We start from the raw sequence: 56,759 nt of genomic DNA on the forward strand, positions 1-56,759 counted from the left end.
CTACGTGCCGGGTGCCGGTGAGCTGATCGTGTTCTGCGCCGCGCTGGTTGGCGCCGGCCTGGGCTTTCTGTGGTTCAACACCTATCCGGCGCAGGTCTTCATGGGCGACGTTGGTGCGCTGGCCCTCGGCGCCGCGCTGGGCACCATCGCCGTGATCGTGCGCCAGGAAGTGGTGCTGTTCATCATGGGCGGCGTTTTCGTCATGGAAACCCTGTCGGTGATCATTCAGGTCGCCAGCTTCAAGTTGACCGGCAAGCGCGTGTTCCGCATGGCGCCGATCCATCACCATTTCGAACTCAAAGGCTGGCCTGAGCCGCGCGTGATCGTCCGTTTCTGGATCATCACCGTGATTCTCGTGCTGATCGGCCTTGCCACCCTGAAACTGAGGTAATTGAGCGTGTCGTTGATCGCTTCCGACCAGTTCCGCATCGTTGTCGGCCTCGGCAAGAGCGGCATGTCCCTGGTGCGCTTCCTGGCGCAGCAGGGCGTGCGCTTTGCCGTGGCCGACACGCGCGCGAACCCGCCGGAGCTGGAAACGCTCAAGCGCGATTACCCGCAGGTGGAAGTACGTTGCGGTGAGCTGGACGTGGATTTCCTCTGCCGCGCCTCGGAGCTGTACGTGAGCCCGGGCCTGGCCGTGGCCACGCCGGCATTGGCCGAAGCCGCTGTGCGTGGGGTGAAACTGTCCGGCGACATCGATCTGTTCGCCCGCCATGCCAAGGCGCCGATCATCGCCATCACCGGCTCCAACGCCAAGAGCACCGTCACCACCCTGGTGGGCGAAATGGCGGCTGCCGCCGGTAAGCGCGTGGCCGTAGGCGGCAACCTCGGCACGCCGGCGCTGGACCTGCTGGCCGACGACGTCGAGCTGTACGTGCTGGAGCTGTCCAGCTTCCAGCTGGAAACCACCGATCAGCTCAACGCCGAAGTAGCCACCTGCCTGAACATCAGCGAAGACCACATGGACCGCTACAGCGGCCTGCCGGCTTATCACCTGGCCAAGCACCGGATCTTCCGTGGCGCTCGTCAGGTGGTGATCAACCGTGACGACGCGCTGTCGCGTCCGCTGATCGCCGACCAGGTGACCAGCTGGGAATTCGGCCTGGGCAAACCCGACTTCAAGCGCTTCGGCCTGCTCGAAGAGAGCGGCGAAAAGTGCCTGGCGTTTCGTTTCGAGGCGCTGCTGCCGGTGAGCGAATTGAAGATTCGCGGAGCACACAACCAGTCTAACGCGCTGGCAGCCCTGGCGCTTGGTCACGCCGTTGGTCTGCCGATGGAGGCCATGCTTGCCACCCTGCGTCAGTTCGCCGGTTTGCCGCATCGCTGCCAATGGGTCGGTGAGCGCGCCGGGGTGAACTACTACGACGACTCCAAGGCCACCAATGTCGGTGCTGCACTGGCGGCCATCGAAGGCCTCGGCGCGGATATCGCCGGCAAGCTGGTGCTGATCGCAGGTGGCGACGGCAAGGGTGCAGATTTCTCCGCACTGAAGGCGCCGGTTGCGCGCTTCTGCCGCGCCGTTGTGCTGCTGGGGCGTGATGCCGAGCGCCTGGCCGGGGCATTGGGCGATGCTGCGCCGCTGGTGCGGGTGGCAACACTCGATGAAGCCGTGCAGCGCTGCAGCGAACTGGCCGAGGCTGGCGATGCCGTGCTGTTGTCGCCAGCTTGCGCCAGCCTGGACATGTTCAAGAACTTCGAAGAGCGCGGACGCCTGTTCGCCCAGGCCGTGGGAGGGCTGTCCTGATGCTGGCCTTCCTGCGCGTTCGCCCCTCGCCGCTGCTGGGACGCGGCTTCGATGTCGACTTCCCGATGCTGGCTGGCTGCCTCGGCCTGCTCGGCCTGGGCCTGGTGATGATCACCTCGGCTTCGTCGGAAGTGGCGGCGGCGCTGTCCGGCAACCCGCTGTATCACATGATTCGCCATCTGGTTTATCTGGTCATCGGTCTCGGCGCAGCCGGCATCGTGCTGATGATTCCGATGAGCTTCTGGCAGCGCTATGGCTGGATGCTGCTGCTGGCCGCGTTCGGTTTGCTGGTGTTGGTGCTGATCCCCGGAATCGGCCGAGAGGTCAACGGTGCGCGGCGCTGGATTGGCTTCGGCGCCTTCAACGTGCAGCCATCGGAAATCGCCAAGGTCTTCGTGGTGGTTTACCTGGCCGGCTATCTGGTGCGACGCCAGGAAGAAGTGCGCGAGAGCTGGATGGGCTTCTTCAAGCCGTTCGTGGTGCTGCTGCCGATGGCCGGCCTGCTGCTGCTGGAGCCGGACTTCGGCGCCACCGTGGTAATGATGGGTTCGGCCATGGCCATGCTGTTTCTCGGCGGCGTCGGCATGCTGCGCTTCGGCCTGATGGTGGCTCTGGCGGTCGGCGCGGTATTCGTCCTGGTGCAGACCCAGGAATATCGCCTGCAGCGTCTGATCACCTTTACCGACCCCTGGGCTGACCAGTATGGCTCGGGCTATCAGCTGACCCAGGCACTGATCGCTTTCGGTCGCGGTGAGTGGTTCGGTGTGGGCCTGGGCAACAGCATCCAGAAGCAGTTCTACCTGCCGGAAGCGCATACCGACTTCGTCTTCTCGGTACTGGCCGAGGAGCTGGGTTTTGTCGGCGCGCTGGCGACCCTGGCACTGTTCGTCTTCGTCTGCGTGCGCGGCCTGTATATCGGTTTGTGGGCGGAGAAGGCCAAGCAGTTCTTCTCCGCCTATGTGGCCTATGGCCTGTCCTTCCTGTGGATCGGCCAGTTCCTGATCAATATCGGGGTGAACACCGGTCTGCTGCCGACCAAGGGCCTGACCCTGCCGTTCCTAAGCTACGGCGGCTCGTCGCTGGTGATCTGCTGCGTCAGCCTGGCGATCCTGCTGCGTATCGAATGGGAACGGCGCAACGTATTGGGCAACGAGGATATCGAGTTCAGCGAAGAGGATTTCGCCGAGCCGAACAAGGAGGTCGCCCATGCGCGGTAATGTCCTGATCATGGCTGGCGGCACCGGCGGCCACGTGTTCCCGGCGCTGGCCTGCGCGCGTGAGTTCCAGACCCGCGGCTACAGCGTGCACTGGCTGGGTACGCCGCGTGGTATCGAGAACGAACTGGTGCCGCAAGCTGGCTTGCCGCTGCACCTGATCAACGTCAGCGGTCTGCGTGGCAAGAGCAAGCTGTCCCTGCTCAAGGCGCCGTTCCAGTTGCTGCGCTCACTGCTGCAGGCGCGCCGAATCGTGCGCGAGCTGCAGCCGGTGTGCGTGCTGGGCATGGGCGGTTACGTCACGGGCCCGGGCGGCCTGGCTGCGCGCATGGCTGGCGTACCGCTGGTGATCCACGAGCAGAACGCCGTGGCCGGTACCGCCAACCGCCTGCTGTCGCGTATCGCCACGCGCATCTGCGAAGCCTTCCCGAATACCTTCGGCGCATCCGACAAGCGGCGCACCACCGGTAATCCGGTGCGTGAAGAGCTGTTTCTGGAAACGCCGCGCGAGCCGCTGGTCGGTCGCAAGCCGAAATTGCTGGTCCTCGGCGGTAGCCTGGGGGCCGAGCCACTGAACAAATTGTTGCCGGCTGCGCTGGGGAAAATTGCCGCTGACGTTCGTCCGCAGGTGTTCCACCAGGCCGGTAAGCAACATGCCGAGATCACTGCGGAGCGTTATCGCGATGCTGCGGTCGAAGCCGAGGTCGCGCCCTTCATCAAGGACATGGCTCGCGCCTACGGTTGGGCCGATCTGGTGGTTTGCCGCGCTGGCGCACTGACCGTCAGCGAGCTGGCCGCCGCAGGTCTGCCGTCGTTTCTGGTGCCGCTGCCGCACGCCATCGACGACCACCAGTCCCGCAATGCCGAATACCTGGCGAAGGAGGGCGCAGCTGTCCTTCTTGCGCAACATGCCACTGACGCGGACACGCTTGCCGCGCAGCTCACCGAGGTTCTGATGCACCTGGAAAAACTCAATGTCATGGGCGCCACTGCGCGTCGCCTGGCCAAGCCCGATGCAACCCGCACGGTGGTCGACATCTGCCAGGAGGTGATGCGTGGCTAAGTCGCCTGCTGCGGTCAAGGCTGAAGTGCGGCGCATGCGTCGTATCCGTCGCATCCACTTCGTCGGTATCGGCGGTGTGGGCATGTGCGGTATCGCCGAGGTGCTGCTCAATCTGGGTTACGAAGTGTCCGGCTCGGACCTCAAGGCCTCGGCCGTGACCGAGCGCCTGGAAAATTTCGGCGCGACCATTTTCATCGGGCATCGTGCAGAGAATGCCGAGCAGGCTGACGTGCTGGTGGTCTCCAGCGCCGTCAACACCAGCAACCCGGAGGTCGCCACCGCACTGGAGCGCCGTATTCCCGTGGTGCCGCGCGCCGAGATGCTCGCCGAACTGATGCGCTACCGCCACGGTATCGCGGTGGCCGGCACCCATGGCAAGACGACCACCACCAGCCTGCTGGCCTCGGTGTTCGCTGCTGGCGGCCTGGATCCGACCTTCGTCATCGGTGGCCGCCTGAACGCCGCCGGCACCAATGCCCAGCTCGGCTCCAGCCGCTTCCTGATCGCCGAAGCGGACGAGAGCGACGCCAGTTTCCTGCATCTGCAGCCGATGGTTTCGGTGGTCACCAACATCGACGCCGACCACATGAGCACCTATGGCGGCGACTTCAACAGGCTGAAGAAGACCTTCGTCGAGTTCCTGCACAACCTGCCGTTCTACGGCCTGGCCGTGCTCTGCGTGGACGACCCGGTGGTGCGCGAGCTGCTGCCGCAGGTCGGTCGCCCGACCGTGACCTATGGCTTCTCCGAAGATGCTGATATTCGTGCGATCAACGTACGCCAGCAAGGCATGCGCACCTATTTCACCGTGCTGCGCCCGGACTGCGAGCCGCTCGACGTGTCGGTGAACATGCCGGGCAATCACAACGTGCTCAATGCACTGGCGACCATCGCCATCGCCAGCGACGAAGGCATCGATGATGCCGCCATCGTCAGCGGTCTGGCGGACTTCCAGGGCGTCGGCCGGCGCTTCCAGGTCTACGGCGAACTGCCAGTGGATGGCGGCAACGTGATGCTGGTGGACGACTACGGTCATCACCCGCGTGAAGTGGCTGCGGTGATCAAGGCCGTACGCGGCGGTTGGCCGGAGCGTCGCCTGGTTATGGTCTACCAGCCGCACCGTTACAGCCGCACCCGCGATCTGTACGACGACTTCGTGCAGGTGCTCGGTGAGTCCAACGTGCTGTTGCTGGTTGAGGTGTACCCGGCCGGCGAGGAGCCGATTCCGGGCGCCGACAGCCGTCAGCTGTGCCACAGCATTCGTCAGCGCGGCAAGCTCGACCCGATCTACGTCGAGCGTGGCGCCGACGTGGCGCCGCTGCTCAGACCGCTGCTGCGCGCCGGCGACATCCTGTTGTGCCAGGGCGCTGGCGATATCGGCGCGGTGGCGTCGCAATTGATCAAGCACCCACTGTTCGTGGGGGAGTCGAAATGAGTTTGCACAGTACCCTCGATCCCAAGGCGTTCGGCCGCGTCGCCGTGCTTTTCGGCGGTAAGAGCGCCGAGCGCGAGGTGTCGCTGAAATCCGGTAATGCGGTGCTCAGCGCCCTGCAGACGGCTGGCGTGGACGCCTTCGGCATCGATGTGGGTGATGATTTCCTGGCTCGCCTGAACAGCGAGAAGATCGACCGTGCGTTCATCGTGCTGCACGGTCGCGGTGGTGAGGACGGCTCCATGCAGGGCCTGCTCGAATGCGCCGGCATTCCCTACACCGGTAGCGGCATCCTCGCTTCGGCGCTGGCCATGGATAAGCTGCGCACCAAGCAGGTCTGGCACAGCCTCGGCCTGCCGACGCCGCGTCACGCCGTGCTGACCTCGCAGGCCGATTGCGAAGCCGCCGCGGCAGAGCTGGGCTTCCCGCTGATCGTCAAACCGGCCCATGAGGGCTCGAGCATCGGCATGGCCAAGGTGGAAAGCCTGGAGGCGTTGATCGCTGCCTGGCAGGACGCCGCCCGCTATGACAGCCAGGTGCTGGTCGAACAGTGGATCGCCGGCCCCGAGTACACCATCGCCGTGTTGCGTGGTGAAGTGCTGCCGCCCATTGGTCTCGGCACTCCGCACACCTTCTACGACTACGACGCCAAGTACCTGGCCGATGACACCCAGTACCGCATTCCTTGTGGCCTGTCCGCCGAGAAGGAAACCGAGCTTAAGGCGCTGACCGCACGCGCCTGCGAGGCCGTGGGCACTCAGGGCTGGGCGCGCGCCGACGTGATGCAGGACGCCAGCGGCCAGTTCTGGTTGCTGGAAGTGAACACCGTACCGGGCATGACCGATCACAGTCTGGTGCCGATGGCCGCACGCGCTGCTGGTCTGGATTTCCAGCAACTGGTGCTGGCGATTCTGGCCGACAGCGTCGAGGCGAGGGGTTAAGTCATGACAGTGGCTTTGCGTCACCAGGACACGCTGAGGGCTCCGCTGCGCGGTAAGCCCGCGCCGCGTGGCGCCAGCCGTCTGGTGGCCAAGGAGCCGATGCGCCTGCGCATGCCCAAACCGGATTTCTCCTGGGTCGGGCGTGTGCTCTGGCCGCTGCTGCTGGTCGGCTTGGGCTTTGGCGCCTACGAAGGTGCGCAGCGTCTGCTGCCTTACGCTGACCGCCCGATCGCGCGCATCAGCGTGCAGGGTGATCTGGCTTACGTCAGCCAGCAGGCGGTACAGCGGAGGATCGCGCCGTTCATCGAGGCGAGCTTCTTCAGCGCCGACCTGCGCGGCATGCGCGAGGAACTGGAGCGCATGCCCTGGATAGCCCACGCCGAAGTGCGTCGCGTCTGGCCGGATCAGATCGACGTGCGCCTGGAAGAACAACTGCCCATCGCTCGTTGGGGTGACGAGGCGCTGCTCAACAACCAGGGCCAGGCGTTCGCGCCGCAGGAGCTGGACAACTACCAGCACCTGCCACAGCTGTCCGGCCCCAAGCGGGCGCAACCGAAGGTGATGCAGCAGTATCAGATGCTCAGCCAACTGCTGCGGCCGATGGGCTTCACCGTGGTCGGGCTGCAACTGCGTGAGCGCGGCAGCTGGTTCCTCTCGGCCACCGAGAACGCCAGCGGTCAGCGTATCGACATCCTGCTGGGGCGTGATCACGTGGTGGAAAAAATGCGTCGGTTCGCCGCCATCTACGAGCGGGAGCTGAAGGAACAGAGCGCGAACATCGCGCGCATCGACCTGCGTTATGCCAACGGTCTGGCCGTGGCCTGGCGTGAGCCGGTGGAGCCGGCTGCGGCCGAGCAGAAAGTGAATTGAGAAGAGGCAGGACTAAATGAGTAGCGCGCAGAGCGGCAAGATGATCGTTGGCCTGGACATCGGCACCTCCAAGGTGGTGGCGCTGGTGGGCGAGGTGACGGCCGACGGCCAGCTGGAAATCGTCGGCATCGGCACCCATCCGTCGCGCGGGCTGAAGAAGGGCGTGGTGGTCAATATCGAGTCCACCGTGGCCTCGATTCAGCGCGCCGTGGAAGAGGCGCAGCTGATGGCCGGTTGCCGCATCCATTCGGCGTTCGTCGGCGTGGCCGGCAATCATATCCGCAGCCTCAACAGCCACGGCATCGTCGCCATCCGCGATCGGGAAGTGAGCCCGGCCGATATCGAGCGCGTGCTCGACGCTGCACAGGCCGTGGCCATCCCGGCGGACCAGCGGGTATTGCACACCCTGGCGCAGGACTACGTGATCGACAACCAAGAAGGCGTGCGCGAGCCGCTGGGCATGTCCGGCGTGCGCTTGGAAGCCAAGGTGCACGTGGTCACCTGCGCCGTGAACGCCGCGCAGAACATCGAGAAGTGCGTGCGCCGCTGTGGCCTGGAAGTCGACGACATCATCCTCGAGCAGCTTGCATCCGCTTATTCGGTGCTGACCGAGGACGAGAAGGAGCTGGGCGTGTGCCTGGTGGACATCGGCGGTGGCACCACCGATATCGCCATCTTCACCGAAGGCGCGATTCGCCACACCGCAGTCATCCCGATTGCCGGTGACCAGGTGACCAACGACATCGCCATGGCTTTGCGTACGCCGACCCAGTACGCCGAGGAGATCAAGATTCGCTACGCCTGCGCGCTGGCCAAGCTGGCCGGTGCCGGCGAAACCATCAAGGTGCCGAGCGTTGGTGATCGTCCGCCGCGAGACCTGTCGCGTCAGTCCCTGGCTGAAGTTGTCGAGCCGCGTTACGACGAGCTGTTCACTCTGGTTCAGGCCGAGCTGCGTCGCAGTGGCTACGAAGACCTGATTCCCGCCGGCATCGTTATGACTGGCGGTACGGCGAAGATGGAAGGCGCGGTGGAGCTGGCCGAGGAAATCTTCCACATGCCGGTGCGCCTTGGCGTGCCGCACAGCGTCAAGGGCATGGCCGATGTCGTGCGCAACCCGATTTATTCCACCGGTGTGGGCTTGCTGATGTACGGGCTGCAGAAGCAGAACGACGGCATTTCCATGTCGGTGGGTAGTCCTTATCAGGACGAGAGCAAAACCCCGGTACTCGAGCGCATCAAGCGTTGGGTGCAAGGCAATTTCTAAATTTTGCAGTAGGCGTTACACAACTAGAAAGGAAGGAGAGGGATCATGTTCGAACTAGTAGACAACATTCCACAAAGCGCGGTGATCAAGGTCATCGGTGTCGGTGGTGGCGGCGGTAACGCGGTCAATCACATGGCTGTCAGCAACATCGAGGGCGTCGAGTTCATCTGCGCCAACACCGATGCGCAGGCGCTGAAGAACATCGGTGCGCGCACCGTGCTGCAGCTCGGCCCGGGTGTGACCAAGGGCCTGGGTGCTGGCGCCAATCCGGAAGTCGGTCGTCAGGCCGCGCTGGAAGATCGCGAGCGCATCGCCGAAGTGCTTTCCGGCACCGACATGGTGTTCATCACCACCGGCATGGGTGGTGGTACCGGTACCGGCGCCGCGCCGGTCATCGCCGAAGTGGCCAAGGAGCTGGGCATTCTGACCGTGGCCGTGGTTACCCGTCCGTTCCCGTTCGAAGGCAAGAAGCGCATGGTCATCGCCGATGAAGGCATCCGTGCGCTGGCCGAGAGCGTCGACTCGCTGATCACCATCCCCAACGAGAAACTGCTGACCATCCTCGGCAAGGACGCCAGCCTGCTGTCCGCCTTCGCCAAGGCTGACGACGTGCTGGCCGGTGCCGTGCGCGGTATCTCCGACATCATCAAGCGTCCGGGCATGATCAACGTCGACTTCGCCGACGTGAAGACCGTGATGAGCGAAATGGGCATGGCGATGATGGGCACCGGCTGCGCCAGCGGTCCGAACCGTGCGCGTGAAGCCACCGAGGCGGCCATCCGCAACCCGCTGCTGGAAGACGTCAACCTGCAGGGCGCTCGCGGCATCCTGGTCAATATCACTGCCGGTCCGGACCTGTCCCTGGGCGAGTACTCCGACGTGGGTAGCATCATCGAGCAGTTCGCGTCCGAGCAGGCCACCGTCAAGGTCGGCACCGTGATCGACGCCGACATGCGCGATGAGCTGCACGTTACCGTGGTTGCCACCGGCCTTGGTGCGCGCATGGAAAAACCGGTCAAGGTGGTCGACAACACCGTGCAGGTCGCCGTCAGCCAGCCGGTTGCCCAGCAGCCCGTCGCGCAGCCGCGCAGCGAGCAGACGGTCAACTACAAGGACTACGAGCGTCCGACCGTGCAGCGTCAGAGCCACAGCGGCGCGGCCACTGCAGCCAAGCTCAATACCCAGGACGATCTGGATTACCTGGATATTCCGGCTTTCCTGCGTCGCCAGGCTGATTGATGAAATTTATCAGGAGTATATGGGTGATTGGTGTTCAGCAAAGGTCGGTTCTGCTATCATTCCCGACCATTGTTGAAAACAGTTCGCAACTAGCGATATAGCGGCCAAGCCATGATCAGACAACGCACCCTGAAGAACATCATCCGTGCCACCGGCGTTGGCCTGCATTCGGGGGAAAAGGTTTACCTGACCCTGAAGCCGGCTCCGGTGGACACCGGTATCGTGTTTCGTCGCACCGATCTCGACCCGATCGTGGAAATCCGCGCATTGGCCGGGAATGTCGGTGAAACCACCATGTCGACCACGTTGATCAATGGTGATGTCAAGGTGGACACGGTAGAGCATCTGCTTTCGGCCATGGCAGGCCTGGGCATCGATAACGCCTACGTCGAGCTCTCCGCGTCCGAAGTACCGATCATGGATGGCAGCGCCGGTCCCTTCGTATTCCTGATTCAATCCGCCGGCCTGCAGGAGCAGGAAGCGCCGAAGAAGTTCATCCGCATCCTGCGTGAGGTAACCGTTGAGGAGGGCGACAAGCGCGCCACCTTCGTACCTTTCGACGGGTTCAAGGTGAGCTTCGAGATCGACTTCGATCACCCTGTGTTCCGCAACCGTACGCAGAGTGCCAGTGTGGATTTCTCCAGCACGTCTTTCGTCAAGGAAGTCAGCCGGGCCCGCACCTTCGGCTTCATGCGTGACATCGAGTTCCTGCGTTCGCAGAACCTGGCGCTCGGTGGCAGTGTGGAAAACGCCATCGTGGTCGACGAGTATCGCGTGCTCAACGAGGACGGCCTGCGTTACGAGGACGAATTCGTCAAACACAAGATTCTCGATGCCATCGGTGACCTGTACCTGCTGGGTAACAGCCTGATCGGCGAGTTCAAGGGCTTCAAGTCCGGTCACGCACTGAACAATCGTTTGCTGCGCACCCTGATCGAGCAGACCGATGCCTGGGAAATGGTGACCTTCGAGGACGCCAAGCTCGCACCGATCTCTTACATGCGCCCGGTTGCGGCAGTGTAAACCTACTCTCTTTCCAGCTTTATTTGAGGCCACCTTCGGGTGGCCTTTTTTATGGTTCTTCGCTTTTTGCGGAGGGATACGTTTGCCACCGAACTGGCAAGCTTGTGTGCGTATCGCTTACTGACTAGCACTATTACCGCGTGCGTTGAGCGTTTGGCTTTTGCTCTTGAAGCGCGATCTCATAGACGACGCACAAGTCCCCTTCAGGAGGCCGAGTGGAATCGCCGTGGAAGGGGTTGAGCGACATGGATGTCGCGAGAGCCGTGATGGGCCAGGGATGGCCCTTCGTCGGTGGGTCGCATCCGGTCGTGCCCCTGGAGCGGTGATGGAGCGAGGGAACCCCGGCGCAGCCGGGGCCGGATGGCGGGGTGCCCTTCTCTTTGGTTACTTTCTCTTGGGCAAGCAAGAGAAAGTGACTCGCCCGTAAGGGGCGAAACCCATCAGATCAGGCGACGCGCCAATGGATAGTGCCAACACCGAAAGCACACATTTATTTGCCAGTCTTGTGGCAAGCCTAATAATTGTAGGGAAATTTCTGGCGCCATTTGCCTGGCGTAGGGCGCGAGCGGAAGTTTGCCGACGAACGGAGCGGGGCGTTATTCGCCTTTCTGGGTATGACTGGCCAGGCGCTCCAATGCGGCGCGTAGCCTGGGGTCGCTGATACCTTCGGCGGTCGCCTGGATGCTTTGTGCGGCGCTATTGGACAAGTGCAGGGTGCGACCGGTTCCACGATTCTGCCCGCCTTGAGGTTGCACCTTGAACAGGATTTTCGTTAAGGTCGCGAATTCTTCGAGTGCCTGCAGTTGTCGTTGCAGCCTTCTTTGCTGATAACGCAGGCGTGTTGCCCAGTGGCCATCGGTCACGATCAATAGCAGACAGCCTTCACGCCAGGACGCTACATGACAGTGTTCCCGGGCAGCTGGTTGTAGCTGGCTTTCGACAAGACGCTGCAGGTGGGTAAGGCGTTGCGCCTGACCGAACAGCGCTTTCAGGGGCTTGGCTTCGCGTAACAGCTTAGCGGGTGCCTGAGCCGGCAAGGGACGAAACGTCATGGCAGGAGGCCTTTGATTGCAGAGCCGTCATGGTAGCAGAGCGTGCTGCCGGCCTGTGTTCTGCGAAATGGGGAAACCATGCATATCATTCTGCTCAACAGCCGTCACGGTTCAGCGCGAACGATCCATCTAAACCTGCGCTGGTTGCTGCTGTCGGCCGTCCTATCGCTGGTCATGAGCCTGGGCGCTGGTGCCGCGCTGGGCGCCAAGTGGCTGACAGCCGAACCTGTGGTCGACACCTCGCTGGCAGACGCGCTCGACCAGCAGCGCGAGCAGGTCGGTGCGGTACGTCAGGACGCCCAGCGTCAGCTCGATGCGTTCGCCGTGCACGTCGCCGAACTGCAGGCGCGCCTGACCCGGCTCGATGCCTTGGGCGAACGCCTCACCGAGCTGGCAGAGCTGGATGCCGGCGAGTTCGACTTTTCCCTGAGCGTTGGCCAGGGCGGTGCGGAAGATGCCCTGGGCGCTTCGGCGTACACGCCGCCACCTTTCATGAACGCGCTGGATGAGCTCGCCCTGCGTGTCGAAAGCCGCGAACAGCAGCTGGAAGTGCTGGAGCAACTGCTTGGCGAACGTCGCCTGAACGAAGCTGAAACACTGTCCGGACGTCCGGTTTTGCAAGGTTATGTGTCGTCACCTTTCGGCCGGCGCGTGCATCCGCTGACCGGCCGTTCGAGCATGCACAAGGGCATGGATTTCGCCGCCAAGCCCGGTAGCGATGTGGTTTCCGTGGCGGCGGGGGTGGTGACCTTCTCGGGCAAGAAGAGCGGTTACGGCAATACCGTGGAAATCAGCCACGCCGATGGCTACGTCACGCTCTATGCGCACAACCAGAGCAACACCGTGCAGATCGGTGATCTGGTGCAGCGCGGTCAGACCATCGCCAAGGTCGGTCGCACGGGGCGCTCCACCGGTTATCACGTGCATTTCGAGGTCAGCAAGGATGGCCGTCAGGTCAACCCTGCGCTGTACATCGCGCGTGCCAGCAGCGTCGAGTGAGCATGCCGCTTTTGCGCTGCCCTTGAATTGCCAGCATGCGACCCTCATATAACGTTTCGCGCCGCGCCCCCGGTTCGCTGGGGATGCGTGGCCTGCGCCATCACGCGGCAGCAATGGGCTGACAACGTCACTTTCCTCACCGGGTTTTCCGGGTAGAATGCCCCCTTCGCCCGCAGCCATGCAGGCTGCCAGGTCGCGATTTGCGCCGACCTCCATCCATTCGCCGGAAGATCCTGTCGATATGTTTGCGCCTCTGTTTAAAAAACTTTTCGGAAGCAAGAATGAGCGTGAAGTCAAACGCATGCTCAAGGCGGTGCAGTCCGTCAATGTCCTCGAAGAGCAGATGATCGCCCTCTCGGACGAGCAGCTGCGTGGCAAGACCGAAGAGTTCAAGGGCCGTCTGGCCAAAGGCGAAACCCTCGACAAACTGCTCCCCGAAGCCTTCGCCGTGGCCCGTGAGGCCGGCAAGCGGGTCATGGGCATGCGCCACTTCGATGTGCAGCTGATCGGCGGTATGACCCTGCATGAAGGCAAGATCGCCGAGATGCGTACCGGTGAGGGCAAGACCCTCGTAGGTACCCTGGCGGTCTACCTCAACGCACTGTCCGGCAAGGGCGTGCACGTGGTCACGGTCAACGAATACCTGGCCCGCCGCGACGCCAACTGGATGCGTCCGCTGTACGAATTCCTCGGCCTGTCCGTGGGCATCGTCACCCCCTTCCAGCCGCCGGAAGAGAAGCGCGCCGCCTACGCTGCCGACATCACCTACGGCACCAACAACGAATTCGGTTTCGACTACCTGCGCGACAACATGGCCTTCAGCCTGGAAGACAAATTCCAGCGCGAGTTGAATTTCGCCGTGATCGACGAAGTCGACTCCATCCTCATCGACGAAGCCCGTACCCCGCTGATCATCTCCGGTCAGGCCGAAGACAGCTCCAAGCTGTACATCGAGATCAACAAGCTGATCCCGCGCCTCAAGCAACACATCGAGGAAGAAGAGGGCGTGGTGACTCAGGAGGGCCATTACAAGGTCGACGAGAAATCGCGCCAGGTCGAACTCAACGAGGCCGGCCACCAGTACGTCGAGGAGATGCTCACCGCAGCCGGCCTGCTGGCCGAGGGCGAAAGCCTCTACTCTGCGCACAACCTCGGCCTGCTTACACACGTCTACGCCGGCCTGCGTGCGCACAAGCTGTTCAATCGCAATGTCGAATACATCGTGCAGAACGGCCAGGTGATCCTGATCGACGAACACACCGGCCGTACCATGCCGGGTCGCCGCCTCTCCGAGGGCCTGCACCAGGCCATCGAAGCCAAGGAGGGGGTGAACATCCAGGCCGAGAGCCAGACGCTGGCCTCGACCACCTTCCAGAACTACTTCCGTCTCTACAACAAGCTGTCCGGTATGACCGGTACCGCCGATACCGAGGCGTTCGAATTCCGCCAGATCTACGGTCTGGACGTGATGGTGATCCCGACCAACAAGGCGATCGCGCGCAAGGACTTCAACGACCTGGTCTACCTGACCCAGGAAGAGAAGTACCAGGCGATCATCGCCGACATCAAGGACTGCCAGGCTCAGGGCCGGCCGATCCTGGTCGGTACCGCGACCATCGAGACCTCCGAATACGTCAGCCTGCTGCTGAACAAGGAAGGTATCGAGCACAAGGTGCTTAACGCCAAGTTCCACGACAAGGAAGCGGAGATCATCGCCCAGGCCGGCCGTCCGGGTGCGCTGACCATCGCCACCAACATGGCCGGTCGGGGTACCGACATCCTCCTAGGTGGCAACTGGGAAGTGGAAGTCGCTGCCCTGGAGAACCCCACCGACGAGCAGATCGCGCAGACCAAGGCCGAGTGGCAGAAGCGTCACCAGCAGGTGATCGAGGCTGGCGGCCTGCACGTGATCGCATCCGAGCGTCACGAATCGCGCCGTATCGACAACCAGCTGCGTGGCCGTGCCGGTCGACAGGGCGACCCGGGTTCGAGCCGCTTCTACCTGTCGCTGGAAGACAACCTGATGCGTATCTTCGCCTCGGATCGGGTGAAGAACTTCATGAAGGCCCTGGGCATGCAGTCCGGTGAGGCCATCGAGCACCGCATGGTCACCAATGCCATCGAGAAGGCCCAGCGCAAGGTCGAAGGCCGCAACTTCGACATGCGCAAGCAACTGCTCGAATTCGACGACGTGGCCAACGAGCAGCGCAAGGTGATCTATCACATGCGCAACAGCCTGCTGGCTGCCGATAACGTCGGTGACACCATCGCCGAGTTCCGCGAGGAAGTGCTGACCGCCGCGGTCAACAACCACATTCCGCCGCAGTCGATGCCGGAGCAGTGGGACGTCGCCGGCCTTGAGTCCACCCTGCAGAGCGACTTCGGCATCAAGCTGCCGATCCAGCAGTGGCTGGACGAAGACCACAAGCTGTACGAGGAAACCCTGCGCGAGCGCATCCTCGCCGAGCTGCTGGCGGCGTACAACGAGAAGGAAACTCAGGCCAGCGCCGAGGCCCTGCGCACCTTCGAGAAGCAGATTCTGCTGCGCGTACTGGACGACCTGTGGAAAGACCACCTGTCGACCATGGACCACCTGCGCCACGGTATCCATCTGCGTGGCTACGCGCAGAAGAACCCCAAGCAGGAATACAAGCGCGAGTCCTTCGCCCTGTTCCAGGAACTGCTGGAATCGATCAAGCGCGATGCCATCCGCGTGCTCAGCCACGTTCAGGTGCGTCGCGAAGATCCGGCCGAGGAAGAAGCCCGTCTGCGTCGCGAGGCCGAAGCCATGGCCGAGCGTATGCAGTTCCAGCACGCCGATGCCTCGGCGCTGGCGGCTGAAGAGAATGAAGGCGAAGAGGGCGATGTCGCCGTGGCTGCCGCGCCGGTGCGCGCCGAGCCGAAGGTAGGGCGCAACGAGCCGTGCTCTTGTGGCTCGGGCAAGAAGTACAAGCACTGCCACGGTCAGATCGGCTGATCACGGCAGGTGAGCGCCGCCAAGGCGCTTGCAGTAGAAGGGGCTTCGGCTATGCTGTTGCCGCCCCGATGACGCCGCGACGGCTCTGCCGCTCGCGGCGTTTTAACATCTTTCAGACCGCCTGGCGGTCGGTAATGTCTCACAAGGAGCTCACCTTATGGCTGTTGGTCTTGGCCCGCTGTCTACCCTGCACCCGGTTCCTGGTTTCGAGTTGGGCATCGCCTCGGCCGGCATCAAGCGCCCCGGGCGCAAGGATGTGGTGGTGATGCGCTGCGCCGAGGGCTCGCGTATCGCCGGGGTGACCACCACCAATGCGTTCTGCGCTGCGCCCGTGTTGATCACCCGTGAGCGTCTGGGTGGCGAGGTGCGTTACCTGCTGACCAATACCGGCAATGCCAACGCCGGTACCGGTGCGGACGGCCTGGCCCGTGCGCGCCGCGCCTGTGCGCGTCTGGCCGAATTGACCGGCGTTACCGAAGGCGCCGTGCTGCCATTCTCCACCGGTGTGATCGGCGAGCCGCTGCCGGTGGAGAAGATCGAATCCGCGCTGCAGGCCGCGCTGGATGACCTCAAGGTCGACAACTGGGAAGCCGCCGCCACCGGCATCATGACCACCGACACCCTGCCCAAGGGTGCCAGCCGTCAATTCCAGCACGATGGCGTGACCATCACCGTCACCGGCATCTCCAAGGGCGCCGGTATGATCCGTCCGAACATGGCCACCATGCTCGGCTACATCGCTACCGACGCCAAGGTTGCCCAAGGCGTGCTGCAGGATCTGGTGCGCGACGCGGCGAACAAGTCGTTCAACCGCATCACCATCGACGGCGACACCTCCACCAACGACTGCTGCATGCTGATCGCCACCGGCCAGGCCGCGCTGCCGGAGATCAGCGAGGCTTCCGGTGAGCTGTTCACCAAGCTCAAGCAGGCGGTGTTCGACGTGTTCATGGAAGTGGCGCAGGCCATCGTGCGTGACGGCGAAGGTGCAACCAAGTTCGTCACCGTGCAGGTCAACGGCGGCGGCACCCATCAGGAATGCCTGGACGTGGCTTATGCCGTGGCCCACTCGCCGCTGATCAAGACCGCGCTGTTCGCCTCCGACCCGAACTGGGGACGCATCCTCGCGGCTGTCGGTTATGCCGGCGTGCCGCAACTGGACGTGAGTAAGATCGACGTATTCCTCGGTGAGGTCTGCATCGCCAGCAAGGGCTGCCGTGCCACCACCTACACCGAAGAGCAGGGCGCAGCGGTGATGGCCCGTGAGGAGATCACCATCCGCATCGAGCTGGGTCGCGGCACCTGCAGCGAGACCATCTGGACCACCGACCTGTCCCACGAGTACGTCAAGATCAACGCCGAATACCGGACATAAGCGGTTACAAGCTGCAAGCCACAAGCGGCAAGTTAGAGCCAGGGCCTTGAGCCCGAGTTGGGAACGGCACTCGCTGATTAGCTTGCAGCTGTTCTGTCATTCCCGCGCCTCATGACCCCATGACGCGCGGGAATTTGCTATTCGGAGGACGGGCTTTTAACGTCGAGCGACTTCAGATCATTTCCAAGACCCTAGGCGAGGACGCGCAAGATGGCACTGCAACTGGTGATTGGCGACAAGAACTATTCCTCCTGGTCGCTGCGTGCGGCGTTGGCGGTCGATCTGGCCGGAGCCGACTGCGAAGAGCTGCGGGTACGTTTGTTTCAGCCGGACAGTCGCGCACAACTGTTGCGCTATTCGCCCACCGGTAAAGTGCCGGTTCTGCTGACTGAGCAGGGCGCCGTCTGGGATTCCCTGGCGATTGCCGAGTATCTGGCCGAATGTTATCCCGAGTCGCAGCTGTGGCCGCAGGAGCGTCAGGCTCGCGCGCTGGCGCGCAGCATTTGCGCTGAAATGCACAGCGGTTTCAGTGCGCTGCGCAGCCACCTGCCCATGGACCTGGCGCGAGACCAGGCACTGGCCGAACTGCCTGACGCGGCACAGGCCGATATCGACCGCATCTGTGCGATCTGGGCCGGCTGCCGCGAGCGTTACGCCAGCGCCGGCAACTATCTGTTCGGCCAGGCCGGCATCGCCGACGCCTTCTATGCGCCGGTCGCCGCGCGACTGCGCAGCTATCGTGTGGCGCTGCCGACAGCGGCTGCGGCCTATGTCGAAACCATCTATCGCTGGCCGGCGTTCCAGCGCTGGTATCAGGCGGCATTGCAGGAGGTGAAGGGTTGAAGCGTGTGCATGTCGCCGCAGCGGTGATTCGGGATGTCGATGGACGCATCCTGATCGCCAGGCGGCCCGAGGACAAACATCAGGGCGGCCTATGGGAGTTCCCCGGCGGCAAGGTGGAAGAGGGCGAGGCGGTGCGTGTCGCTCTTGATCGCGAACTGGAGGAGGAGCTGGGCATTCGTCCGCAGGCGGCGCGCCCGCTGATCCAGATTCGCCACGACTACCCGGACAAGCAGGTGTTGCTGGACGTTTGGGAAGTCTCGGCCTTCAGTGGCGAGCCGCATGGCGCAGAAGGCCAGCCGCTGGCCTGGGCTAGCGAGCGGCAGTTGCTGGAATACGAGTTCCCGGCTGCCAACAAGCCCATAGTCGCCGCCGCGCGCCTGCCGGACCGCTACCTGATCACCCCGGATGGCCTAGAGCCGAGTGAGCTGCTCGCCGATATCCGCAGTGCTCTGACGCAGGGAGTACGGTTGATTCAGTTGCGCGCGCCGAATATGTTCGACCCGCAGTACCGAGATTTGGCTGTCGACGTGCAGGGCCTGTGTGCCGGCAAGGCGCAACTGATGCTCAAGGGACCGCTGGAGTGGCTGGGGGATTTTCCTGCGGCGGGTTGGCACCTGACCGCCGAACAGCTGCGCAAGTATGCCGCGGGTGGCCGGCCTTTCCCGGAGGATCGCTGGCTGGCGGCCTCCTGCCACGGTGCCGAGGAGCTGGCGCTGGCGGCGCAGATGGGCGTGGATTTCGTCACCCTGTCGCCGGTGCAGGCGACCGCGACGCACCCTGAGGCACAGCCGCTGGGCTGGGAGGCTGCGCGCGAACTGCTGACCCATTTCAACCTGCCGGCCTATCTGTTGGGCGGCGTTGCCCCGGCCGATATCGAACGCGCCTGGCAGACCGGCGCACAAGGTGTAGCGGGTATCCGCGCGTTCTGGCCTGCCCTGTAGGTGCGCAGGAATGTATGGATGGGGGCGAGCGGATTTATCCGCGAAAGGTTGCAGGCACCGGGATGTCAATGATCGCGAATAAATTCGCTCCTACAAAAGCCGGCCCGGTGGCGGATGGATGTGGCGGCACGGTTTGTAGGAGCGGATTTATCCGCGAAGGGCGGCAGGCACCGAGACCGTGATGATCGCGAATAAATTCGCTCCTACAAAAAGCCGACCCTGCACCGTGTGGATGTGAATCCATGTTCTGTAGGAGCGGATTTATCCGCGAAGGGCGGCAGGCACGGGGACGTCGATGATCGCGAATAAATTCGCTCCTACAAAAAGCCGGCCCGGCAGCGGATGGATGCTGGACGGTTGGCGGGGGCGTGATCGTTTCTATGGTTTGTCAGCCGCCTTCCACAGTACCTCGGCAACGCCCTGGCGTCTGGCGATCAGGCGGGCGGCGACGAACAGCAGGTCGGAAAGACGGTTGACGTAAGCCAGGCCCTCGGCGCGTAGCGGCTCGACGGCGTTGAGATGCTGGCAGCGGCGCTCGGCGCTGCGGGCGAAGCTGCGGCAGACATGGGCCTGGGCGATCAGTCTCGAGCCGCCAGGCAGGATGAAGTTCTCCAGCGGTCCGACCTCGTCGTTCCAGCGGTCGATAACAGACTCCAGACGTTCGATTTCCATCGATTGCAGCGCCTGATATTCGGGCATTGCCAGCTCGCCGCCGAGATCGAACAGGCGGTGCTGGCAGGGGCTCAGCACCTCGCTGATCTCCTTGAGGCCCGGTCTGGTCGCTGCCGCTTCATCCAGATCGGCGAGCAGCAGGCCGAGCTGGCTGTTGAGCGTGTCCAGTTCGCCGATGGCGTCGATACGTGGGTGGTCCTTGCCGACTCGGCGGCCATCGGCCAGGCCGGTTTCCCCTTTGTCGCCGGTGCGGGTGTAGATCTTCGAGAGGCGAAAGCCCATGGCTCAGAGTCCTGTGTTCTCGGGCAGCGAGGCCAACGGCAGGCGCAGGGTGAAGCAGGTGCCCTGGCCCGGCGTGGAGTGCACCTCCATCTGCCCCTTGTGATTGTTGGTGACGATGAAATAGGAAACCGCCAGGCCGAGGCCGGTGCCCTGGCCGACCTCCTTTGTGGTGAAGAACGGCTCGAAGATGCGCTTGCGCACCGCTTCGTTCATGCCTGTGCCGTTGTCTTCCACCTGAACTTCCGCCCAGTTGCCGGCTTGCCGGGTGCGCAGAATGATGCGGCCGGGCTCGGCCTCGTCGTCGCGCTGATGGATGGCCTGGGCGGCGTTCTTCAGCAGGTTGAGCAGCACCTGCTCCAGTTCGTTGGCGGTACCGGCCACTGGCCCCAGCATCGGGTCGAACTGGCGCACGATCTCCAGGGTTCTGAAATCGAAGCTGTCGGCCAGATCGAAGTCATTGCCGGCGATATCCAGAGCCTGATCGATCAGCGCTGGCAGGTCGCAGGGCGAGAGCTGGCGGTCGCTGCGCCGGCTGAAACTGAGCATGTGGCTGACGATCTTGGCGGCGCGCTGGCCGGCCTGCTGGATGCCGTCGAGCAGGCGCGGTATCTCGCGCGCCGTCATGTAGTGCTGGATGACGGCCAGGCTGACGCCAGCCTGCTCGGCCTGTTCGAGGTTTTTTTCCAGGTCCGGTGACAGGCGTCGGCGAATGTTCTGCACGTTGTGCAGGATGGCGCCGAGCGGGTTGTTGATCTCGTGCGCCATGCCCGCGGCCAGGCCGCCGACCGACAGCATCTTCTCCGACTGCACCATCATTTCCTCGAGGGCCAGGCGCTGAGTGATGTCGTCGATACGGATCACCACACCGCGCCCGGCGCTGCCCATCAGCGGATAGAAGGTCAGCGCGTAGTGGTGGGGATCCTCGCCCTTGTGCCAGGTCACGCGCTCGATCTTTTCCACCCTGTGCTGTTCGGCGGTGTGCTTGAGTTGCGAGAGAAACGGCTTGAGCGGTGGGAATGCGAGAAAGAACGGCTGGTTCAGCGCCTCCTCCAGGCGCGTGCCGGACAGGGCGCTGGCCTCCTGATTCCATTGCGTCACGTAGAGCTGTTCGTCGAGGGCGATCAGCGCCGAAGGCATGGAGTCGATGATGCTGTTGAGGTAGTTCTGAAAACCGGTGAGCTTTTTCTCGATCTTGCTGCGCACCTGTACTTCCAGCTCCAGCTTGCGATTGGAGTGGCGGGTTTCCTCGGCCAGGCTCTGCGCCTGGTCGAAGGCCTGCTGGGCGTCGTCGCGGGCGCGCTTGAGCTGCTGCTCGCGTGCCTCCATACGCATCAGCATGGTGTTGAAGGCGTCGGCCAGGCTGCCGATTTCATCCTGATTGCCGCGATTGGCACGCAGTGCATAGTTCTCTTCGCGGGTGACCTGGCGTGAGAGCTCTTCCAGACGACGGATGGGTTTGGTCACCAGGCGTTTGATCTGTTTGGCCACCAGCAGCCAGAGCAGCACGCTGAAGGCCAGGATGACCAGGCTGGCGGTCAGGGTACCAGTATAGAACGCGCCAGGCAGCTCGCTGGAGGCGACCAGCAACAGCGCTCCGGGGCGGCCGCTTGGATGCGGCAGCTCGACCAGCAGGTTGGTACGAAAGGCGGTTACACGCCAGTTCTGCAGTTCGTCGAGCTCCTGCGGCAGTTGCAGTTTTTCACCGCGCTGCAACTGCGCCACGCTGTTGCCGTTGCCGTCGTAGATCACCGCGGCACGCAGCGGCGCGTATTCGTCCAGGCGTTTTAGCAGTGCTTCGGCCGAGTCCGGCGAGCGCAGCGCCTGCGCGCTCAGCGCCGGGCTGGCGATGAGCCGGCCGAGGGTGTGCAGGGCCTGTGGCGCCATGCTCTCCTGAGTGATCCAGTAGGCCGCGCTGATGAAGGCCAGGTTGGCCACCAGCATCACCGCGGCGAGCAACACCAGCAGCGCGGCGAGCAGTTTGCGGCCAACCGGCAGGTTTTCCAGGCGCTGACGCAGTCTCATGAGGTTATCGCTGTGGTGAATGAAAACGGCAGGTTAGCGCGCCGGGGCAGCCATTGCCACGGCCTGGGCCGCTAGTTCACAGGCAAGCCGCGTGCTTGCAGGTGGCCGAGCAGGCGTTGTTGCAGGTGCTGCAGGTGCGGCAGATGCAGCTGATGGCGCTGCGCCGCGGCGCAGGCGTAGCCCAGCAGATAGCTGATCTCGGTGCGGCGACCCTGGGCTACGTCCTGATGCATGGACGAGTAGTTCGCCGCGGTGGCGTGAATCACTCGCCGTACTTCCTCGAGCAGATCTTCCGCCGCAGCCGGTTGACCACAGCGCTGCAGCAGCTCGGCGAGTTCGGCGCATAGGGTGGCGACCTCGGCCGGATGTTCGGCCAGGCCGCCGTTGCGGCAGTCGTGCAATACGGTGAGCGGGTTGATCGCGCAATTGAGCGCGAGCTTGCGCCACAGGCGCGCGAGGATGTCCGGGCTCCACTGGTGGGCGATGCCGGCGCGCTGCAGCTCGTTCAGCCAGGTGGGCGGCTGCGGATTGCCTGGGTCGCCCAGCCAGTTGTGGCCATGTCCGGCGAACTCCACCTGGAAGTCGGCAGGACGAAAGGCGCCTTCGGTACTGGAGACGAACAGGCAGCGCTGGCCGGGTAAACGTTGCGCGACCTCATCCTGGCTGCCCAGGCCATTTTGCAACAGCAGCAACTCGGCACCCGGGGCCAGACGCGTGGCGATACTGGTCACCGCGTCCTGCGCGTCATAGGCCTTGCAGGCGAGCAGCAGGCGTTGGATTGGCGTGTCCGTCTGTGGCAGTTCCGCGGCAATCGCGTACTGCTGGGCCTGGCCCGCTTCGATCAGCGTCAGGCCACCGGCCTGGCGATAGGCATCGAGGCGTTGCCGGTTGCGCAGGATCAGCCTGACCGGCAAGCCGGCGCGGGCCAGGCGAGTGGCCCAGAGGCTGCCGAGGCTGCCGGCGCCGAGGATGTGCCAGGTCACGGCAGGGGCAGGCGCATGGCGGCGACCCGGCCGCTGGCGTAGGACTCTGCGAGCAATTTGTCCGCGTGCTGGATCAGTTGCTCGGGGTCGGTTGGCAGCGCCTTGGCGTCCAGCCCGACCAGGCTGATACCGGCCTTGAGGGTGATGAAGCCCTCGCTGGTCTTGAACGCCTTGAGATTCAGTCCTTCATGCAGGCGTTTGAAGCTGCTCGGCGAGCATTCGTGCAGGTCTTCGAGCAGGGTGATCAGGCCGAAGTGGTTGTCATCCAGGCGGGTCAGCACGTCCAGTGGCCGCACCAGTTGCTGCAGGCGGCGCGCGACGCCGTGCAGCAGCTCATTGAAGAACCGGTCGCCATACTGGCTGCGCAGCTGCCCGGCATCCTGCAGGCCGATCAGCAGGTAGCACACGGCGCCGCCGCGCGATTCGATCTGGCGCAGGCTGTCGCCGAGCTTCTGGCGCAGGTAGCGCGGGTTGCCCAGGCCGGTGAGCGGGTCGACCAGATTGCGCCGCTCCAGGCTGGCGATGTTCTGCGTCAGCATGCGGTTCTCGTGCAGCAGGCGCTGCAAGGTATTGCACAGCCGGTCGGCGGCGTAGACGCGTGGCACCAGTTGCTCGTTCATCGCCGCCTTGCTGATGAAGTCATCGACGCCACGGTCGAAGGCTTCGCCGAGGACGTTTTCGCCTTCCTTGCCGGTCAGCAGGATGATGTAGGTGTAGTGATCGGCCGTCTCGTCCAGCTGGCGCACCCGCGCGGTCAGCTCCAGGCCATCGATCTCGGGCATCAGCCAGTCGGCCAGCAACACGCTGGCCGGGCGTTGCTCCAGCAACTGCAGCGCTTCGCTGGCGCTGCTGGCGAAGCGCACGTCCTGGTAGCCGGCCTGGCTCAGGGCACGACCGATCATGGCACTGGAAAACTTGGCGTCGTCCACCACCAGGATGCTGAGATGGGGGTTGGGCATGGTGCAGGCTCGCAGGCAGAGAGGAAGGACGCCAAGCGGCGTATATCAGACTGGGTATAATGGGCCCGCCAAAGTTATCGTCAAGTCAGGCGCGCTCACTCCGTGAAGAGGATCGCGCCGTCCATCAGGAGCCCACTCATGCCTTCGTTCGACGTCGTGTCTGAACTGGACAAACACGAACTGACCAATGCGGTCGACAACGCCATCAAGGAACTCGACCGCCGTTTCGACCTGCGCGGTAAGTGCAGCATCGAGAGCAAGGACAAGGCGCTGACCTTGACCGCCGAAGCCGAGTTCATGCTCGAGCAGATGCTCGACATCGTGCGCAGCAGCCTGATCAAGCGCAAGATCGACTGCCAGTGCATGGAAACCAAGGAACCTTACGCCTCCGGCAAGGTGATGAAGCAGGAAGTCACCTTCCGCGAGGGCATCGACAAGGAGCTGGCGAAGAAGATCGTCGCCCACATCAAGGACGCCAAGCTCAAGGTGCAGGCCGCCATCCAGGGCGAGCAGGTGCGTGTCACCGGCAAGAAGCGCGATGACCTGCAGGAGGCCATCGCCCATCTGCGTGGTCACGAATTCGGCATGCCGCTGCAGTTCAATAACTTCCGCGATTGAATGGGTGATTGAACCCGCGCGTCTGCCCGGCGTCGCATTCATCATGCCCATAACGCCATGGCTGTAGGCGCAGCCATAGCGTTGTCGTTTCGCCCCAACCAAGGAGCAATCCCTATGGATCTCAATGCTGAAATCGATCAGCTCCTGCGTGAATCGCAAACGTGGATCCCTCTGATCATGCAATACGGCAGCAAGCTGCTGTTGGCCCTGGTAACCCTGCTGATCGGCTGGTGGTTCATCAATCGTCTGACCGGCAACATCAGCAAGCTGCTGGCCGCGCGCAAGGCCGATCCGGCGCTGCAGGGCTTCATTGGCAGCATGGCCAATATCATCCTCAAGGTGCTGCTGATCATCAGCGTGGCCTCGATGGTCGGCGTGGAAACTACGTCCTTCATCGCTGCGATCGGTGCTGCAGGCCTGGCGATTGGTCTGGCCTTACAGGGCAGCCTGGCGAACTTCGCTGGCGGTGTGTTGATCCTGCTGTTCCGCCCGCTGCGTATTGGTGACTGGATCGAGGCTCAGGGCGTGATGGGCACGGTCGACAGCATTCAGATCTTCCATACCGTGCTGCGTACCGGCGACAACAAGACGGTCATCGTGCCAAACGGCAACCTGTCCAACGGCATCATCACCAACTACAACCGTCAGCCGACGCGCAAGGTAGTGTTCGATGTGGGCGTTGATTACGAGGCCGATCTGCAGGCAGCCCGTGAAGTGCTGCTGGAGCTGGCACAGGACGAGCGCGTGCTCAGGGAACCGGCGCCGGTTGTGGTAGTGAGCGCCCTGGGTGACAGTGCCATTACCGTGTCCCTGCGTCTTTGGGTCGATACGCCCAACTATTGGGATGTGATGTTCATGCTCAACGAGCAGGCCCGTGACCGACTCAAGATGCGTGGCATCGGCATCCCATTCCCGCAGCGGGTGGTGCATATGGTGCACGAGAGCGCGCCAGCCGAATAAGCGCGTCTATTGCGGCAGAACGAGACCGGCCAGGCGAGATTTGGCCGGTTTTTTTATGCCTGTTTTCGAGACTGCCAGCGCTCTTGCGGCAGGTGCCGTGGCGCATGTGCGGTGGCGCCTAGCTTTGTCTGCTCTGGCGCTGCCACTGCAGCAGGATCAGCAGCAGCGTCGGAATGCCCATCAGCGCCGTGGCGAGGAAGAAGTTGGCGTAGCCGAGGTGCTCCACCATCACCCCGGAATAACCGCCGATCAAACGTGGCAGCAGCAGCATGATGGAGCTGAGCAGGGCGTACTGGGTGGCGGAGAACTTCAGGTTGGTCAGGCTCGACAGATAGGCGACGAACGCTGATGTGGCCAGGCCGGCGCTGAAGTTGTCGCAGCTGATGGTGACGATCAGCATGTTCAGGTGCGGGCCCATGCCCACCAGCAGCATGAACAACAGGTTGGTCGCGGCCGACGCCGCCGCGCCGATCAGCAGGATCGGCATGATGCCGAAACGCACGATCAGCAGGCCGCCTACACCCGCGCCGAGCAGGGTCATCACCAGGCCGAAGACCTTGCTGACGCTGGCGATCTGCTCCTTGGTGAAGCCCTGGTCGATGTAGAACACGTTGGCCATCACCCCCATCACCGTGTCGGAAAGGCGATAGGTGGCGATCAGGCTCAGCAGGAGCAACGCCTGCCAGCGATAACGCACGATGAAGTCGTTGATCGGCGTCAGCACCGGGGCCATGCCGCCCCAGAATAGGCTGGATATCGACAGGCCGGTGAGCAGGGTATATAGCAGCGCGCGAAGGAAGGCTCGGTCGTAATACAGCAGGTCCTGCAGGCTCATCTGGCCCTGGAACAGCAGTGGCAGGTCGCTTTCGTAGAACTGGGTGACCATCGCCGGAATGGAAATCAGCAAAATGATCAGCAGCAGCACGGAAAGCAGCTGGTGGAAGAAACCGTATTTCGCCGCGGCGGTTTTCAGCACCGGCGCCAGCCCGCCCCAGAACAAGCCGGAGGCGCACACGCAGGCCAGGGTGCTGTAGAGCATGGCGCGCAGGAAGGCGCGGTCGTTGTAGAGCAGCTCCTGCATGCTGACATCGCCGAGCAGCATGAGCATCAGGTCGCTTTGGTAGAACTGGATGAACATGGTCGGCACGGCGATGACCAGTACGATCACCGCGAGGATCGCCAGCAACTGATGGAAGAAGCCGTGCTTGGGCGGTGCGACATGAATGTGTGGTGGCGCCGGCGGCTCACGCATCCACAGGGAGGTAAGCAGCCCAGGCAGCATGAGCAGGGCGAAGACCAGGTAGGTGCCAGTCCAGGCGCCGAACTGGTAATCCTTGGCGGTCGAGCCGAAGCCTTCGGCGAAGTACAGCGCACCGGCGGTGGCCAACAGTGCGGCGACGCGGTAGCCGGTCATGTACGCGGCGGCCAGCGCAGCCTGATGTTCGTCGCCGAGAATCTCCAGGCGGTAGGCGTCGACGGCGATGTCCTGGGTGGCCGAGGCGAAGGCCACCAGCACGGCGAGGGCGATCAGCGAGGACAGGTGCGTTTGCGGGTCGTAATTGGCCATACCGATCAGGCCAATGGCGACCAGGCCTTGCGAAAGCACCAGCCAGGAGCGACGGCGGCCGAGCTTGCCGAGCAGCGGCAGGCGCCACTGGTCGAGCATCGGCGCCCACACCCACTTGAAGGCATAGGCCAGGCCGATAAGGCTGGCGAAACCGATGGTCTCGCGCGCCACACCGGCTTCGCGCAGCCATACCGAAAGGGTCGAGAACACCAGCATGTAGGGCAGGCCGGCGGCGAAACCCAGAAGTAGAAGAGCCAGTGTGGCGGGATTGGCATAGGTGGCGAGGGCTTCTCGCCAGGATTTGCGTGGCATCAGGCTCGAATCTGGGCAGGGGTGGTTCGTAGGGCGCACTCTAACTGCTGTGCTCCATCGGGCGCCAGCCGTGACGACGCATATCCACACGTTCGTTCAGGATGCTGATGCCTTCTGCACGCAGGCGCGCGCGTTGTTCCGCGCCAGAAGGGCTCCCGGCTGCCAGACTGAGGCGACCGCCCGCGGCGATTACCCGGTGCCAGGGCAGGGTGGTGCCGTCGGGCAACTGGCTCAGCGTACGGCCGACCCAGCGCGCTGCGCGGCCAAGGCCGGCCAGCTGCGCCAGCTCGCCATAGCTGACGACCTTGCCTTGCGGCACTTGCGCCAACACCAGGTACAGCGCTTCGCGGCGCGCCTCCACGCTTGCCGGTGGCGATGCTGGCCATGCAGACTCTGGCGGTTTCGTCTTGCCCATAGGGTGTGCCCTCATCATGCGCGTACTGATCGCCTTGTTCCTGTTTACCCTGGCAGCCCCGCTCTGGGCCGATACCGTATGGTTGAACAACGGTGATCGCCTGAGCGGCGAGATCATCCTGCTCGATGGCGGCAAGCTGGCCCTGAAAACCAAATACGCCGGCCAGGTGCTGATCGACTGGAAGGATATCGATACCCTCAGTTCGGACAAGCCCCTGCTGGTGCGGCGCAGCGGTTTCGACAGCGAGCGCAGCGAAAGGTTGGCCGCGGCCGGCGCGGGCATGGTCCGGGTGCAGGGAGAGCGCGAGTACACCCTGCCTCTAGCAGAGATCAAACGCCTGGTGCCGCCACGGCCGCTGCTGGAGGATCACCTCTGGGAGGGGAACCTAGACGCCAAGCTGGACATGAAGCGCAACCAGAACGATGTCGATGAGTGGAAGCTCAAGGGCAATACCCGTTTTGAGCACGGCCGCTGGCGTCATGTGCTCAGCGGCGAGCTGGAGCGCGAAACCAAGAACGACAGAAAGGTCGAGGACAATTGGGAGCTGGAGTACGACCTTGATCGCTTTTTCACCGAACACTGGTTCTGGCGGGTCGGGGTTGAGCAGGCCGAGGATGAGTTCGAGACGGTCGATCGCCAGCGCATCGCCGGTACTGGCCCCGGCTATCGCTTTTGGGACGATGAACTGGGGCGCTTTGATCTGATCGGCCAAGTCAATCGCGTACGCCTGGAGTCGGATGTCGCTGACCTGGCCTTCAGCACCACATCGCTGGAGTTGGACTACAAGCGCTTGCTTTGGGGCACGCGGCTGGAGTTTTACGCTAACGCCGAATTGCAGATTCCGCATGTCGATGAGATCGACTACGTGCTCGATAGCGAGTTCGGTCTGCGCTACCGACTCAATCAGTGGGCGCGGCTGTCGCTCCTGTATGAACTGGATCAATTGCGGGGGCAGGGGCAGACCGTTTCAGATCGACATTATCTGATCGGTATTGGCGTGGGCTGGTGAAGTCGTCCGGCGGAATGCCGTCCAGCGGGATGCCGCCCAGCGGAAAAACCTGAACTCTAGCTGTCTGGATCGGTCAGCTGTTGCTCTGGCGCCGGGCTTGCGGATAATGCCCGGCTTTCGCTCACGAACCTCTATATCTCCCTTATGCCTCGCTCTACATCGCTGTCCCTGCTCGGGTTGAGCATCGCCTTGTGCAGTTCAGTTACCTTCGCCGATACCGTCTGGTTGAAGAACGGTGATCGCCTGACTGGTACCATCCGCTTCTTCGACGGCAGCAAGCTGTTGCTGGAAACCGACTACGGCGGCTCCATCCCGCTGGACTGGAAGAAGATCGCCACCCTGGAAAGCGAGCATGAGCTGCTGGTGAAGCTCGGCCCCGTAGATGGTGAACGCGCCAAGTCGCTGCTGGCCGCCGAGCCCGGCAAGGTGACGCTGGCCAATGGCGAGGCGCCCAAGACCATCGAACTGACGCAGATCGAGCAGATCATGAAGCCCAAGCCGTTGGTGGAAGATTTCACTTGGAAGGGCAATATCGATCTCGGTCTGGACTACAAGCGCGGCGAGCGCGATTCCGACGACTACGATGTCGACCTGAAGACCCAGGCCCGTCACGGTCTTTGGCGGCACAATGCGCTCGCCGATTACAACCGCGAGTTGAAGGATGACGTCGTCAGCACCGACAACTGGAGCGCCGAATACGCGCTCGATCGCTTCCTTACCGAGAAATGGTTCTGGCAGGGGCGCTTCGAATACAAGCGCGACCGCATCGAAGAGGTCGAGCGTCAGCGCACCCTCGGTACCGGCCCCGGTTACCAGTTCTGGGATGACGAGCTGGGCGCCTTCTCCGTTGCCACCCTGGCCAACCGCAGCGACTACCGCTACAGCAATGGCGAACAGGATCGCTTCTACGCCATGAGCGTGAAGTGGGACTACAACCGCTATCTGGTCGGCAAGACCGTCGAATTGTTCAGCGTCGGCGAAGTCGGTCGCCCGCTGAGCGGTGCGGCCGATTACAGCCTGGATGCCGAGATCGGCCTGCGCTACAAGGTGACCGACTGGGCTTCGCTGAACGTGAAAGCCGAGAAGGACATGGTCAGCGGCGCCGAGGGTGACCTGGATGAAACCCGCTACACCTTGGGCTTCGGCGTTGGCTGGTAAGTCGTAACGCCGTGCAGACGAAAAAGCCCGCGATGATCGCGGGCTTTTTCATTGGGCGACGGAATCAGGCTTCTTCCACGTCCCGCTTGCGCCAGCCGGCGCTGCCCGGCAACACCAGATTGAGCAGCAGGGCGCTGATCGCGCACAGGGATATCCCCGACAGGGCGAATTCCTTGCCGCCGATGACCATGCCGCCGATGCCGAACACCAGGGTCACCGAAACGATGATCAGGTTGCGCGCTTCGGACAGATCGACCTGGTGACGAATCAAAGTGTTCAGGCCGACCACGGCGATGGAGCCGAACAGCAGGCAGAGAATGCCGCCCATCACCGGTACCGGAATGCTCTGCAGGGCCACGCCGAACTTGCCGATAAAGGCCAGGGCGATGGCGAATACCGCAGCCCAGGTCATGATCTTCGGGTTGTAGCTCTTGGTCAGCATCACCGCGCCGGTGACTTCGGCATAGGTGGTATTGGGCGGGCCACCGAACATGCCGGCGGCCGAGGTGGCGAGTCCATCTCCAAGCAGGGTGCGGTGCAGCCCGGGGTTCTTGACGAAGTTCTTGCCGGTGACGTTGCCGATGGCGACCACGCCACCGATGTGCTCGATGGCCGGCGCCAGAGCCACGGGCACCATGTACAGGATGGCGCCCCAATGCAGCTCCGGTGCGATGAAGTTGGGCACGGCGAGCCAGGATGCCTGGCTCACGGCGGTGGTGTCGATCACCCCTAGCACGGCGGCGATGGCGCAGCCCACGGCGATACCGGCGAGGATCGGCACCAGGCGAAAGATGCCGCTGCCCAGCACGGCCACCAGCAGGGTGGTAATCAAAGCTGGCATCGAGATCATCATCGCGGTGTTGTACGGCACCAGCTCGACGCTGCCGTCACCGGCCTTGCCCATGGCCATGTTCACCGCGACCGGCGACAACGCCAAGCCGATGGAAATGATCACCGGCGCGATCACCACCGGGGGCAATAGCCGGTCGATGAAGTTGGGACCGCGCAGTTTGACCAACAGCGAAAGCAGGATGTAGACCAGGCCGGCGGCGATCACACCGCCCATCACGGCAGGCAGGCCGAACTCGCCCTTGGCTGCCAGGATCGGCGCGATGAAGGCGAAGCTGGAGGCGAGGAAAACCGGAACCTGACGCTTGGTCACCAGTTGGAACAGCAGGGTGCCGATACCCGCGGTGAACAATGCCACGTTGGGGTCCATGCCGGTGATCAGCGGCATCAACACCAGGGCGCCGAAGGCCACGAAGAGCATCTGTGCGCCGGCAATGCCCTGGCGCCACAGCGGATCGTTGAAGTCCGTCTGCGACATGTCAGGCGTCCTTCTGCTTGGTGCCAAAGATCTTGTCACCGGCATCACCCAACCCCGGAATGATGTAGCCGTGCTCGTTCAGACGCTGATCGACGGAGGCGGTGAAGATGGTCACGTCCGGGTGAGCCTGCTCGACCGCCTTGATGCCCTCAGGGGCGGCGACCAGCACCATGGCGCGAATGTCCTTGCAGCCGGCCTTCTTCAGCAGGTCGATGGTGGCAACCATCGAGCCGCCGGTGGCCAGCATCGGGTCGATGATCAGGGCCAGACGCGAGTCGATTTCCGGTGCGAGCTTCTCCAGGTAGGTGTGCGCCTCGAGGGTTTCCTCGTTGCGCGCGACGCCCACGGCGCTGACCTTGGCACCTGGAATCAGGCTGAGCACGCCATCGAGCATGCCGATGCCGGCACGCAGGATGGGCACGACGGTGATCTTCTTGCCGGCGATCTTCTCGACCTGCACGGTGCCGGCCCAGCCTTCGATGTTGTAGGCTTCCAGCGGCAGGTCATTGGTGGCTTCATAAGTCAGCAGGGCGCCCACTTCCTGGGCCAGCTCACGGAAATTCTTGGTGCTGATATCGGCGCGGCGCATCAGGCCGATCTTGTGACGGATCAGCGGGTGGCGGATCTCGCGAGTGGGCATGGGCTGGGATCTCCAACGGGGCTCTGGGAAAATCGCGTTAGATTAAAGCATTGCTCATGCCAAGTGGTGGGTGATTGATAAGTCACGACGTCCGACATGGCGCATCGGCTACGCTGGTCTGCCGATACTTGGCAAGCGCTGCACGGGTCTGTACCTTTGCCCGCTTTTATTTGACGAGTCGATCAGCTTTCAGGCTGCTCGCCGCCATTCATCAGCCCGATCAAGAGAGAGTCTCATCATGTCCGCCGATCTCGCGCACATTCGCCAAGTCATGGCGGAAGCCGACTGCCTGTACACCGAAGCCGAGGTGGAAGCGGCCATCGACAAGGTCGCCAGCCAGATCAACGGCGAGCTGGCCGAGCGCAACCCGGTGGTGTTCTGCGTGATGAACGGCGGCCTGATCTTCTCCGGCAAGCTGCTGACCAAGCTGAACTTCCCGCTTGAGGCGTCCTACCTGCACGCGACCCGTTACCGCAACGAAACCAGCGGTGGCGAACTGTTCTGGAAAGCCAAGCCGGAAGTGTCGTTCATCGACCGCGACGTGCTGATCATCGACGACATTCTCGATGAAGGGCACACCCTCGGTGCGATCATCGATTTCTGCCGCCATGCCGGCGCACGTGCCGTGCATACCGCGGTGCTGATCGACAAGGATCACGACCGCAAGGCACGTCCCGACCTGAAAGCCAATTACGTAGGCCTGCAGTGCATCGATCGCTACATCTTCGGTTACGGCATGGACTACAAGGGCTACTGGCGCAACGCCGCCGGCATCTTCGCGGTTAAGGGCCTGTAACCCGCCTCTATTTTGTAGGAGCGAGCTCTGCTCGCGATCTTGGGCCATGACGAGGCCGTGTGCGCCGCGCATTGGTCTTTTCCGTGCGCATGGCGCACGACGCCTACCCGGGGTGTGCCGCTTCCGGCGCACCATCCAGCCAGCGCAGGGCTTTCTCCCGCGCCTGCGGCAAATCATGAACGTAAGCCAACTGCCCGGCGCGTCGGTGGATGCCGGCGCGGCGTAGTTGCAGTCGCACCTGCGCTGAGGGACCCGCGAGGATCAGGGCAATGCCCTGCTGGCGATAGTCACGCAGCACATTGTCCAGCGCGGCGATGGCGGTCATGTCCAGCAGCGGCACCGCGCTGATATCGACGATCACGACTCGCACCCCCGGGGTGAAGCGGCGCAGCACGCTCAGCGCCTTTTCGGCCGCGCCGAAGAACAGTGGGCCGCGGATGGCGTAGGCCAGCACATGCTCGGGCAGGTCCTGCAGCGCCTCGCGCTGATGCCGATTCAGTGCTGCGGTATCGGTCAGTTCGCTCATACGCTTGACGAACAAGCCGGCCGCCAGCAGCAGGCCGACGCCCACGGCAAGCACCATATCGAACAGCACCGTCAGCACCAGGCAGGTGAGCAGCACCAGCACATCGCTGCGTGGTGCGATGCGCAGGGTGTGGGCGACATGCTGCGGCTCGCTCATGTTCCACGCCACCATCAACAGCAGCGCGGCCAGAGCCGCCATCGGCAGGTAGCTGAACAGCGGCGCGAGCAGCAGAATCGCCGCCAGTACCACGCCGGCATGAACCAGCGCCGCCAGCGGGGAAAACGCGCCGGCACGCACGTTGGCTGCGGTACGGGCTATGGCCGCAGTGGCGGTGATGCCGCCGAAGAACGGCGCAGCCAGATTGCCCAGGCCCTGGCCGATCAACTCGGCGTTGGGATCATGCTTGCTGCCGGTCATGCCATCGGCCACCACCGCGCACAGCAATGACTCGATGGCGCCGAGCATGGCAATGGCGAAGGCCGGGGCGAGCAACTGGCGGATCAGCTCGAACGACAATACGAGCGGCTGGCCGTCAGGGCCCGGCAGATTCCAGGGAAGCGCGAGGTCCGGCAGGAAAGGCGGGATGCCGGGATGCTCGATGCCACCGAGCTGATAGCTGAAGCGCTCGCCCAGTGTCGCCACCGGCATTCCCAGGTATTCCAGCGCCAGCGCCAGTAGCGCGCCGATCGCCAGGGCTGCCAGATGCGCAGGGATCTTCGGCACCAGGCGCGGCCAGATCACCAGTATCGCCAGGCACGTGGCGCCAACCAGTGTGTCGCCGGGCTGCAAGCCGGGAAGTGCACGTACCAGTAGATTCAGCTGTTCCAGCAGGTGTTGAGGCGCTTCGGCCAGGTGCAGGCCGAACAGGTCCTTGATCTGCAGAACGGCGATGACGATGCCGATACCGGCGGTAAAACCCAGCGTCACCGGGTAAGGCACGAATTCGATCAGGCGACCGGCGCGCAGCAGGCCCAGGCAGATCAGGATGACGCCGGCCATCAAGGTGCACAGCAGTAATCCGCCGAGTCCGTACTGTTGGGTGATCGGCAGCAAAATCACCACGAAGGCGGCAGTGGGGCCGGATATGTTGAAGCGCGAGCCGCCGCACAGTGCGATCAAGGGTGCGGCGATCAGGACGGTATAAAGACCGTGCTGCGGCGCCACGCCTACGGCAATGGCCAGCGCCATGGCCAGCGGGATGGCGATGATGCCGACCGTCAGGCCAGCGCTCAGATCCCCGCGCAGGGCCTTCCAGGAATAGCCTGCACGCAGGGTCTGGCGCCAGGCGGCGAACAGCGGTAACGATGGACGTGACATGCTGGCTCCCTAATGGCTTGGCGCATTATAGGGGGCGGTTTGCGTGTCGCGGCATGACCTAGGTCGGCTGTCGCGTCGATTGTTCGCGTGTTAGCTTGCCCGGCTGCGCGTTGAGCGGCGCGCGGCTCGGCGGTAAACTGCCGGCCCTCTGTAATGCTGGCGGGAGCGGGCGATGCGTAAAGACAAGAAGCAGGTGATTGGCGAAGAAATCAGCGATGACTCGATCAAGCTGTTCCTTGCGGTGGAACCAGCGGACGCCACGCCGCCTTCGCTGCACAAGCTGGTCAAGGCTTACCGCGGTCTGCGCGTCGATGACTTCGAGCGTTTTGTGGGTTTCTTCAAAGCCGAAGGCTACGACCTCTCTGCCACCGATGCGCAGGGCAACGATTTCGTCGCGCTGATTCAGGATCAGCGCAACGCCGAGCCTTATATCGAAGTGATCAAGGCTGCTCGCGGCTAATTTTCGCCGGCAACGAAAATGCCCGCTCTCCATCGAGGAAGCGGGCATTTTTTGCTTTTGTGCGGACTCTGACTGCTACTCGTGAGCGCGGGCCAGGCTGTTTGTGGGAGCGGACTTGTCCGCGAATCGTGGCAGCAAAAGCTTCGCGGTCAAGACCGCTCCCACGGGGAACGGGTAAGCCGGCAGACCAAGGGGCAGGTCGAGCTCAGGCTTTTTGTAGGAGCGGACTTGTCCGCGAATCGCGGTAGCAAAAGCTTTGCGGTCAAGACCGCTCCCGCAGTACGGGCCAGCCGGCAGCCCGAGAGGCGGGTCGAGACAGGCTTCCTGTAGGAGCGGACTTGTCCGCGAATCGCGACAGCAGAAGCTTCTCGGTCAAGACCGCTCCCACGCGATTCGGGTAAGCCGGCAGACCAAGGGGCAGGTCGAGCCCAGGCTTTTTGTAGGAGCGGACTTGTCCGCGAATCGGTGCAGCAAAGCCTCGCGGTCAAGACCGCTCCCACAGGTACGAGCAAGCCGGCAACCCTGGACGCAGATCGATCCCCCGCTTCTCGACAAAATGCAGCCAATAAAAAACCGGCCTCGAGGGCCGGTTTTTCAAGAACCTGTCGCGATTAGGCGGCAGCAGCTTCGCCCAGCGCCTTGATGTGCGCGTTCAGGCGGCTCTTGTGACGAGCGGCTTTGTTCTTGTGGATGATGCCTTTGTCAGCCATGCGGTCGATGACCGGAACGGCTGCAGTGTAAGCGGTCTTGGCAAGCTCGAGATCCTTGGCAGCAATAGCCTTGACCACGTTCTTGATGTAGGTACGAACCATCGAGCGCAGGCTGGCGTTATGGCTACGGCGCTTCTCAGCCTGTTTGGCGCGTTTTTTGGCAGAAGGTGAGTTGGCCACCGTCAAGCTCCTCGAAAACTGGGGGTTACGACAAATAAGGCCGCGAATCATGCCGATCCATCTGCCTGCTGTCAAGTCCGATGACGCTTTCCTGTGCTGGCCTGACCAGTGGTGGCTCGCTACACTCGTCGCCTTCGTTGGGTGGCGGATTGTCCGCTACTGCAACCCTTTATGGAAGCCGAACCCCCCATGAATTTGCTCAAGTCCCTGGCTGCCGTCAGTTCCCTGACTATGGTCTCGCGCGTGCTGGGGTTCGTGCGCGATACCATCATCGCCCGTACCTTCGGCGCTGGCGTGGCGTCCGATGCCTTCGTGGTGGCGTTCAAACTACCCAACCTGTTGCGCCGCATCTTCGCTGAGGGGGCCTTCTCCCAAGCCTTCGTGCCCATTCTCGCCGAGTACAAGATGCAGCAGGGCGAGGAAGCCACGCGCACCTTCATCGCCTACGTTTCCGGTTTGCTGACGCTGGTGCTGGCGCTGGTCACCGCCATCGGCGTGCTTGCCGCCCCTTGGATCGTCTGGGCCACGGCGCCGGGGTTCGCTGACGAGGCCGAGCGCTTCGATTTGACCGTCGACCTGCTGCGGGTGACCTTCCCTTATATATTGCTGATATCCCTGTCATCGCTGGCTGGGGCTGTGCTCAATACCTGGAATCGTTTCTCGGTACCGGCATTCGTGCCGACGCTGCTGAACGTCAGCATGATTGTCTTCGCATTGTTCCTGACGCCTTATTTCGATCCGCCGATCATGGCGCTGGGGTGGGCGGTGCTGGCCGGTGGTTTGGCGCAGTTGCTCTGGCAACTGCCCCACCTGAAGAAGATCGGCATGCTGGTGCTGCCGCGCCTGAGTTTCGGCGACCTGGGCGTCTGGCGTGTGCTCAAGCAGATGGGGCCGGCGATCTTCGGTGTGTCGGTCAGCCAGATTTCGCTGATCATCAACACCATTTTCGCCTCCTTCCTGGTGGCCGGCTCGGTGTCCTGGATGTATTACGCCGACCGCCTTATGGAACTGCCTTCGGGCGTACTGGGCGTGGCGTTGGGCACCATCCTGTTGCCGGCACTTTCCAAGACCTACGCAAGCAAGAACCGCGACGAATACCAGCGCCTGCTCGACTGGGGCCTGCGCCTGTGCTTTTTGCTGGTGCTGCCCTGCACCCTGGCGTTGGCGATCCTCGCCGAGCCGCTGGTGGTCTCGCTGTTCCAGTACGGCAAGTTCACCGCCAACGATTCGCTGATGACCCAGCAGGCCCTGATGGCTTACGCGGTCGGCCTGTTGGCGTTGATTCTGGTGAAGATCCTTGCACCGGGCTTCTATGCGCAGCAGAACATCAAGACGCCGGTACGGATTGCCGTGGTCAGTCTGCTGGCGACCCAGGCGATGAACGCGCTGTTCGTTTTCGGCCTGGAGATGGCGCACGTCGGCCTGGCGCTGGCGATCAGCCTGGCGGCCTGTCTCAATGCCGGCCTGCTGTACTGGCAACTGCGCCGCGCCGATATCTTCCGGCCGTTGCCGGGCTGGGGTGTGTTCCTGTTCAAGCTGGTGGTCGCAGTCGCGGTGATGGTCGCCGTGTTGCTGGGGCTGCTGCAGGTCATGCCGGCCTGGGCGGAAGGCGAGATGTACGTGCGCCTGTTGCGTTTGGGCGCCCTGGTGGCGGCTGGGCTGGTCGCCTACTTCGGCATGCTGCTGCTATTGGGATTCCGCCCGCGCGATTTTGCCCGACGGGCGTTGTAGCGGTTTCAGGCGTCGCGATGCCTGTTGTGCATGGCCTGCTGTGCGTATAATCGGCCACTTTGTGAACAAGAAGCGTGCTATGCAGCTGGTTCGAGGTCTTCATAACCTGCAGCCCCAGGCGCGGGGCTGTGTGGTCACCATCGGTAATTTCGACGGCGTTCATCGTGGGCACCAGGCCATCCTGGCGCGTCTGCGCGAGCGCGCCGCGGAACTGGCCGTGCCCAGCTGCGTGGTGATCTTCGAGCCGCAACCGCGTGAATTCTTCGGTCCCGACACTGCGCCAGCGCGCCTGACCCGCCTGCGTGACAAGCTTGCGCTGCTGGCCGCCGAAGGCGTCGACATGGTGCTGTGCCTGGCCTTCAACCGCCGCTTGCGCGAGTTGTCGGCCGCCGAGTTCGTCCAGCGTGTGCTGGTCGACGGGCTTGGCGTCAAGGACCTGGAGATCGGCGATGATTTCCGCTTCGGCTGCGACCGGGCCGGCGATTTCGAGTTTCTCAAGGCCGCAGGCCTTCGCCACGGTTTCAGCGTCGAGGCCTCCACCACGGTGGAAGTGCTGGGCGGCCGGGTCAGCAGCACGCGTGTGCGTCAGGCCCTGGCCGGTGGCGATTTCGCTCTGGCGGAAGCCTTGCTCGGCCGACCGTTCCGCATCGCCGGTCGGGTGTTGCACGGGCAGAAGCTCGGCCGCCAGCTCGACGCACCAACAGCCAACATCCAGCTCAAGCGGCGCAAGGTACCGCTGACCGGAGTCTATTTGGTGAGCTGTGAAATCGATGGCGTGATTCAACCGGGCGTCGCCAACATCGGCGTGCGCCCCAGCGTTGCCGGTGACGGCCGCGCCCATCTGGAAGTGCACCTTCTGGATTTTGCCGGTGATCTTTATGGCCGGCGCCTCTCGGTGGCTTTCCACCACAAGCTGCGTGATGAGCAGCGTTTCGCCTCGCTGGAGGCCTTGAAGGCGGCGATTGCCGCTGATATCGCCGCTGCCCGTGAATACTGGCAGAGCCACCCGCTGATGAAGAGCCCGAAATGACCGACTACAAAGCTACGCTGAATCTGCCCGATACCCCGTTCCCGATGAAGGCCGGCCTGCCGCAACGCGAGCCGCAGACCCTGCAGCGCTGGAACGAGATTGGTCTGTATAGCAAGCTGCGCAAGATTGGCCAAGGTCGGCCGAAGTTCGTCCTGCACGACGGCCCGCCCTATGCCAACGGCAGCATTCACATCGGTCATGCGCTGAACAAGATTCTCAAGGACATCATCACCCGCTCCAAGACCATGGCCGGCTTCGACGCGCCCTACGTGCCGGGCTGGGACTGCCATGGCCTGCCGATCGAGCACAAGGTCGAGACCACTTTCGGCAAGAACCAGCCGGCGGACCTGACTCGTGAACGCTGCCGTGCCTATGCCGCCGAGCAGGTCGAGGAGCAGAAGGCCAACTTCATCCGCCTTGGCGTGCTGGGCGATTGGGACAACCCCTACCTGACCATGAATTTCGCCAACGAGGCCGGCGAGATTCGCGCCCTGGCGGAAATGGTCAAGAACGGTTTCGTGTTCAAGGGCCTCAAGCCGGTCAACTTCTGCTTCGATTGCGGCTCGGCGCTGGCCGAGGCCGAAGTCGAGTACATGGACAAGAAGTCCGAAGCCATCGACGTGGCCTTTCCGGTCGAGGATGCCGACAAGTTGGCCGCTGCATTCGGCCTAGCCAGCCTGAGCAAACCGACCGCCATCGTTATCTGGACCACCACGCCCTGGACCATCCCGGCTAACCAGGCGCTCAACGTGCACCCGGAATTCACCTATGCGCTGGTAGACGTGGGCGACCGCCTGCTGCTTCTGGCTGAGGAAATGGTCGAGAGCTGCCTGCAGCGCTATGGCCTGCAAGGTCAGGTGATCGCCACCGCGCCGGGCGCAGCGCTGGAGTTGATCCGTTTCCGTCATCCGTTCTACGAGCGTTTTTCGCCGGTGTATCTGGCCGAATACGTCGAGCTGGGCGCCGGTACCGGCATCGTCCACTCTTCGCCGGCCTACGGTGAGGACGACTTCCGCACCTGCAAAGCCTACGGCATGAGCAACGACGAGATCTTTAACCCGGTGCAAAGCAACGGTGTGTACGTCGAATCGCTGCCGTTCTTCGGCGGCCAGTTCATCTGGAAGGCCAACCCGGCCATTGTCGCCAAGCTCGAAGAAGTGGGCGCGCTGCTCAAGCACGCCACCATCAGCCACAGCTACATGCACTGCTGGCGCCACAAGACGCCGCTGATCTACCGCGCCACCGCGCAGTGGTTCGTGGGCATGGACAGCCAGCCAAAAGAGGGCGGCACCCTGCGTGAGCGCTCGCTGGCGGCCATCGAACAAACCAAATTTGTCCCGGCCTGGGGCCAGGCGCGCCTGCATAGCATGATTGCCGGGCGCCCGGACTGGTGCATCTCGCGTCAGCGCAACTGGGGCGTGCCGATCCCGTTCTTCACTCATAAGGAAAGCGGCGAGCTGCACCCGCGCACCGTCGAGCTGATGGAAGAAGTCGCCAAGCGCGTCGAACAGGAAGGCATCGAAGCTTGGTTCAAGCTGGACGCCGCCGAGCTGCTCGGCGCCGAAGCCGATCAGTACGACAAGAGCCGCGACACCCTGGACGTATGGTTCGACTCCGGCACCACTCACTGGCACGTGCTGCGCGGCTCCCACGCCGAGCTGGCGCATGCCGATGGCCCGGTTGCCGATCTGTACCTGGAAGGTTCCGACCAACACCGTGGCTGGTTCCACTCATCCTTGCTGACCGGCTGCGCCATCGACGGCCACGCGCCGTACAAGGAGCTGCTGACTCACGGCTTCACCGTCGACGAGCAGGGCCGCAAGCAGTCCAAGTCCCTGGGTAACGTGGTTGCGCCGCAGAAGGTGATCGACAGCATGGGTGCTGACATCCTGCGTCTGTGGGTCGCTTCCACCGACTACTCCGGTGAAATGGCTGTCTCCGACCAGATCCTCCAGCGCAGCGCCGATGCCTATCGCCGCATCCGCAACACCGCACGCTTCATGCTGGCCAACCTCAACGGCTTCGACCCGGCGAAGGATCTGCTGCAACCCGAGCAGATGCTCGACCTCGACCGCTGGGCCGTCGACGCTGCTTTGCGTCTGCAGGAAGAGATCATCGAGGCCTATGCCGAGTATCGCTTCTGGAATGTCTATTCCAAGGTGCATAACTTCTGCGTGCAGGAGCTGGGTGGCTTCTATCTGGACATCATCAAGGACCGTCAGTACACCACCGCCGCCGACAGCGTGGCGCGTCGCTCCTGCCAGAGCGCGCTGTATCACATCAGCGAGGCGCTGGTGCGCTGGATCGCGCCGATCCTGGTGTTCACCGCCGAGGAGATCTGGCAGTTCCTGCCGGGCGAGCGCGACGAATCGGTGATGCTCAATACCTGGTACGCCGGTCTGGAGCGCCTGCCGGAAGGCTTTGATCTCGATCGCGCCTACTGGGATCGGGTCATGGAGGTCAAGGCTGCAGTCAACAAGGAGCTGGAAAATCTGCGCTCGGCCAAGGCCATCGGCGCGAGCCTGCAGGCCGAAGTCACCCTGTTCTGCGACGAGGCCAAGCAGGCCGACCTGGCCAAGCTCGGCGACGAGCTGCGCTTCGCTCTGATCACCTCGGCGGCGCAGACCGCGCCGCTGGCCGACGCGCCAGCCGACGCGGTGGTGACCGAAGTCGAAGGCCTGAAGCTGAAGATCCTCAAGTCTGCCCACACCAAATGTGGCCGCTGCTGGCACTTCCGCGTCGATGTCGGCAGCCATGCCGAGCATCCAGAGCTGTGCAGCCGTTGCGTGAGCAACATCGAAGGCGAGGGTGAGGTGCGCAAGCATGCCTGAGTCCTCGCGTTTCGGGCATCTGCCCTGGCTGCTGTTGAGCGTGCTGATCCTGGTCGCCGACCGGGTGACCAAGGACATCTTCGAGGGCGGCCTGAGCATGTATCAGCGCATCGAAGTGATCCCGGGCTATTTCGACTGGACCCTGGCCTACAACACTGGCGCGGCGTTCAGCTTCCTCGCTGATGCCGACGGCTGGCAGCGCTGGTTCTTCGCCGCCATCGCCATCGTCGTCAGCGTCGTGCTGGTGGTCTGGCTGAAGCGCCTCAAGCGTCATGAAACCCTGCTGGCCGTGGCCCTGGCCATGGTCCTGGGCGGTGCGCTGGGCAACCTTTATGACCGCGTGGTGCTCGGCCACGTGGTCGACTTCATTCTGGTGCACTGGCAGAGCCGCTGGTTCTTCCCGGCCTTCAACCTGGCCGATACCTTTATCACTATCGGTGCCATCCTGCTGGCACTGGATATGTTCAAGAGCGACAAGTCCGCGAAGGAGGCTGCGCAATGACAGACGTACGCATTGGTCCGGACAGAGAAGTGACTCTGCACTTTGCCCTCAAGCTGGAAAACGGCGATGTGGTCGACAGCACGTTCGACAAGCAACCGGCGATCTTCAAGGTCGGCGACGGCAACCTGCTGCCTGGTTTCGAGCAGGCGTTGTACGGTTTCAAGGCCGGCGACAAGCGCAGCGTGCAAGTGCAGCCGGAGCAGGGCTTCGGCCAGCCGAATCCACAGAACGTGCAGGTCATGCCGCGCAGCCAGTTCGAGGGTATGGAGCTCTCCGAAGGCCTGCTGGTGATCTTCAACGACGCCGCCAACACCGAGCTGCCGGGCGTGGTCAAGGCGTTCGATGACAAGCAGGTCACCATCGACTTCAACCATCCGTTGGCTGGCAAGACCCTGCAGTTCGACGTGGAAATCGTCGAGGTCAAGGCGCTTTAGTCTGCAGGGTCGCTCTTGTAGGAGCGGCTTTAGCCGCGAAGTGCTTCTTGCAGCCTGCGCATATCCCGCGCAGGCTGTACCTCCGGGATCGACACATCGCCATGTCGATCCCCGATCAATACCGAGACAGCCAGCATGCATATCAAACTCGCCAACCCCCGCGGCTTCTGCGCCGGCGTCGATCGTGCCATCGAAATCGTCAACCGCGCCCTGGAAGTCTTCGGCCCACCGATCTACGTGCGCCATGAAGTGGTGCACAACAAATTCGTGGTCGAGGATCTGCGCGCACGCGGTGCGGTATTCGTCGAAGAGCTGGATCAGGTGCCGGACGATGTCATCGTCATCTTCAGTGCACATGGCGTTTCCAAGGCCGTGCGCGACGAGGCGGCAAGGCGTGGCCTGAAAGTCTTCGACGCCACTTGCCCGCTGGTGACCAAGGTGCATATGGAAGTGGTGCGCTACAGCCGTGAAGGCCGTGAGTGCATCCTCATCGGTCACGAAGGCCACCCGGAAGTCGAAGGCACCATGGGCCAGTACGACGCCAGCAATGGCGGCGCCATCTACCTGGTGGAAGACGAGGCCGATGTTGCCGAGCTGCAGGTGCGCAACCCCGAGAACCTCGCCTTCGTCACCCAGACCACCCTGTCGATGGACGACACCGGCAAGGTCATCGATGCCCTGCGTGGCAAATTCCCCGCCATTGGTGGCCCGCGCAAGGACGACATCTGCTACGCCACGCAGAACCGTCAGGATGCGGTCAAGCAATTGGCCAGCGAGTGCGACGTGCTGCTGGTCGTCGGCAGCCCCAACAGCTCCAACTCCAACCGCCTGCGCGAACTGGCCGAACGCATGGGCACCCCGGCCTACCTGATCGATGGCGCTGAGGACCTTCAGCGTGAGTGGTTCGAAGGAGTGGGCGGCGTTGGCATCACAGCCGGTGCCTCTGCGCCGGAAGTACTGGTGCGGGGGGTGGTCGATCAGCTGCGCGCTTGGGGAGCAGTGGGGGAGACGGAGCTGGATGGAAGGCCGGAGAACATTACGTTCTCGATGCCGAAGGAGTTGAGGGTGAAGGCGTTGTAAACAAAAAGCCCGATCTATTGATCGGGCTATCCATATTTTGCTGTTTTGTTAAATTGTTAGGTCTATTTCCAGCAGTCTTCCACGCTTTTATTTCCGCTGTTTCCTTTTACTCCTACTGCATTCAGAGTTAGGTTACCGCAGGCATCGTCGTTGAATTGTTCCTCAGCAGTAAGAGTGTAGCCGCCATCATCATCCTCTTCACCGATAGACAGCTCGTATTTTCCTGTCTCTGATGTGCCTCCATCCTTCAGGTTGAGCTTATTTATGTCTTCGTCGGACGTGATGTATTCGTTGTTCTGCGCGAAATAGCGTTCCTGTCGGGCGGCGACTTCGTTGAGGAACGCTTGGCCTTCGGTGCGATTGCCGCGTTTGACGAACTCCTGATAGCTCGGATAGGCGATTGATGCCAGTATGCCGATGACTACCACAGTGATCATTACTTCGATCAGAGTAAAACCACTCTGACGAAGATGGGCGCTGTCGGACAATGGATTACTCCTCTGTTGTAGGCAATTGTCGCCAGGTTTGACGGCCTTCCGTCAGGCCTGAATTCACTGCGTAATCTTCGACTCCGCTAGGGCCGTCACCGTCGTTCACATAGATGTGGCCATTGGAGATGCTAAAGTCGCCGCCATCGAAGATGAAACCGGCAATTCCAGCGTCGTATTCGCCGTCGCCATCTAGATCGAAGGTTGAATAAGGAGTGGCGCCGCCGGTCGTCGAGTTGATGCCGTAAGCGGTACCGGTCAGTCCCGCCTCACAAGGGTCTTCGCTTGGGGTGATGGTGGTTAGCAGCTGAGTGCTGCCCAGCAGGCGCATGTTGTAGACCATGCGCTCGCCATCCCCAGGGAAGTCGATATACCAGCCCCACTTATCGACATCGCCATCGGTAGTGCCGCTGTCATCGTACCAATTAATGGTGTTGTTGCTGAGACTGTATGTACTTCTGCCATTGAAGGTCGTTGCGGTGAATTCCTGTTCAATCAGATCGCTACGGCTCTTGCCATCGCTCAGCGAGCCGCTGGTTGCCTGACCTGCCGTTTTGCGGTCCCAGATACCGTACAGGCTTTGCTGATCGGTATTGCTCTTGTCGAGGGAGGTCAAATAGCGCCCGGTGCCGAAGGTCACAATGTAGCCTAGGCCGCTAGGGTGTCTGGTTAGCAATGGCGCCGCGGTGATTGGCTGACGCTCACCATCTGAGTTACGAGCTACGTAGAGCGGCTCGCCGCCGAAAGATACTTCAAAGTCATCTTCTGTCGCACTGTCGGTGAATGGGTTATCTGCACTTGTGTCGATCAGATCGAAACGCCATAGATTACCGAGCAGGTCCCCAGCATAGGCGTAATCGACGATACCGTCGTTGTTGATATCAAACCCCATCAAACGTGAAAGGCCATTGGCCAGGCCGTCCACGGTCTCGCCATCCTCCAATGTGGGCGTGGCGGTCAGCTTCGTGATGACTTCGCCAGTCTTGATGTCGAGTACGAACAGCACGGCGTTGCTGCTGCCGCTATCGTAGCCGTTGGGTACCAGCGCAGCCCAGTCGCCATTGTGCAGGCGGAAGATGCCCGGCGTGGGCACGCTGTAGCCCATGTCTTCGTCGTCCTCGTTGCTGAACTCCCAGAGCAACTCCGGGCTGTCCGGTTCGGTCACGTCCAGGGCGAAGACAGAGCGGCCGCCAGCGCCTAGGCTGCCGAGCAGGACTTTGTGCCAGTTGCCATCGAAATACACGTCACGCGCCACAGGAGAACCGTCGACGAAGTACTGATGTGGAGTACCACCTTCCTCACCATAGTCCTGGACGGTGAGTCTCGGTAGGTTCTTGATTACGGCACTGGGGACGAAGGCGAAGCGTTCTAAGCCGGTTGCGGAATCGAAAGCATGCAGCATGCCGTCATTAGCGCCGACATAAATCGTGGAATGGCCAGCCTGCCTGCTCCTATATTCTGCGTAATTGTCGCTACCTTCCAGATAGTTGGCATTACTGACGGAGTAGTTAGCCCCAGCGACCAGAAGCGGGGAGGAGTTGATGATGTCGCCGAGCTCACTACTACGGATAAAGTTCACACGCGATTCGCCGAGCGTATCGGTCGTGCCATCCGGGGCGGTGTTGAGCAATGCTTGCTGGGCCTCGTTCAGATTGCCCCAGTTGAAGGATGCCAACGTGTCATTCCGGACGAATTTTATATTCCGGTTGGCGCCGGTCAGCGTCGTGTCAGTAGTCCATTCCCCATCACTCTCTCCAGGGCTCCTAGTGTTGACCTTTTTCAGCGTACCGCGCCAGGGATCTACATCGAAGCTGGTGGTATAGGCAAAGGTACCATCGCCGGTACTGCTGTCTTGAGTACTAATGGTGGGAGAGGTGACGCTGGTGCTTCCCCCTGTGATGGCGTTGAAGGCCTTAGTTAGCTGCTCCTTGAGGGTAGAGGCATTGGTTACCAGGAAGTAGTTGTCCGGGGTGCCTGCGGTCTCGGAGTCCCATTTGCCATCTTCTGGCACACTATTGGACGCGTTGTTGAAGCCGCCAAAGCCACCCCACTTAGCTGCATACCAGAGCGGATTTTCCAGGCTGGTTGTCGAGCCGGTACCAGGGGAAAAGTAACGCGCCTGGGTTGCCGTATTGTCGGTTCTTACCAGCGAGCTACTGCATGTTGACTTGGTCGTTGGGTTACAGGCACCAGGTTTCTGACCGGGGTGGGTGTCGAGTCTGTATTTCTGGTAATTGTTGTTGTTACCGCCCGATACCTCCAGATAGATGCCGTCGTCATTGCCTGCGCCGGCTAGGGTGTAACCGATGTGCGACTGGTAGCCAGCATTGGCGTAGGTGCGAGTCAGAATGACTTCCACCCTGTTGTCGGCGGTGACCCTCACGTCATATTGCACCGTTACATCCACGTCATAATCGGCGCCTTGAGCGGCATCGTCGAATACCACTCGGAAGCGGGCCTGCGGCCGTCCACCGTTGACGGCCAGCACCTGATGCTGGCCTGGCATGTTGTTCATGGAATCGACGAAGAAACCGGTGATCTGCATGGTAACGTCGGGGTTGCCGGTCACCACTTTGCCGAATGGAACTAGGGTAATGTCGTTCCCTCTTACCGGCATCCGTATTTGCGGGAGCGGCGATGATAAGGCCACCGCGTATGTTTTGACCGGCTGATTACCCTTGCTGGTGATCGGGTTGGTATTGGCGTAATAGGCAACACTGGCGGAATAGTACGTGCCGCCCTTGGTCGGTTCATCCGGCAATCCTCGGATATTGCCAAAGCTAGAGGCCGACTTAGCGGTAGGGGCGTAGTCGCTAGTAGCCGTACCGACCTGGCCGATGTTGATGTTTTGGGTGCCACCAATTTCCGTATTCCAAATTGCTTGGCCCCGGGCCGAAACGTCCAGTTCCGCGAGCGCCGTGGTCGTTGCAGGTGCGGTTTCGCCGAAGGCGTTGCCCGGCAGGCTAGAGTCATAGTTCGGGTTGACGTCGCTGATGACTGTCATGAAGGGGCGGGAGCAGCGTTTCCCCAGGCCATTGTCTGCGTAAGGGTTGGTCCAACTGCTGACCTTGGGCAAAGCAAGATTGACATCGTTGCTGCCGGAGTAGGAGTAGCTAGAAGTCGGAGCACTCGCGCCACTAAGGTAGCGCAAAGTTTCGAACATCATTTCGGCCAGGGGGTTGCCCCAGTTGCGGCATTTGCCATTGGCCAAAGTATTGCCGGTATCACAGTTGTTGTAGTTGCCGGTGCTATTGGGATCGTCGATCTTCAAGGTGTTGAGGGTTTTGACGATTCCATCGGTCGCAGACACGAACTGCCCGGTAGCGGAGTTGACCTCGTCCTGAAATGAGCTGAGTGCTTTGCGCAGCACTCCACCCTGAAGGTTGTTGGTGTAGGAGCCGGTCAGTAAACCGAAGTACATGGTGTCGCTTTCACCGAAGTCGTGCAGCAGTCCGGTAGGCCTGTAGTTCTTACCGTTGTAGCGTTTGCAATTGTCTTCCAGTAGTCCTTCCTTGCACACTTCGACCCGGACGACGAAGTCATCCGTCTTTGGATTACTTAGGTCCCGGGCTTGAGTGACTTCGGCAGCCACCCAGTCCCAGATTCTATTCGCACCTGTTTGCGCACGGGCTACGCGGAGCATGGGAGCTCCAGTGGTGGTCAAGCTGGTGCTGGCGAACAGAAGACGCGTTCCGCTGGTGAAAGGGGTGTAGTCCCTGATGTCGTAACCATTCGTGGCGGTGTTCTCGTACTCAGATCCCCAGGTATGGGCATCCCGGCGGATGTAGACACGCTCCAGAATGGTTCTTGATGCATTGTTGCCTGACGCTGCTGTTTCGGCAGAGCGATAGCCTCCGTAAAGCACCTTACGCAAGGCATCCATACGCGAGGTGGTCAAGTAGTTGAGATAGTCACCGCTCCACAGATTACCTGCGCAGGTCTTGTCTGTCGTTACGCTGTGGGGGACGAATATGTTGCTACTGTACTGGTAGCACTTCTTCGAGTCGAAATAGCCGAAGTAGTCTAGGCCACCTCTATTAGCAGGTAGATGGCCTTTATAGCCAACATCGATTACCCCGTCGCCATCGAGATCGGAGGTATTGTCATAGGCGGGGGCATACAAGCTATGGTCGCGGCCCATGACCAGCATGTTCAGTGGCGGCACTGACTCGCTGACGAACAGTGGGGTCTGCGAAAGGGAACCGCTATCGGCCCAGGCCACAGACAGGCCGATATTGAGGCCAAGCAGAGTGCCAAGGGCAAAGGGGGTAATGCGCGGGATCATGAAGGTCTCCTGGCGACTCATTTCTTAATCAGCAAAGTGGTCGAAGTCAGGCAGAGCGTGGAAGCGATGCAGGTGCCTTCTTCGCCTTCATCACCACCCTTGTAAGCTTGTGCGTTGACTTCGTAGAAGAAGCTGCTTCCCGATTCCGCCGTCTCTATGCCAGCCAAGGCGCCGCCAGCGTTGCCGGCGTCATTGATGCCCCCACCGCTAGGACCATAGGGACCGCCAATGAAGCGGATATACCAGCGGGCTTCGCGCTCCTGAACGGTGACTCCATCAAGGCCGCTGTAGCTCTCTGCGGCAGAGAAGTCGTAGTCGTAGTCATCGGCCTTGCCGTGGTAGCACGGTATTGAGCTGTCCACGCCGCAGTCTTCGATGGCCTCTGCACTGCCTATGCGCCTTTCTGCTTCGCGTTGGGCCGACTCCGCGGCATTGCGCAGCTTCTTCTGCTCGATCAGGTTACCGGTGATACGGCTTTCCAGCATGACTTCGCGCATACTGCCGATGCCCAGCAGAGTGATGATCAGCAGCATGACTAGGGCGATTACCAGTACGGCGCCACGCTGATGGTGATAGGGGAAGGCACTCATGGCATCAGGTTCCTCAGGGTCGAACTGCCGCTTACCATTTGATAGAGCCTACCGGTTTCGCAGTCGAGCGAGTGTCCGGTAAGGTTTTCCCAGTCGCCGATTTCATCATCGTTGTCCGAATTGCTACAGACCTTGCTCTCGACACCCTGGGTCAGGTTGCCTGGCGTGGCGGCAAGCAGCACGGAGTAGCGTACGCTACGGATGATGTCACCGGCATCGGGGGTAGCGGTGTAGGTGTCGACTTGCAGCGCATAGAGGTCGTCATTTACGCCGTAGTCGAAGTAAAGATCCTCGATGTTGCTGACCAGCTCTTGGTCGTTGCATGCAAATGTGCCGTCTTCCAGGGTGAGTTTCTCGACTATGATCTCGCTGGTGTTGAAGTCAACTGCACCGTCGTTGTCGTAAGGTTTGTTCAGATCGCTGCTACCGCTGAAGGTGTTGCCCTCGCAGTTGATCTCGTCCTCATCCCTGGGCTGGTAGCGCAGGCATAAGGTTGTGGCATCCATGCGGACTACGGCCTGCCCGGCAGCGAAGGTGCAATCACTGCTGGGGTCGGCGGGGAACGCCATGTCCATCGGTAGTGCAGGATTGCGCCGGTAACCGGCCTTGGCGAGGCGCTCGTCGATTAGCATCAGGGCGAAGCGACCATTTTCCAGGTTTTCACCCTGGCCTTGCTGGTAGAGGTAGTTACGCTTGTTATCGAGGTAGATCTGGGTAACACCCAGGATCAGGAAGCTGCTGATAGCCATAGCCACCAGCAGCTCGACCAGGGACAGGCCGCGCTGGTTTCGGGAACGTATTGGGAACATGCTCAGAACTCCGCGCGCACAGCGTAGGTGCAGTAGTTGTTATCACTACCATCCAAACACTCTCCCCCCTTGACAGCCCACGCGAGCTGAATCTCGATGGCGGAGCCGTCTACCGTGCAGGAGCCGGCTGTCTTGGATCGGCAGATGTGGAATTCGCTGTTCATCAAGTCTTCCGCGCCTGGCAGGCTCGTTTTGACTTTCTCTGCCCAGCAGCCAAGCCGCTGCGAAGCGCTGGCGTTGGCCAGCGAGGTACAGTCGTCCGCGGGGGTAGGGAAGTCGGCATCTGCGGCTTTGTAATAGGCGGACGACCCGCGAGGGAGTCCATTGACGATGACCTCGTCGAGGTCGGCGCGCAGCATTTCCTGCAAATCATCGGCAAGAATGGCGGCAGCGTTGCGCAGGGCGGAGTCCTGAGTGTAGGCGATGGTGCGGCCTTGCAGGGCGACGAGGCCCAGAACACCGATGCTGATCAGAAGGATGGTGACGAGGACTTCAATCATGCTGAAGCCGCGAGTGTCGTGCGCTCTGTTCATGCTCAATCCTGAACCTTCCTGATGAACCCAGCTGCTTGGGTAGAGACGGTGAGAGAGAGGCTGTCGTCGCTATTTTTGAAGACGGTGCTGGATGGTGTGGCCGTGCCGTTTGGGTTGAAGACGATGCTGGTTTCGTTGGGAGTGACGGCTACGCTGGCGGGCACTTCCATGCTGCGCTCGCCGCTGCTCCAAACATTGCTGCTCTGGCTTACGGTGATGCTGGTACGTTTGGTCACAGCGTCGCTGCGGGCGGAGATCAGCAGGGCGTGAAATTCATTGGCCGTGGCCGTTACCCTGTTGTTTTCGATTAGGCGGCCGAACGACGGTACCGCGATGGAGATGAATATGGCCAATACGGTGAGTGTGACCATAAGCTCGATCAAGGTGAAACCGCTCACCCCTTTATATATTGTTGGCCGTTTGGTGAGCAGCTTTCTGTCCTTGGCATAAGGCATGGTTGTTAACTCTGGACATTAGGACAGCGGGATATTGCCCAGCTAACTTGCGTGTGTCTGCTGTAAGGGCGATGAGTGGTTCAAGTATCGGTATGGTTGGTTCAGCAACAACCTTGGTGCGTTTCGGCACTAGAATCGCGAACTCGTCCCTGGCGATTGATTGTCAGCGCCCAGATCGTTTTTCCGTCTCGACATAGGCCGAAACGGCCGTTGCTGGTTTTGGTGGTGCCGTTTGGCTGGTAACGGATGTCTCTGCTGAAGCCGTGCCAGCACACACCGTTATTCGCAGGTAATTTTTGCAGATGATGAAGCTGGGAGGGGGTAGCTGTGGTAATCAGCCAGTGGGCCGTCCAGTCACCATTACAAGTGATGCCATCGCTGGAACCGCATAGCCGGTACTGTCGATTATTGATGACGGCTTGTGCGCGGGTTTGCTGGAGTTGGCTATGGAGTAGGTTGCGCAGAGCTTCGTCGCGGTTGTCCTGCAGGAGCTTGCTGAAGCTGGGGATGGCGAAGCTGAAGAGGATGCCGAGCAGGGTTAGGGTAACCAGCAACTCCACCAGACTGTACGCGTTATGTTGATCTCGATTCATTCTTCAAGTCCCTTTGCCTTATGATTGACGGCCTCCTGGCCTACCTTTTCTGTTTAGCTCGCGAGGCTTTGTTGTCAAGGTCGGTCATCCACGGGTGAGGTGTGTTGTGGTGGTGGATGTGATCATTGTTGGCGGCGGAGCTATTGGACTTTTATCGGCTTATCAATTTGCGGTGGCCGGGAAACGAGTGAGACTTGTAGAGCGTGGCCACGCCGGCGCCGAATCCTCCTGGGCCGGCGGCGGTATCGTTTCTCCGTTGTATCCTTGGCGCTACAGCGCGGCAGTGACGGCGTTGGCGCATTGGTCGCAGGATTTCTATCCGGGATTCGCTCAGCGCTTGCTGGCGGAGACGGGCGTCGATCCTGAGGTGCATGTCACCGGGTTGTATTGGCTGGATCTGGATGATGAGGCCGAGGCCCTGGTCTGGGCGCAGCGTGAGGGACGTCCGCTTTACTCGGTGGATATTGCCGAGGCTTATCGGGATGTGCATGTGCTGGGCAGCGGTTTCGAACGCGCCGTTCATATGCCGGGTGTGGCCAATGTGCGTAACCCGCGTTTGGTCAAGGCGTTGAGGGCAGCTCTGGCGGCCATGCCGAATGTGGAGTTGCGTGAGCATTGCCCGGTCACCGGGTTTGTTCAGGACGGCGGGCGGATTCGAGGCGTGACTACGACCGGCGGCGAGATTCGCGCTGATCGCGTGGTGCTTGCTGCCGGCGCCTGGAGTGGCGAGTTGCTCGAGACGTTGGGGCTGGAGTTGCCAGTCGAGCCGGTGAAGGGGCAGATGATTCTCTACAAGTGCGCCGAGGACTTTTTGCCGAGTATGGTGCTGGCCAAGGGGCGTTATGCGATCCCGCGGCGCGACGGTCATATTCTGGTTGGCAGCACGCTGGAGTACGCCGGGTTCGACAAGACGCCGACCGACACCGCGCTGGCCAGCCTCAAGGCTTCGGCCGAGGAGTTGTTGCCTGCGCTCAAGGACGCCGAAGTGGTAGGGCACTGGGCCGGTTTGCGGCCCGGCTCGCCGGAAGGCATTCCTTTTATCGGCGAGCTGCCTTCGCATCCCGGCTTGTGGCTCAACTGCGGGCATTTCCGCAATGGTTTGGTGCTGGCGCCGGCGTCATGCCAGCTGCTAGTCGACCTGATGCTCGGCCGCGAGCCGATCATAGATCCGGCGCCTTATGCTCCGGCGGGGCGGTTGGGGCAATAGTCTGGAGAGGGCGTCAATCGATGCCCAGTTTCTTCAGGCGATAGCGCATCGAGCGAAAGGTCAGGCCCAGGCGCTGGGCCGCGGCCGTGCGATTCCAGCGCGTCTCTTCCAGTGCCTGCATGATCAGCTTGCGCTCGATCTCCTCGAGGTAATCCTCGAGGTTGTCGATCTGCGCCAGGCTGGCTTCGCCGCCTTCGGTGCTCGGCCCGCTAGCGTCGGCCAGGCGCAGGTCGCCGGGCGTGATCTGATCGTCCTCGCAGAGGGTGTAGGCGCGCTCGAGCATGTTTTCCAGCTCGCGCACGTTGCCCGGGAAGCGGTAGTTCTTCAGCTTCTCCAACGCATCGGCGTGCAATTTGGCGGCAGCCAGGCCGGTGCCTTCGGCCAGGCGCGCGAGCATCACCTCGGCCAGTTGCGCGATGTCTTCGCGGCGCTCGCGCAGCGGCGGCACGCGCAGTTCGATGACGTTGAGGCGGTAGTAGAGGTCCTGGCGGAAACGCCCGGCGGCGACTTCGGCAGCCAGATCCTTGTGAGTGGCGCAGAGGATGCGCACATCGACCACCACTTCCTGCTGGCCACCAACGGCGCGCACTGCCTTTTCCTGAATCGCGCGCAGAAGTTTGACCTGCATCGGCAGCGGCAGGTCGGCCACTTCGTCGAGGAACAGCGTGCCGCCATTGGCGGCCTGGAACAGGCCCTGCTTGTCTTCGATGGCGCCGGTGAAGCTGCCTTTCTTGTGGCCGAAGAACTCGCTTTCCATCAGTTCCGAGGGAATGGCGCCGCAGTTAACCGGCACGAATGGCTGTTCGATGCGTGGGCCCTGTTCATGGATCAGGCGGGCCACCAATTCCTTGCCGCTGCCCGATTCGCCGCTGATGTAGACCGGCGCCTGGCTGCGCGAAAGCTTCTGGATCTGTTTGCGCAGCGACTTCATCGGCGGCGAGTCACCGAGCAGGCGGCTGTCGACCGGGGTTTCCTCGCCCTCCGGGGAGCGAATGCGCAAAGCGGTGGCGACCAGCTCGCGCAGACGGCCGAGGTCCACCGGTTTGGTGAGGAAGTCGAAGGCGCCGGCCTTGAGCGAGTTGATCGCGGTATCCAGGCTGCCGTAGGCGGTGATCATCGCCACCGGCACCTGCGGGTGGCGCTGCTGGATGTGCTGCACCAGATCCAGGCCGGTGCCGTCGGGCAGGCGCATGTCGGTCAGGCACAGGTCGAAGGGCTCGCGCGCCAGCCACTCGCGCGCTTCCTTGACGTTGCGGGCACTACGCGTGTCCAGCTTCATGCGTCCGAGGGTGATTTCCAGCAGCTCGCGGATATCGGGTTCGTCGTCGACGATCAGGGCTCTCTGACGGTTCATGTTCAGCTCAGTTTGCGCGGATGGGCGAAGGTGATGCGGAAGCAGCTGCCGCCGCCTTCACGAGTTTTATAGTCGAGGCGGGCCTGGTTGCTCTGGCACAGCTCGCGGGAGATATACAGGCCGAGGCCGGTGCCCTTGTTCTCGGTGGTGTAGAAGGGCTCGAAGATGTGCTGTTCCTGCTCGGGCGGCACGCCGGGCCCGTCGTCGAGAATCTCCAGCACCGGCAGGTCGCTGGCCTCGTCACGGAACAGGCGCAGCCAGACCTGCCCGAGTCGGTGTTTCTGCGCGCTGTAGCGCAAGCCGTTCTGCACCAGGTTGGTCAGCACCTGAGTCAGCTGGTGCGGGTCCATGCGCGTTTGCAGGCTGCCACCCTGGGTTTCCAGGTGGATCTGCCGGTCAGTCGGTGCCGAACTGCGGAACTCGCTGGCAAAACGGTGCAGCCAGTACTTCAGGTCCAGCAGTTGTGGCTCGGCCTGGCGCCGACGCGACAGCTGCAAGACGTTCTCGATCACCAGGTTCATGCGCTTGGAGTGATCCTGAATGATCTGCGCCAGACGCTGGTCCGGCCCCTGCAGGTCTTCCGACTCCTGCAGCAACTGCGCGGCATGGCTGATCGCGCCGAGCGGGTTGCGGATCTCGTGGGCGATGCCGGCGGTCAGGCGGCCCAATGACGCCAGTTTGAGCTGTTGCGCCTGCTGGGCGATCTGCGAGATGTCGTCGAGAAACACCAGGATGTGCTGCTGCTCGCCGCGCTGCAGGGAAATGAAGCTGGGTTGCAGCATCGGGCCATCGACCTGCGCCTGCAGGCTGTCCGGACGCAGGGTCGGGTTGTGCAGCCATTGTTGCAGGCGCTTGACCAGCTCGGGGCAGTGCGGGTCGATGATCTTGCCGCTGAGCTCGCCGCGCCCCAGCAATTGCGTGGCGCCCTGGTTGGCCAGCAGCACCCGATGCTGGGTGTCGAGCACCAGGATGCCGGTGCGCATGCGCTGCAGGATCTGCTCGTTGAGTTCTTCCAGGTTGGCGACGTCGGCCGCGCGCTGCTCGGCTAGGCTTTCGCTGACCTGCAGGCGGCGGGTGATGCCTTGGATGAATAGCGCGCCGGCGAAGCACAGCGCGCCGAGGGCACCGGCCTGCACGTATTGGGCGGCAGCGGCGGGGCGGCTGAGGCTGAGATAGAAGGTCAGGTAGATCAGTGCGATGGCGGCGATGGCGGCGATCAGCAGGCCGACGCGGCCGCGCAGCAGGATGTTGGCGATGGCCACCGCCACCACCAGCAGGTTGCCGATGCCGCTGGGCGTGCCGCCGGCCGCGTAGAACAGCGCGGAGAGGAAAATCACGTCCACCAGCGCCAGGCTGAACAGCTGCATCAGGTGCTTGGGCTTTTGCACCAGCACGGCGATGAAGATATTGAGGATCAGGTAGACCCAGCTGCCGGTCCGAAACAGCTCGATATGCACGACATCCAGAAACTGTTCATCGAGGTTGCTGGAGATCAGCAGGATCAGCGCCAGACCGATGCTCAGACGATAGAAATGATAGAGCCTGAGGATGCGCCGCCCCTGAATTCCGCCTTGCAGGCTGAACTCAGCGGTCACCGGCGTGCGGGCCTTGTTGCAGATGGGCCTGGCTGCAATACCACTGCTGATCATGGCTCAGGGCCTGAGGCTTGGGCACATGCACGCCGCAGTGAGCGCAGCGCACCATTGGGGCGGCGGCGCCTTCGGTGGGACGAGTGCGTTCAGGTTTGCTGATGTAGCGGCGCCAGATCCAGATCGCGGCGAAGATGACGGCGACCCAGAACAGCAGGCGAAAAAGACCCATATCGTGCTCTTTTGTTCGTTCAAAGCCGGCAGTTTAGCCAAGCCGAGTGCATCGGCACAGTATCGGCGTGGCAGCCTGTGCGCTGTTTCCGAGCTGGATGGCTGGCCTCAAGGGCGCCCCATGCCGGGAACGGGCGACAGAAACGCCAGGCAATAAAAAGGGAGGCCGTGGCCTCCCTTATCAATAACGCTGCGATCAGTCGAACAGACCGAAGGTCAGGTAGCTCCAGATCGAACGCTTCTTCGCGGTTTCGCCGGTTTTGGCGTCCTGCTGCAGTTCGGCTGGAATCTGTTGCTCCGCGTCTTCGTACTGGCGGATCACGTCCTGGCTGGCGCGGGTTTCGCCCGGCGGCAGCGGCGTGTCGGTTTCGATCAGGCCCAGGGTGGCCTTGGCCAGCCAGGAACGGTTGTCGGCTTCTTCTTCACGCGGGACGAATTCGCCGCTTTCCAGCGACGGGTGGTCAGGGTAATTGAGCTTGAGGGTTTCCAGGCTGGTGGCAGCCAGGTCGTCCATGGACAGACGCTGGTAGGCCTCGGTCATGATCGCCAGTCCGTCACCGACCGCCGGGGTTTCCTGGAAGTTCTCCACCACGTAGCGGCCACGGTTGGCGGCGGCGACATAGGCCTGACGGGTCAGATAGTAGTGGCCAACGTGTACTTCGTAGGCAGCCAGCAGGTTGCGCAGGTAGATCATGCGCTGCTTGGCGTCCGGGGCGTAGCGGCTGGTCGGGTAGCGGCTGGTGAGCTGGGCGAACTCGTTGTAGGAGTCGCGCGCGGCGCCTGGGTCACGCTTGGTCATGTCCAGCGGCAGGAAGCGCGCCAGCAGGCCGCGGTCCTGGTCGAACGAGGCCAGGCCCTTGAGGTAGTAGGCGTAGTCGACGTTGGCGTGCTGCGGGTGCAGGCGGATGAAACGCTCGGCGGAAGACTTGGCAGCTTCCGGTTCAGCATTCTTGTAGTAGGCGTAGATCAGCTCCAGCTGCGCCTGCTCGGCATAACGACCGAACGGGTAGCGCGATTCCAGCGCCTTGAGCTTGGAAATGGCCTGGGTGTAGCTGCGGTTGTCCAGGTCGGCCTGGGCCTGCTGGTACAGCTCCACCTCGCTGAGGTTTTCATCGACCTCCGGCTGC

50 protein-coding genes (2 of these 50 cut by a window edge) are annotated in these 56,759 nt (G+C 62.2%); 28 read left to right on the top strand and 22 right to left on the bottom strand.

Going from position 1 to position 56,759, the window contains the following annotated elements; genetic code table 11:
• The 10 genes from mraY to lpxC all read left to right on the top strand — a co-directional run.
• Positions 1 to 391 carry the end of a phospho-N-acetylmuramoyl-pentapeptide-transferase gene (mraY, locus tag P3C50_RS18300; protein WP_197857487.1) on the top strand. The gene continues 692 nt to the left of window position 1, outside the view, so the window shows 391 of its 1,083 coding nt (coding positions 693-1,083); the start codon falls outside the window, past its left edge; it ends in the stop codon at positions 389 to 391.
• Between the two features lie 6 nt (positions 392 to 397).
• Positions 398 to 1,744 carry a UDP-N-acetylmuramoyl-L-alanine--D-glutamate ligase gene (gene murD, locus P3C50_RS18305; RefSeq protein WP_197857486.1) on the top strand — a complete coding sequence of 449 codons (1,347 nt, stop codon included), beginning with the start codon at positions 398 to 400 and terminating at the stop codon, positions 1,742 to 1,744.
• On the top strand, positions 1,744 to 2,961 hold the full coding sequence (gene ftsW / locus P3C50_RS18310) for a putative lipid II flippase FtsW (protein ID WP_275547048.1): 1,218 nt from the start codon (positions 1,744 to 1,746) through the stop codon (positions 2,959 to 2,961). The genes murD and ftsW overlap by 1 nt, the downstream gene beginning before the upstream one ends.
• Positions 2,951 to 4,021, top strand: coding sequence for an undecaprenyldiphospho-muramoylpentapeptide beta-N-acetylglucosaminyltransferase (gene murG, locus P3C50_RS18315; protein WP_041976974.1), 1,071 nt, complete (start codon positions 2,951 to 2,953; stop codon positions 4,019 to 4,021). Before ftsW ends, murG begins: the two co-directional genes overlap by 11 nt.
• 34 nt (positions 4,022 to 4,055) lie before the next feature.
• A complete protein-coding gene (murC, locus tag P3C50_RS18320; protein WP_275547149.1) occupies positions 4,056 to 5,456 on the top strand; it encodes a UDP-N-acetylmuramate--L-alanine ligase in 1,401 nt (466 codons plus the stop codon).
• Positions 5,453 to 6,394 (top strand): D-alanine--D-alanine ligase, encoded by a 942-nt coding sequence (locus tag P3C50_RS18325; RefSeq protein WP_275547049.1) that lies wholly within the window; start codon positions 5,453 to 5,455, stop codon positions 6,392 to 6,394. The genes murC and P3C50_RS18325 overlap by 4 nt, the downstream gene beginning before the upstream one ends.
• A gap of 3 nt (positions 6,395 to 6,397) precedes the next feature.
• Positions 6,398 to 7,264, top strand: coding sequence for a cell division protein FtsQ/DivIB (locus tag P3C50_RS18330; protein WP_197857478.1), 867 nt, complete (start codon positions 6,398 to 6,400; stop codon positions 7,262 to 7,264).
• A 16-nt stretch (positions 7,265 to 7,280) separates the two neighbouring features.
• On the top strand, positions 7,281 to 8,528 hold the full coding sequence (gene ftsA / locus P3C50_RS18335; protein WP_147810556.1) for a cell division protein FtsA: 1,248 nt from the start codon (positions 7,281 to 7,283) through the stop codon (positions 8,526 to 8,528).
• A gap of 45 nt (positions 8,529 to 8,573) precedes the next feature.
• Positions 8,574 to 9,767, top strand: a complete 1,194-nt coding sequence (ftsZ, locus tag P3C50_RS18340; protein WP_275547050.1) for a cell division protein FtsZ — start codon at positions 8,574 to 8,576, stop codon at positions 9,765 to 9,767.
• A 111-nt stretch (positions 9,768 to 9,878) separates the two neighbouring features.
• Positions 9,879 to 10,790 carry a UDP-3-O-acyl-N-acetylglucosamine deacetylase gene (gene lpxC / locus P3C50_RS18345; protein ID WP_024307034.1) on the top strand — a complete coding sequence of 304 codons (912 nt, stop codon included), beginning with the start codon at positions 9,879 to 9,881 and terminating at the stop codon, positions 10,788 to 10,790.
• Positions 10,791 to 11,386: 596 nt separating this feature from the next.
• Here the strand turns inward: lpxC and P3C50_RS18350 are convergent.
• On the bottom strand, positions 11,387 to 11,842 hold the full coding sequence (locus P3C50_RS18350) for a DUF721 domain-containing protein (RefSeq protein WP_041976983.1): 456 nt from the start codon (positions 11,840 to 11,842) through the stop codon (positions 11,387 to 11,389).
• A gap of 78 nt (positions 11,843 to 11,920) precedes the next feature.
• On the opposite strand from P3C50_RS18350, the gene P3C50_RS18355 reads away from it, so the two are divergent.
• The 5 genes from P3C50_RS18355 to P3C50_RS18375 all read left to right on the top strand — a co-directional run bounded on the left by P3C50_RS18355 (position 11,921) and on the right by P3C50_RS18375 (position 18,977).
• On the top strand, positions 11,921 to 12,841 hold the full coding sequence (locus P3C50_RS18355; protein ID WP_275547051.1) for a M23 family metallopeptidase: 921 nt from the start codon (positions 11,921 to 11,923) through the stop codon (positions 12,839 to 12,841).
• Positions 12,842 to 13,082: 241 nt separating this feature from the next.
• Positions 13,083 to 15,818, top strand: a complete 2,736-nt coding sequence (gene secA, locus P3C50_RS18360) for a preprotein translocase subunit SecA (RefSeq protein ID WP_275547052.1) — start codon at positions 13,083 to 13,085, stop codon at positions 15,816 to 15,818.
• 157 nt (positions 15,819 to 15,975) lie between these two features.
• Complete coding sequence (argJ, locus tag P3C50_RS18365) at positions 15,976 to 17,193, top strand: bifunctional glutamate N-acetyltransferase/amino-acid acetyltransferase ArgJ (RefSeq protein WP_275547053.1); 1,218 nt, start codon at positions 15,976 to 15,978, stop codon at positions 17,191 to 17,193.
• Positions 17,194 to 17,403: 210 nt separating this feature from the next.
• The gene (locus tag P3C50_RS18370; protein ID WP_275547054.1) at positions 17,404 to 18,036 is read left to right on the top strand and encodes a glutathione S-transferase family protein; all 633 of its coding nucleotides are present in this window, start codon (positions 17,404 to 17,406) and stop codon (positions 18,034 to 18,036) included.
• On the top strand, positions 18,033 to 18,977 hold the full coding sequence (locus tag P3C50_RS18375) for a Nudix family hydrolase (RefSeq protein WP_275547055.1): 945 nt from the start codon (positions 18,033 to 18,035) through the stop codon (positions 18,975 to 18,977). Before P3C50_RS18370 ends, P3C50_RS18375 begins: the two co-directional genes overlap by 4 nt.
• A gap of 378 nt (positions 18,978 to 19,355) precedes the next feature.
• Here P3C50_RS18375 and P3C50_RS18380 read toward each other — a convergent pair whose 3' ends face one another.
• The 4 genes from P3C50_RS18380 to P3C50_RS18395 all read right to left on the bottom strand — a co-directional run bounded on the left by P3C50_RS18380 (position 19,356) and on the right by P3C50_RS18395 (position 23,895).
• Positions 19,356 to 19,931, bottom strand: coding sequence for a cob(I)yrinic acid a,c-diamide adenosyltransferase (locus tag P3C50_RS18380; RefSeq protein WP_275547056.1), 576 nt, complete (start codon positions 19,929 to 19,931; stop codon positions 19,356 to 19,358).
• A gap of 3 nt (positions 19,932 to 19,934) precedes the next feature.
• Positions 19,935 to 21,953, bottom strand: a complete 2,019-nt coding sequence (locus P3C50_RS18385; RefSeq protein WP_275547057.1) for an ATP-binding protein — start codon at positions 21,951 to 21,953, stop codon at positions 19,935 to 19,937.
• Positions 21,954 to 22,024: 71 nt separating this feature from the next.
• Complete coding sequence (locus P3C50_RS18390; RefSeq protein ID WP_275547058.1) at positions 22,025 to 22,936, bottom strand: putative 2-dehydropantoate 2-reductase; 912 nt, start codon at positions 22,934 to 22,936, stop codon at positions 22,025 to 22,027.
• Positions 22,933 to 23,895 (bottom strand): response regulator, encoded by a 963-nt coding sequence (locus P3C50_RS18395; protein ID WP_275547059.1) that lies wholly within the window; start codon positions 23,893 to 23,895, stop codon positions 22,933 to 22,935. The genes P3C50_RS18390 and P3C50_RS18395 overlap by 4 nt, the downstream gene beginning before the upstream one ends.
• Before the next feature lie 138 nt (positions 23,896 to 24,033).
• Between P3C50_RS18395 and P3C50_RS18400 the strand changes: the two genes are divergently transcribed.
• Both P3C50_RS18400 and P3C50_RS18405 read left to right on the top strand, forming a co-directional pair.
• The gene (locus tag P3C50_RS18400) at positions 24,034 to 24,513 is read left to right on the top strand and encodes a YajQ family cyclic di-GMP-binding protein (protein ID WP_275547060.1); all 480 of its coding nucleotides are present in this window, start codon (positions 24,034 to 24,036) and stop codon (positions 24,511 to 24,513) included.
• Positions 24,514 to 24,627: 114 nt separating this feature from the next.
• Positions 24,628 to 25,473, top strand: coding sequence for a mechanosensitive ion channel family protein (locus tag P3C50_RS18405; RefSeq protein WP_275547061.1), 846 nt, complete (start codon positions 24,628 to 24,630; stop codon positions 25,471 to 25,473).
• 118 nt (positions 25,474 to 25,591) lie between these two features.
• On the opposite strand, the gene P3C50_RS18410 is transcribed toward P3C50_RS18405, so the two are convergent.
• Positions 25,592 to 27,352 (bottom strand): AmpG family muropeptide MFS transporter, encoded by a 1,761-nt coding sequence (locus tag P3C50_RS18410; RefSeq protein WP_275547062.1) that lies wholly within the window; start codon positions 27,350 to 27,352, stop codon positions 25,592 to 25,594.
• 40 nt (positions 27,353 to 27,392) lie between these two features.
• Positions 27,393 to 27,767 (bottom strand): MGMT family protein, encoded by a 375-nt coding sequence (locus P3C50_RS18415; protein ID WP_197857446.1) that lies wholly within the window; start codon positions 27,765 to 27,767, stop codon positions 27,393 to 27,395.
• 16 nt (positions 27,768 to 27,783) lie between these two features.
• On the opposite strand from P3C50_RS18415, the gene P3C50_RS18420 reads away from it, so the two are divergent.
• Both P3C50_RS18420 and P3C50_RS18425 read left to right on the top strand, forming a co-directional pair.
• Positions 27,784 to 28,776 carry a DUF481 domain-containing protein gene (locus P3C50_RS18420; RefSeq protein ID WP_197857445.1) on the top strand — a complete coding sequence of 331 codons (993 nt, stop codon included), beginning with the start codon at positions 27,784 to 27,786 and terminating at the stop codon, positions 28,774 to 28,776.
• 144 nt (positions 28,777 to 28,920) lie between these two features.
• Positions 28,921 to 29,934 carry a DUF481 domain-containing protein gene (locus P3C50_RS18425; protein ID WP_275547063.1) on the top strand — a complete coding sequence of 338 codons (1,014 nt, stop codon included), beginning with the start codon at positions 28,921 to 28,923 and terminating at the stop codon, positions 29,932 to 29,934.
• Positions 29,935 to 29,998: 64 nt separating this feature from the next.
• Here the strand turns inward: P3C50_RS18425 and P3C50_RS18430 are convergent, their stop codons facing one another.
• Both P3C50_RS18430 and upp read right to left on the bottom strand, forming a co-directional pair.
• Positions 29,999 to 31,261, bottom strand: a complete 1,263-nt coding sequence (locus P3C50_RS18430) for a uracil-xanthine permease family protein (protein WP_197857441.1) — start codon at positions 31,259 to 31,261, stop codon at positions 29,999 to 30,001.
• Between the two features lies 1 nt (position 31,262).
• On the bottom strand, positions 31,263 to 31,901 hold the full coding sequence (gene upp / locus P3C50_RS18435) for a uracil phosphoribosyltransferase (RefSeq protein ID WP_197857439.1): 639 nt from the start codon (positions 31,899 to 31,901) through the stop codon (positions 31,263 to 31,265).
• 238 nt (positions 31,902 to 32,139) lie between these two features.
• Between upp and P3C50_RS18440 the strand changes: the two genes are divergently transcribed.
• A complete protein-coding gene (locus tag P3C50_RS18440; protein ID WP_275547064.1) occupies positions 32,140 to 32,697 on the top strand; it encodes a hypoxanthine-guanine phosphoribosyltransferase in 558 nt (185 codons plus the stop codon).
• Between the two features lie 103 nt (positions 32,698 to 32,800).
• Here the strand turns inward: P3C50_RS18440 and dauA are convergent, their stop codons facing one another.
• Positions 32,801 to 34,540, bottom strand: coding sequence for a C4-dicarboxylic acid transporter DauA (dauA, locus tag P3C50_RS18445; RefSeq protein WP_275547065.1), 1,740 nt, complete (start codon positions 34,538 to 34,540; stop codon positions 32,801 to 32,803).
• A 172-nt stretch (positions 34,541 to 34,712) separates the two neighbouring features.
• Here dauA and P3C50_RS18450 point away from each other — a divergent pair, with 172 nt between their 5' ends.
• Entirely contained in the window at positions 34,713 to 35,000 is a 288-nt protein-coding gene (locus P3C50_RS18450) for a PA4642 family protein (protein WP_275547066.1), read from the top strand.
• A gap of 611 nt (positions 35,001 to 35,611) precedes the next feature.
• Here P3C50_RS18450 and rpsT read toward each other — a convergent pair.
• Complete coding sequence (gene rpsT / locus P3C50_RS18455; RefSeq protein ID WP_003243036.1) at positions 35,612 to 35,890, bottom strand: 30S ribosomal protein S20; 279 nt, start codon at positions 35,888 to 35,890, stop codon at positions 35,612 to 35,614.
• A 189-nt stretch (positions 35,891 to 36,079) separates the two neighbouring features.
• Between rpsT and murJ the strand changes: the two genes are divergently transcribed.
• The 6 genes from murJ to ispH all read left to right on the top strand — a co-directional run bounded on the left by murJ (position 36,080) and on the right by ispH (position 43,498).
• On the top strand, positions 36,080 to 37,621 hold the full coding sequence (murJ, locus tag P3C50_RS18460; RefSeq protein WP_275547067.1) for a murein biosynthesis integral membrane protein MurJ: 1,542 nt from the start codon (positions 36,080 to 36,082) through the stop codon (positions 37,619 to 37,621).
• A gap of 79 nt (positions 37,622 to 37,700) precedes the next feature.
• The gene (gene ribF, locus P3C50_RS18465) at positions 37,701 to 38,651 is read left to right on the top strand and encodes a bifunctional riboflavin kinase/FAD synthetase (RefSeq protein ID WP_275547068.1); all 951 of its coding nucleotides are present in this window, start codon (positions 37,701 to 37,703) and stop codon (positions 38,649 to 38,651) included.
• Positions 38,648 to 41,482: an isoleucine--tRNA ligase gene (gene ileS, locus P3C50_RS18470; protein ID WP_275547069.1), complete on the top strand. Its 2,835-nt coding sequence runs from the start codon at positions 38,648 to 38,650 to the stop codon at positions 41,480 to 41,482. Before ribF ends, ileS begins: the two co-directional genes overlap by 4 nt.
• Positions 41,475 to 41,984 carry a signal peptidase II gene (lspA, locus tag P3C50_RS18475; RefSeq protein ID WP_197857418.1) on the top strand — a complete coding sequence of 170 codons (510 nt, stop codon included), beginning with the start codon at positions 41,475 to 41,477 and terminating at the stop codon, positions 41,982 to 41,984. Before ileS ends, lspA begins: the two co-directional genes overlap by 8 nt.
• Entirely contained in the window at positions 41,981 to 42,418 is a 438-nt protein-coding gene (locus P3C50_RS18480) for an FKBP-type peptidyl-prolyl cis-trans isomerase (protein WP_275547070.1), read from the top strand. The genes lspA and P3C50_RS18480 overlap by 4 nt, the downstream gene beginning before the upstream one ends.
• A 135-nt stretch (positions 42,419 to 42,553) precedes the next feature.
• Positions 42,554 to 43,498, top strand: a complete 945-nt coding sequence (gene ispH, locus P3C50_RS18485) for a 4-hydroxy-3-methylbut-2-enyl diphosphate reductase (protein ID WP_275547071.1) — start codon at positions 42,554 to 42,556, stop codon at positions 43,496 to 43,498.
• 62 nt (positions 43,499 to 43,560) lie between these two features.
• Here ispH and P3C50_RS18490 read toward each other — a convergent pair whose 3' ends face one another.
• From P3C50_RS18490 to P3C50_RS18520, 7 genes are all read right to left on the bottom strand, one after another.
• Positions 43,561 to 43,986: a type IV pilin protein gene (locus P3C50_RS18490; protein ID WP_275547072.1), complete on the bottom strand. Its 426-nt coding sequence runs from the start codon at positions 43,984 to 43,986 to the stop codon at positions 43,561 to 43,563.
• Between the two features lie 4 nt (positions 43,987 to 43,990).
• Positions 43,991 to 48,271 carry a pilus assembly protein gene (locus tag P3C50_RS18495; RefSeq protein ID WP_275547073.1) on the bottom strand — a complete coding sequence of 1,427 codons (4,281 nt, stop codon included), beginning with the start codon at positions 48,269 to 48,271 and terminating at the stop codon, positions 43,991 to 43,993.
• Between the two features lie 17 nt (positions 48,272 to 48,288).
• Positions 48,289 to 48,861 carry a pilus assembly PilX family protein gene (locus tag P3C50_RS18500; RefSeq protein WP_275547074.1) on the bottom strand — a complete coding sequence of 191 codons (573 nt, stop codon included), beginning with the start codon at positions 48,859 to 48,861 and terminating at the stop codon, positions 48,289 to 48,291.
• Positions 48,858 to 49,670 (bottom strand): prepilin-type N-terminal cleavage/methylation domain-containing protein, encoded by an 813-nt coding sequence (locus P3C50_RS18505; protein ID WP_275547075.1) that lies wholly within the window; start codon positions 49,668 to 49,670, stop codon positions 48,858 to 48,860. The genes P3C50_RS18500 and P3C50_RS18505 overlap by 4 nt, the downstream gene beginning before the upstream one ends.
• Positions 49,671 to 49,672: 2 nt before the next feature.
• Entirely contained in the window at positions 49,673 to 50,203 is a 531-nt protein-coding gene (gene pilV / locus P3C50_RS18510; protein WP_275547076.1) for a type IV pilus modification protein PilV, read from the bottom strand.
• Between the two features lie 2 nt (positions 50,204 to 50,205).
• Positions 50,206 to 50,658, bottom strand: coding sequence for a GspH/FimT family pseudopilin (locus P3C50_RS18515; protein ID WP_275547077.1), 453 nt, complete (start codon positions 50,656 to 50,658; stop codon positions 50,206 to 50,208).
• A gap of 101 nt (positions 50,659 to 50,759) precedes the next feature.
• Entirely contained in the window at positions 50,760 to 51,251 is a 492-nt protein-coding gene (locus tag P3C50_RS18520) for a GspH/FimT family pseudopilin (RefSeq protein WP_275547078.1), read from the bottom strand.
• 106 nt (positions 51,252 to 51,357) lie between these two features.
• Here P3C50_RS18520 and thiO point away from each other — a divergent pair, with 106 nt between their 5' ends.
• Positions 51,358 to 52,458, top strand: coding sequence for a glycine oxidase ThiO (thiO, locus tag P3C50_RS18525; protein ID WP_275547079.1), 1,101 nt, complete (start codon positions 51,358 to 51,360; stop codon positions 52,456 to 52,458).
• 13 nt (positions 52,459 to 52,471) lie between these two features.
• Here thiO and P3C50_RS18530 read toward each other — a convergent pair whose 3' ends face one another.
• The 4 genes from P3C50_RS18530 to P3C50_RS18545 all read right to left on the bottom strand — a co-directional run.
• Positions 52,472 to 53,812, bottom strand: coding sequence for a sigma-54-dependent transcriptional regulator (locus P3C50_RS18530; RefSeq protein ID WP_275547080.1), 1,341 nt, complete (start codon positions 53,810 to 53,812; stop codon positions 52,472 to 52,474).
• 2 nt (positions 53,813 to 53,814) lie between these two features.
• Positions 53,815 to 55,407 carry a two-component system sensor histidine kinase NtrB gene (locus P3C50_RS18535; protein WP_275547150.1) on the bottom strand — a complete coding sequence of 531 codons (1,593 nt, stop codon included), beginning with the start codon at positions 55,405 to 55,407 and terminating at the stop codon, positions 53,815 to 53,817.
• Positions 55,397 to 55,633 (bottom strand): PP0621 family protein, encoded by a 237-nt coding sequence (locus tag P3C50_RS18540; protein WP_197857400.1) that lies wholly within the window; start codon positions 55,631 to 55,633, stop codon positions 55,397 to 55,399. Before P3C50_RS18540 ends, P3C50_RS18535 begins: the two co-directional genes overlap by 11 nt.
• A 195-nt stretch (positions 55,634 to 55,828) precedes the next feature.
• Positions 55,829 to 56,759: the 3' portion of an outer membrane protein assembly factor BamD gene (locus tag P3C50_RS18545; protein ID WP_197857397.1), read on the bottom strand. Its footprint extends 62 nt past the window's final position; the window shows 931 of its 993 coding nt (coding positions 63-993); the start codon falls outside the window, past its right edge; the stop codon is at positions 55,829 to 55,831.

It is taken from the genome of Pseudomonas sp. Marseille-Q0931 (genome assembly GCF_940789645.1).
In the GTDB taxonomy this organism is placed as follows: domain Bacteria; phylum Pseudomonadota; class Gammaproteobacteria; order Pseudomonadales; family Pseudomonadaceae; genus Aquipseudomonas.

Excerpts from the sequence above, each read along its gene's own strand:
- ftsW (WP_275547048.1), top strand. The coding sequence starts at position 1,744 with ATGCTGGCCTTCCTGCGCGTTCGCCCCTCGCCGCTGCTGGGACGCGGC.
- murG (WP_041976974.1), top strand. The coding sequence starts at position 2,951 with ATGCGCGGTAATGTCCTGATCATGGCTGGCGGCACCGGCGGCCACGTG.
- murC (WP_275547149.1), top strand. The coding sequence starts at position 4,056 with ATGCGTCGTATCCGTCGCATCCACTTCGTCGGTATCGGCGGTGTGGGC.
- P3C50_RS18325 (WP_275547049.1), top strand. The coding sequence starts at position 5,453 with ATGAGTTTGCACAGTACCCTCGATCCCAAGGCGTTCGGCCGCGTCGCC.
- P3C50_RS18330 (WP_197857478.1), top strand. The coding sequence starts at position 6,398 with ATGACAGTGGCTTTGCGTCACCAGGACACGCTGAGGGCTCCGCTGCGC.
- ftsA (WP_147810556.1), top strand. The coding sequence starts at position 7,281 with ATGAGTAGCGCGCAGAGCGGCAAGATGATCGTTGGCCTGGACATCGGC.
- ftsZ (WP_275547050.1), top strand. The coding sequence starts at position 8,574 with ATGTTCGAACTAGTAGACAACATTCCACAAAGCGCGGTGATCAAGGTC.
- lpxC (WP_024307034.1), top strand. The coding sequence starts at position 9,879 with ATGATCAGACAACGCACCCTGAAGAACATCATCCGTGCCACCGGCGTT.
- P3C50_RS18350 (WP_041976983.1), bottom strand. The coding sequence starts at position 11,842 with ATGACGTTTCGTCCCTTGCCGGCTCAGGCACCCGCTAAGCTGTTACGC.
- P3C50_RS18355 (WP_275547051.1), top strand. The coding sequence starts at position 11,921 with ATGCATATCATTCTGCTCAACAGCCGTCACGGTTCAGCGCGAACGATC.
- secA (WP_275547052.1), top strand. The coding sequence starts at position 13,083 with ATGTTTGCGCCTCTGTTTAAAAAACTTTTCGGAAGCAAGAATGAGCGT.
- argJ (WP_275547053.1), top strand. The coding sequence starts at position 15,976 with ATGGCTGTTGGTCTTGGCCCGCTGTCTACCCTGCACCCGGTTCCTGGT.
- P3C50_RS18370 (WP_275547054.1), top strand. The coding sequence starts at position 17,404 with ATGGCACTGCAACTGGTGATTGGCGACAAGAACTATTCCTCCTGGTCG.
- P3C50_RS18380 (WP_275547056.1), bottom strand. The coding sequence starts at position 19,931 with ATGGGCTTTCGCCTCTCGAAGATCTACACCCGCACCGGCGACAAAGGG.
- P3C50_RS18385 (WP_275547057.1), bottom strand. The coding sequence starts at position 21,953 with ATGAGACTGCGTCAGCGCCTGGAAAACCTGCCGGTTGGCCGCAAACTG.
- P3C50_RS18395 (WP_275547059.1), bottom strand. The coding sequence starts at position 23,895 with ATGCCCAACCCCCATCTCAGCATCCTGGTGGTGGACGACGCCAAGTTT.
- P3C50_RS18400 (WP_275547060.1), top strand. The coding sequence starts at position 24,034 with ATGCCTTCGTTCGACGTCGTGTCTGAACTGGACAAACACGAACTGACC.
- P3C50_RS18405 (WP_275547061.1), top strand. The coding sequence starts at position 24,628 with ATGGATCTCAATGCTGAAATCGATCAGCTCCTGCGTGAATCGCAAACG.
- P3C50_RS18410 (WP_275547062.1), bottom strand. The coding sequence starts at position 27,352 with ATGCCACGCAAATCCTGGCGAGAAGCCCTCGCCACCTATGCCAATCCC.
- P3C50_RS18415 (WP_197857446.1), bottom strand. The coding sequence starts at position 27,767 with ATGGGCAAGACGAAACCGCCAGAGTCTGCATGGCCAGCATCGCCACCG.
- P3C50_RS18420 (WP_197857445.1), top strand. The coding sequence starts at position 27,784 with ATGCGCGTACTGATCGCCTTGTTCCTGTTTACCCTGGCAGCCCCGCTC.
- P3C50_RS18425 (WP_275547063.1), top strand. The coding sequence starts at position 28,921 with ATGCCTCGCTCTACATCGCTGTCCCTGCTCGGGTTGAGCATCGCCTTG.
- P3C50_RS18430 (WP_197857441.1), bottom strand. The coding sequence starts at position 31,261 with ATGTCGCAGACGGACTTCAACGATCCGCTGTGGCGCCAGGGCATTGCC.
- upp (WP_197857439.1), bottom strand. The coding sequence starts at position 31,901 with ATGCCCACTCGCGAGATCCGCCACCCGCTGATCCGTCACAAGATCGGC.
- P3C50_RS18440 (WP_275547064.1), top strand. The coding sequence starts at position 32,140 with ATGTCCGCCGATCTCGCGCACATTCGCCAAGTCATGGCGGAAGCCGAC.
- dauA (WP_275547065.1), bottom strand. The coding sequence starts at position 34,540 with ATGTCACGTCCATCGTTACCGCTGTTCGCCGCCTGGCGCCAGACCCTG.
- P3C50_RS18450 (WP_275547066.1), top strand. The coding sequence starts at position 34,713 with ATGCGTAAAGACAAGAAGCAGGTGATTGGCGAAGAAATCAGCGATGAC.
- murJ (WP_275547067.1), top strand. The coding sequence starts at position 36,080 with ATGAATTTGCTCAAGTCCCTGGCTGCCGTCAGTTCCCTGACTATGGTC.
- ribF (WP_275547068.1), top strand. The coding sequence starts at position 37,701 with ATGCAGCTGGTTCGAGGTCTTCATAACCTGCAGCCCCAGGCGCGGGGC.
- ileS (WP_275547069.1), top strand. The coding sequence starts at position 38,648 with ATGACCGACTACAAAGCTACGCTGAATCTGCCCGATACCCCGTTCCCG.
- lspA (WP_197857418.1), top strand. The coding sequence starts at position 41,475 with ATGCCTGAGTCCTCGCGTTTCGGGCATCTGCCCTGGCTGCTGTTGAGC.
- P3C50_RS18480 (WP_275547070.1), top strand. The coding sequence starts at position 41,981 with ATGACAGACGTACGCATTGGTCCGGACAGAGAAGTGACTCTGCACTTT.
- ispH (WP_275547071.1), top strand. The coding sequence starts at position 42,554 with ATGCATATCAAACTCGCCAACCCCCGCGGCTTCTGCGCCGGCGTCGAT.
- P3C50_RS18495 (WP_275547073.1), bottom strand. The coding sequence starts at position 48,271 with ATGATCCCGCGCATTACCCCCTTTGCCCTTGGCACTCTGCTTGGCCTC.
- P3C50_RS18500 (WP_275547074.1), bottom strand. The coding sequence starts at position 48,861 with ATGAGTGCCTTCCCCTATCACCATCAGCGTGGCGCCGTACTGGTAATC.
- P3C50_RS18505 (WP_275547075.1), bottom strand. The coding sequence starts at position 49,670 with ATGTTCCCAATACGTTCCCGAAACCAGCGCGGCCTGTCCCTGGTCGAG.
- pilV (WP_275547076.1), bottom strand. The coding sequence starts at position 50,203 with ATGAACAGAGCGCACGACACTCGCGGCTTCAGCATGATTGAAGTCCTC.
- P3C50_RS18515 (WP_275547077.1), bottom strand. The coding sequence starts at position 50,658 with ATGCCTTATGCCAAGGACAGAAAGCTGCTCACCAAACGGCCAACAATA.
- P3C50_RS18520 (WP_275547078.1), bottom strand. The coding sequence starts at position 51,251 with ATGAATCGAGATCAACATAACGCGTACAGTCTGGTGGAGTTGCTGGTT.
- P3C50_RS18530 (WP_275547080.1), bottom strand. The coding sequence starts at position 53,812 with ATGAACCGTCAGAGAGCCCTGATCGTCGACGACGAACCCGATATCCGC.
- P3C50_RS18540 (WP_197857400.1), bottom strand. The coding sequence starts at position 55,633 with ATGGGTCTTTTTCGCCTGCTGTTCTGGGTCGCCGTCATCTTCGCCGCG.